Annotated in this window: 53 protein-coding genes and 1 pseudogene (1 of these 54 only partly in view); 18 read left to right on the top strand and 36 right to left on the bottom strand. The window is 30.6% G+C overall.

Annotated elements, in window-relative coordinates; all coding sequences use genetic code 11:
• Positions 1–91 precede the first annotated feature (91 nt).
• Complete coding sequence (locus LQ608_RS03870) at positions 92–1,102, top strand: cation diffusion facilitator family transporter (protein ID WP_239749819.1); 1,011 nt, start codon at positions 92–94, stop codon at positions 1,100–1,102.
• 2 nt (positions 1,103–1,104) lie between these two features.
• Complete coding sequence (locus LQ608_RS03865) at positions 1,105–1,290, top strand: 2-hydroxymuconate tautomerase (RefSeq protein ID WP_239749816.1); 186 nt, start codon at positions 1,105–1,107, stop codon at positions 1,288–1,290.
• Positions 1,291–1,369: 79 nt separating this feature from the next.
• On the opposite strand, the gene LQ608_RS03860 is transcribed toward LQ608_RS03865, so the two are convergent.
• The gene (locus tag LQ608_RS03860) at positions 1,370–2,347 is read right to left on the bottom strand and encodes an LCP family protein (protein ID WP_239749930.1); all 978 of its coding nucleotides are present in this window, start codon (positions 2,345–2,347) and stop codon (positions 1,370–1,372) included.
• A 154-nt stretch (positions 2,348–2,501) separates the two neighbouring features.
• Here LQ608_RS03860 and msrA point away from each other — a divergent pair, with 154 nt between their 5' ends.
• The gene (gene msrA / locus LQ608_RS03855; RefSeq protein WP_078356345.1) at positions 2,502–3,002 is read left to right on the top strand and encodes a peptide-methionine (S)-S-oxide reductase MsrA; all 501 of its coding nucleotides are present in this window, start codon (positions 2,502–2,504) and stop codon (positions 3,000–3,002) included.
• 90 nt (positions 3,003–3,092) lie between these two features.
• Positions 3,093–3,710 carry a DedA family protein gene (locus tag LQ608_RS03850; protein ID WP_239749814.1) on the top strand — a complete coding sequence of 206 codons (618 nt, stop codon included), beginning with the start codon at positions 3,093–3,095 and terminating at the stop codon, positions 3,708–3,710.
• A 52-nt stretch (positions 3,711–3,762) separates the two neighbouring features.
• Here LQ608_RS03850 and mprF read toward each other — a convergent pair whose 3' ends face one another.
• The 4 genes from mprF to glcT form a co-directional block, all read right to left on the bottom strand.
• Positions 3,763–6,288: a bifunctional lysylphosphatidylglycerol flippase/synthetase MprF gene (gene mprF, locus LQ608_RS03845; protein WP_239749810.1), complete on the bottom strand. Its 2,526-nt coding sequence runs from the start codon at positions 6,286–6,288 to the stop codon at positions 3,763–3,765.
• 158 nt (positions 6,289–6,446) lie between these two features.
• Positions 6,447–7,688 (bottom strand): AI-2E family transporter, encoded by a 1,242-nt coding sequence (locus LQ608_RS03840; RefSeq protein WP_481817125.1) that lies wholly within the window; start codon positions 7,686–7,688, stop codon positions 6,447–6,449.
• 307 nt (positions 7,689–7,995) lie between these two features.
• A complete protein-coding gene (gene ptsG, locus LQ608_RS03835; RefSeq protein WP_239749800.1) occupies positions 7,996–10,062 on the bottom strand; it encodes a glucose-specific PTS transporter subunit IIBC in 2,067 nt (688 codons plus the stop codon).
• 123 nt (positions 10,063–10,185) lie between these two features.
• Positions 10,186–11,022, bottom strand: coding sequence for a glucose PTS transporter transcription antiterminator GlcT (gene glcT / locus LQ608_RS03830; protein WP_078356340.1), 837 nt, complete (start codon positions 11,020–11,022; stop codon positions 10,186–10,188).
• 101 nt (positions 11,023–11,123) lie between these two features.
• On the opposite strand from glcT, the gene LQ608_RS03825 reads away from it, so the two are divergent.
• A complete protein-coding gene (locus LQ608_RS03825) occupies positions 11,124–12,107 on the top strand; it encodes a DUF1002 domain-containing protein (protein WP_239749793.1) in 984 nt (327 codons plus the stop codon).
• 43 nt (positions 12,108–12,150) lie between these two features.
• On the opposite strand, the gene alsT is transcribed toward LQ608_RS03825, so the two are convergent.
• The 3 genes from alsT to parE form a co-directional block, all read right to left on the bottom strand.
• Entirely contained in the window at positions 12,151–13,722 is a 1,572-nt protein-coding gene (gene alsT, locus LQ608_RS03820) for a glutamine transporter AlsT (protein ID WP_239749785.1), read from the bottom strand.
• 85 nt (positions 13,723–13,807) lie between these two features.
• Positions 13,808–16,222 (bottom strand): DNA topoisomerase IV subunit A, encoded by a 2,415-nt coding sequence (gene parC, locus LQ608_RS03815; RefSeq protein WP_239749783.1) that lies wholly within the window; start codon positions 16,220–16,222, stop codon positions 13,808–13,810.
• Positions 16,222–18,225: a DNA topoisomerase IV subunit B gene (parE, locus tag LQ608_RS03810; RefSeq protein WP_078356336.1), complete on the bottom strand. Its 2,004-nt coding sequence runs from the start codon at positions 18,223–18,225 to the stop codon at positions 16,222–16,224. The genes parC and parE overlap by 1 nt, the downstream gene beginning before the upstream one ends.
• Positions 18,226–18,426: 201 nt before the next feature.
• Here parE and plsY point away from each other — a divergent pair, with 201 nt between their 5' ends.
• Together plsY and LQ608_RS03800 are read left to right on the top strand one after the other, a co-directional pair.
• Positions 18,427–19,008: a glycerol-3-phosphate 1-O-acyltransferase PlsY gene (gene plsY / locus LQ608_RS03805; RefSeq protein WP_239700417.1), complete on the top strand. Its 582-nt coding sequence runs from the start codon at positions 18,427–18,429 to the stop codon at positions 19,006–19,008.
• A 13-nt stretch (positions 19,009–19,021) separates the two neighbouring features.
• Positions 19,022–19,321, top strand: a complete 300-nt coding sequence (locus LQ608_RS03800) for a HesB/YadR/YfhF family protein (protein ID WP_239749781.1) — start codon at positions 19,022–19,024, stop codon at positions 19,319–19,321.
• Positions 19,322–19,374: 53 nt separating this feature from the next.
• On the opposite strand, the gene menI is transcribed toward LQ608_RS03800, so the two are convergent.
• The 3 genes from menI to LQ608_RS03785 all read right to left on the bottom strand — a co-directional run bounded on the left by menI (position 19,375) and on the right by LQ608_RS03785 (position 24,561).
• On the bottom strand, positions 19,375–19,821 hold the full coding sequence (gene menI, locus LQ608_RS03795; RefSeq protein WP_239749778.1) for a 1,4-dihydroxy-2-naphthoyl-CoA hydrolase MenI: 447 nt from the start codon (positions 19,819–19,821) through the stop codon (positions 19,375–19,377).
• A gap of 90 nt (positions 19,822–19,911) precedes the next feature.
• Positions 19,912–22,617, bottom strand: coding sequence for an aconitate hydratase AcnA (gene acnA / locus LQ608_RS03790; protein WP_078356332.1), 2,706 nt, complete (start codon positions 22,615–22,617; stop codon positions 19,912–19,914).
• 318 nt (positions 22,618–22,935) lie between these two features.
• On the bottom strand, positions 22,936–24,561 hold the full coding sequence (locus LQ608_RS03785) for a glycine betaine uptake BCCT transporter (RefSeq protein ID WP_239749775.1): 1,626 nt from the start codon (positions 24,559–24,561) through the stop codon (positions 22,936–22,938).
• Positions 24,562–24,761: 200 nt separating this feature from the next.
• Between LQ608_RS03785 and mscL the strand changes: the two genes are divergently transcribed.
• Positions 24,762–25,121 (top strand): large conductance mechanosensitive channel protein MscL, encoded by a 360-nt coding sequence (mscL, locus tag LQ608_RS03780; RefSeq protein ID WP_078356330.1) that lies wholly within the window; start codon positions 24,762–24,764, stop codon positions 25,119–25,121.
• Positions 25,122–25,196: 75 nt separating this feature from the next.
• Here the strand turns inward: mscL and LQ608_RS03775 are convergent, their stop codons facing one another.
• From LQ608_RS03775 to sbcD, 3 genes are all read right to left on the bottom strand, one after another.
• Complete coding sequence (locus LQ608_RS03775) at positions 25,197–25,817, bottom strand: SCO family protein (protein ID WP_078356329.1); 621 nt, start codon at positions 25,815–25,817, stop codon at positions 25,197–25,199.
• Positions 25,818–25,912: 95 nt separating this feature from the next.
• A complete protein-coding gene (sbcC, locus tag LQ608_RS03770) occupies positions 25,913–28,945 on the bottom strand; it encodes an exonuclease subunit SbcC (RefSeq protein ID WP_239749774.1) in 3,033 nt (1,010 codons plus the stop codon).
• The gene (sbcD, locus tag LQ608_RS03765) at positions 28,938–30,065 is read right to left on the bottom strand and encodes an exonuclease subunit SbcD (RefSeq protein WP_239749770.1); all 1,128 of its coding nucleotides are present in this window, start codon (positions 30,063–30,065) and stop codon (positions 28,938–28,940) included. The genes sbcC and sbcD overlap by 8 nt, the downstream gene beginning before the upstream one ends.
• Positions 30,066–30,140: 75 nt before the next feature.
• Here sbcD and LQ608_RS03760 point away from each other — a divergent pair, with 75 nt between their 5' ends.
• Positions 30,141–30,650, top strand: a complete 510-nt coding sequence (locus tag LQ608_RS03760; RefSeq protein WP_239749769.1) for a DUF2621 family protein — start codon at positions 30,141–30,143, stop codon at positions 30,648–30,650.
• A 17-nt stretch (positions 30,651–30,667) separates the two neighbouring features.
• On the opposite strand, the gene LQ608_RS03755 is transcribed toward LQ608_RS03760, so the two are convergent.
• The 6 genes from LQ608_RS03755 to sosA form a co-directional block, all read right to left on the bottom strand.
• Positions 30,668–31,138: a CcdC family protein gene (locus tag LQ608_RS03755; protein ID WP_239749759.1), complete on the bottom strand. Its 471-nt coding sequence runs from the start codon at positions 31,136–31,138 to the stop codon at positions 30,668–30,670.
• A 38-nt stretch (positions 31,139–31,176) separates the two neighbouring features.
• Positions 31,177–31,866, bottom strand: a complete 690-nt coding sequence (locus tag LQ608_RS03750; RefSeq protein WP_133165629.1) for a cytochrome c biogenesis CcdA family protein — start codon at positions 31,864–31,866, stop codon at positions 31,177–31,179.
• A gap of 175 nt (positions 31,867–32,041) precedes the next feature.
• Entirely contained in the window at positions 32,042–32,272 is a 231-nt protein-coding gene (locus LQ608_RS03745) for a YneF family protein (RefSeq protein WP_174221866.1), read from the bottom strand.
• 126 nt (positions 32,273–32,398) lie between these two features.
• On the bottom strand, positions 32,399–34,387 hold the full coding sequence (tkt, locus tag LQ608_RS03740) for a transketolase (RefSeq protein ID WP_239749758.1): 1,989 nt from the start codon (positions 34,385–34,387) through the stop codon (positions 32,399–32,401).
• Between the two features lie 85 nt (positions 34,388–34,472).
• On the bottom strand, positions 34,473–34,709 hold the full coding sequence (locus tag LQ608_RS03735) for a DUF896 domain-containing protein (RefSeq protein WP_115337490.1): 237 nt from the start codon (positions 34,707–34,709) through the stop codon (positions 34,473–34,475).
• A gap of 78 nt (positions 34,710–34,787) precedes the next feature.
• A complete protein-coding gene (gene sosA, locus LQ608_RS03730; protein ID WP_078356321.1) occupies positions 34,788–34,997 on the bottom strand; it encodes a DNA damage-induced cell division inhibitor SosA in 210 nt (69 codons plus the stop codon).
• Positions 34,998–35,141: 144 nt separating this feature from the next.
• On the opposite strand from sosA, the gene lexA reads away from it, so the two are divergent.
• Positions 35,142–35,762: a transcriptional repressor LexA gene (gene lexA / locus LQ608_RS03725; protein ID WP_078356320.1), complete on the top strand. Its 621-nt coding sequence runs from the start codon at positions 35,142–35,144 to the stop codon at positions 35,760–35,762.
• 310 nt (positions 35,763–36,072) lie between these two features.
• Here the strand turns inward: lexA and LQ608_RS03720 are convergent, their stop codons facing one another.
• The 3 genes from LQ608_RS03720 to LQ608_RS03710 form a co-directional block, all read right to left on the bottom strand.
• Positions 36,073–37,089 (bottom strand): CAP domain-containing protein, encoded by a 1,017-nt coding sequence (locus LQ608_RS03720; protein WP_239749755.1) that lies wholly within the window; start codon positions 37,087–37,089, stop codon positions 36,073–36,075.
• Positions 37,090–37,108: 19 nt separating this feature from the next.
• Positions 37,109–38,086, bottom strand: coding sequence for a GMP reductase (gene guaC, locus LQ608_RS03715; RefSeq protein ID WP_078356318.1), 978 nt, complete (start codon positions 38,084–38,086; stop codon positions 37,109–37,111).
• A 91-nt stretch (positions 38,087–38,177) separates the two neighbouring features.
• Entirely contained in the window at positions 38,178–39,116 is a 939-nt protein-coding gene (locus LQ608_RS03710) for a metal ABC transporter solute-binding protein, Zn/Mn family (protein WP_239749743.1), read from the bottom strand.
• A 161-nt stretch (positions 39,117–39,277) separates the two neighbouring features.
• Here LQ608_RS03710 and rpmG point away from each other — a divergent pair, with 161 nt between their 5' ends.
• The 4 genes from rpmG (at position 39,278) to LQ608_RS03690 (ending at position 42,948) form a co-directional block, all read left to right on the top strand.
• Positions 39,278–39,427 carry a 50S ribosomal protein L33 gene (gene rpmG, locus LQ608_RS03705; RefSeq protein ID WP_078356316.1) on the top strand — a complete coding sequence of 50 codons (150 nt, stop codon included), beginning with the start codon at positions 39,278–39,280 and terminating at the stop codon, positions 39,425–39,427.
• A 197-nt stretch (positions 39,428–39,624) separates the two neighbouring features.
• Positions 39,625–41,070 carry an amino acid permease gene (locus tag LQ608_RS03700; RefSeq protein WP_078356315.1) on the top strand — a complete coding sequence of 482 codons (1,446 nt, stop codon included), beginning with the start codon at positions 39,625–39,627 and terminating at the stop codon, positions 41,068–41,070.
• Between the two features lie 153 nt (positions 41,071–41,223).
• Positions 41,224–41,538 carry a hypothetical protein gene (locus LQ608_RS03695; RefSeq protein ID WP_239749730.1) on the top strand — a complete coding sequence of 105 codons (315 nt, stop codon included), beginning with the start codon at positions 41,224–41,226 and terminating at the stop codon, positions 41,536–41,538.
• A 12-nt stretch (positions 41,539–41,550) separates the two neighbouring features.
• The gene (locus tag LQ608_RS03690) at positions 41,551–42,948 is read left to right on the top strand and encodes a phosphoribosyltransferase domain-containing protein (RefSeq protein ID WP_239749728.1); all 1,398 of its coding nucleotides are present in this window, start codon (positions 41,551–41,553) and stop codon (positions 42,946–42,948) included.
• A gap of 61 nt (positions 42,949–43,009) precedes the next feature.
• Here the strand turns inward: LQ608_RS03690 and LQ608_RS03685 are convergent, their stop codons facing one another.
• The 4 genes from LQ608_RS03685 to LQ608_RS03670 form a co-directional block, all read right to left on the bottom strand.
• Positions 43,010–43,816: a Cof-type HAD-IIB family hydrolase gene (locus LQ608_RS03685; protein WP_239749719.1), complete on the bottom strand. Its 807-nt coding sequence runs from the start codon at positions 43,814–43,816 to the stop codon at positions 43,010–43,012.
• A 70-nt stretch (positions 43,817–43,886) separates the two neighbouring features.
• Positions 43,887–44,798 carry a homoserine kinase gene (gene thrB / locus LQ608_RS03680; protein WP_078356311.1) on the bottom strand — a complete coding sequence of 304 codons (912 nt, stop codon included), beginning with the start codon at positions 44,796–44,798 and terminating at the stop codon, positions 43,887–43,889.
• Positions 44,795–45,859 (bottom strand): threonine synthase, encoded by a 1,065-nt coding sequence (thrC, locus tag LQ608_RS03675; RefSeq protein WP_239749717.1) that lies wholly within the window; start codon positions 45,857–45,859, stop codon positions 44,795–44,797. Before thrC ends, thrB begins: the two co-directional genes overlap by 4 nt.
• A gap of 1 nt (position 45,860) precedes the next feature.
• A complete protein-coding gene (locus tag LQ608_RS03670; protein WP_239749716.1) occupies positions 45,861–47,138 on the bottom strand; it encodes a homoserine dehydrogenase in 1,278 nt (425 codons plus the stop codon).
• Between the two features lie 197 nt (positions 47,139–47,335).
• On the opposite strand from LQ608_RS03670, the gene LQ608_RS03665 reads away from it, so the two are divergent.
• A complete protein-coding gene (locus LQ608_RS03665; protein WP_239749707.1) occupies positions 47,336–48,709 on the top strand; it encodes an aspartate kinase in 1,374 nt (457 codons plus the stop codon).
• A 258-nt stretch (positions 48,710–48,967) separates the two neighbouring features.
• Here LQ608_RS03665 and LQ608_RS03660 read toward each other — a convergent pair whose 3' ends face one another.
• From LQ608_RS03660 to LQ608_RS03645, 4 genes and pseudogenes are all read right to left on the bottom strand, one after another.
• A complete protein-coding gene (locus LQ608_RS03660; protein WP_239749703.1) occupies positions 48,968–49,561 on the bottom strand; it encodes a hypothetical protein in 594 nt (197 codons plus the stop codon).
• Positions 49,562–49,642: 81 nt separating this feature from the next.
• Positions 49,643–49,932: pseudogene (locus LQ608_RS03655) on the bottom strand (nucleoside triphosphate pyrophosphohydrolase family protein).
• 43 nt (positions 49,933–49,975) lie between these two features.
• Positions 49,976–50,860: an NAD(P)-dependent oxidoreductase gene (locus LQ608_RS03650; RefSeq protein WP_239749700.1), complete on the bottom strand. Its 885-nt coding sequence runs from the start codon at positions 50,858–50,860 to the stop codon at positions 49,976–49,978.
• A 151-nt stretch (positions 50,861–51,011) separates the two neighbouring features.
• The gene (locus LQ608_RS03645; protein WP_239749689.1) at positions 51,012–51,551 is read right to left on the bottom strand and encodes an N-acetylmuramoyl-L-alanine amidase; all 540 of its coding nucleotides are present in this window, start codon (positions 51,549–51,551) and stop codon (positions 51,012–51,014) included.
• A gap of 129 nt (positions 51,552–51,680) precedes the next feature.
• Here LQ608_RS03645 and LQ608_RS03640 point away from each other — a divergent pair, with 129 nt between their 5' ends.
• Positions 51,681–52,604: a diacylglycerol/lipid kinase family protein gene (locus tag LQ608_RS03640; RefSeq protein ID WP_239749679.1), complete on the top strand. Its 924-nt coding sequence runs from the start codon at positions 51,681–51,683 to the stop codon at positions 52,602–52,604.
• 139 nt (positions 52,605–52,743) lie between these two features.
• Here the strand turns inward: LQ608_RS03640 and LQ608_RS03635 are convergent, their stop codons facing one another.
• From LQ608_RS03635 to LQ608_RS03620, 4 genes are all read right to left on the bottom strand, one after another.
• A complete protein-coding gene (locus LQ608_RS03635) occupies positions 52,744–52,947 on the bottom strand; it encodes a TM2 domain-containing protein (RefSeq protein WP_078356303.1) in 204 nt (67 codons plus the stop codon).
• A 183-nt stretch (positions 52,948–53,130) separates the two neighbouring features.
• Positions 53,131–53,340 (bottom strand): hypothetical protein, encoded by a 210-nt coding sequence (locus LQ608_RS03630; protein ID WP_239749662.1) that lies wholly within the window; start codon positions 53,338–53,340, stop codon positions 53,131–53,133.
• A 196-nt stretch (positions 53,341–53,536) separates the two neighbouring features.
• Positions 53,537–54,277 carry a sulfite exporter TauE/SafE family protein gene (locus LQ608_RS03625; protein ID WP_239749660.1) on the bottom strand — a complete coding sequence of 247 codons (741 nt, stop codon included), beginning with the start codon at positions 54,275–54,277 and terminating at the stop codon, positions 53,537–53,539.
• A 47-nt stretch (positions 54,278–54,324) separates the two neighbouring features.
• Positions 54,325–54,813: a GNAT family N-acetyltransferase gene (locus LQ608_RS03620; RefSeq protein ID WP_239749651.1), complete on the bottom strand. Its 489-nt coding sequence runs from the start codon at positions 54,811–54,813 to the stop codon at positions 54,325–54,327.
• A gap of 131 nt (positions 54,814–54,944) precedes the next feature.
• Here LQ608_RS03620 and LQ608_RS03615 point away from each other — a divergent pair, with 131 nt between their 5' ends.
• On the top strand, positions 54,945–55,427 hold the full coding sequence (locus tag LQ608_RS03615) for a MepB family protein (protein WP_239749648.1): 483 nt from the start codon (positions 54,945–54,947) through the stop codon (positions 55,425–55,427).
• Positions 55,428–55,789: 362 nt separating this feature from the next.
• Complete coding sequence (locus LQ608_RS03610; RefSeq protein ID WP_239749645.1) at positions 55,790–56,353, top strand: Ltp family lipoprotein; 564 nt, start codon at positions 55,790–55,792, stop codon at positions 56,351–56,353.
• Between the two features lie 175 nt (positions 56,354–56,528).
• Here LQ608_RS03610 and glnA read toward each other — a convergent pair whose 3' ends face one another.
• On the bottom strand, positions 56,529–57,671 hold the 3' portion of the coding sequence (gene glnA, locus LQ608_RS03605) for a type I glutamate--ammonia ligase (RefSeq protein WP_239749642.1). The gene runs 198 nt beyond the window's last position; only the last 1,143 of its 1,341 coding nucleotides appear in the window; the start codon falls outside the window, past its right edge; its stop codon occupies positions 56,529–56,531.

Raw genomic sequence — 57,671 nt, 5'->3', positions numbered from 1 at the left:
TATGATTGTTATAAAATAAATGCTTATATATAATTAAAATGTGGTATTTAAATGATATAATCATAACAATCTAATAATAAAGGAGTAATATATGAAAGATTTTCTGAATATACTTAAAAAAGGAAGCAAGTCTTCTCTATCTGCTGCAGTAGTTAATTTTATTCTTGGTTGTTTAAAGCTACTTGCCTTTGTTTTTACAGGAAACATTGCTATGTTTGCAGAAATGATGCATTCATTTGGTGACGCAGCAAATCAACTATTTGTATTTTTAGGTTCTGCTTTTTCTAAAAGAAGTCCAAATCAAAAATTCCCATTAGGTTATGGCAGACTAATAAATCTGGTTTGTTTAATTGCTGTAATCATTGTTGGTATTCTTTCCTACGAAACGATAAAAGAAGGTTTTCACCACATTATTCATCCAAACAGCACAGATGGCCCGTTACTATTCTTTTGGATTAACATCGGAGTTTTAGCAATTGGTATCGTACTTGAAGGCGTTGTTTTAAGAAAAGCTGGTAAAGAAATATTAGAAGAAGCTGGCGAAAACAGTAAAGGTCTGCTATCTCCATTTACAAAAAGCTACTTATTTATAGGTAAAGCAAAGCCTGCAACAAAGTTAGTATTTATGGAAGATACAGTTGCAACTGGTGGTGGTGTTATTGCCGTTATATCAATAATCATTGCTCGCTTAACAGGATTAGGCATGTTAGAAGGTATCGCATCAGTAATCATAGGTGTAATGATGTTTATTATTGTAGGTATTATTTTTATAGAAAATGCTCAAGGCGTATTAGGTATTGCTGATCACGAATCAGAAATCCATGCTTCTAGAGTGATTTTAGATGATAAGTCTATTGCTGACATTAAACGTTTAGCAGTCATAAAAGAAGGAGAGGCACTTCATATAGAATGTCTATTAGAGGTAAATCAAAACTTTACACTGAAAGAGTTGTCAGAAATAAGAAAACGGATTATATTAAAACTGTTAGACTTATCACATGTTGAAGACGTGAATATAGAATTCATTGAAGATGATGGTCAAACAGACTGGAATGGAGATTCAGGTCCTTCAGCAAATATACAATATGACAAGGAGCGTTAATTATGCCAATCGTAAACATTAAGTTAATTGAAGGTAGATCAGACGAACAATTAAAGGGTCTTGTAAATGATGTAACTGAAGCTGTTCATCAAAATGCTAAAGCACCAAAAGAAAATATTCATGTAATCATTGAAGAAATGAAACCTGAGCATTATGGTGTTGCAGGCGTACGTAAATCTGATTCATAATCTTCGAATAAATATAATATAAAAAAGCATTCAATGATCAAACTGATCATTGAATGCTTTTTTTGTTTCCTTAAAATAGTTACTCGTTAAGAAATTTTTTAATTGCTTCTTTATTTTTTTCTTTATCGATCTTAAGGACAGCGCCATTTTCGATATCATTTGCATTTGTATATGAACCTTTTACTGGTACTGTTAATGTTTTTATATCTTTATCGCCTCTAGCTATAAAACTAGCTCCCGTTTTGTATATTGTTGGATCATCTAAATTAGTATTCACATATCCTCTAGCAATTCCAGCTAATTTAGGTGCTTTCATTACAGAATCTACACTTAATAATTCAGATTTAAGCCCTGTCATTACTTGTTGTTGCCTTCTAACTCGTCCAAAATCGCCTTCTTCGTCATGTCTATACCTTGCATAACCTAGTAATTCTTTCCCGTTTAAGTTATGTTGACCTTTTTTCAAAGAAACACCGATTTTTTCAGACATATCTTTTTCAACATTGATTGGAACACCTTTTGGCGATATTTCATCAACCATTTGTTCAAATCCATCAAAATCAATGATTGCATAATATTCAGGATCAATATCAAGATTCTTTTTCAATGTCTTACGCAGTAATTCAGGTCCCCCTAGTGAATACGCTGTATTAATTTTATAATTGCGATAACCACCTGGAATTTCTGAATAAATATCTCTCATGACTGATACAATTTTAAGATCTTTCTTTAAATAATCATATTGAACAATCATAATTGAATCTGTTCTTGGTTGTGAATTATCTACTTTACGATCTTCCCCTAACACGAGAACATTTACTTTACCATCATTTCTTGTTGTACTATGGAATTTATGCAATTCATTCTTTTTCCCATGATCAGAAGAAACCTTTAAGCCTGATTTATAAGAAGCATTAATATAAAATCCTAGAGCAACTAATAGTAAGATGATACCTAAGATAATAAAAGGTCTTTTTTTAATTCTACGCTTTTTATTTCTTTTTGGTACATTCGTTTGACGATTGTCATCTGTTTCTGATTGATTTTGCGAAGTCATTGTTACCAACCTTTTATCTTCAAAATTGAGTCTAATTATATTATAATGAGACTCATACATTAAGTTAAACAATTTCTCAATTAAAAATCAAGAAAAATTGCGAACCTAATTAAAAAATAAGACTTGAGACTGAATAAAGGATGGTAAAAATATAATGAATATGAATAAAGCGTATTTTGCAGGTGGATGCTTTTGGTGTATGGTTAAACCATTCGACGAATATGAAGGAATTGATAAAGTAACTTCTGGCTATATGGGTGGAACAACTAAAAATCCTACGTACGAAGAAGTTAAACAAGGACATACTGGTCATTTAGAAGTAGTAGAGATCCAATATGATGTTGCTTTATTCTCGTATAACAGATTATTAGAAATTTATTTCGCAATAATAGACCCTACTGACGCAAATGGACAATATCAAGACCGTGGTACACAATATCAAACAGCTATTTTCTATACAAATGATGATCAGAAGAAATTAGCTGAACAATATATTGAAGAATTGAATAAAAAGTTACCTGAAGATAAATCAGTTGTGACTAAATTATTGCCTTATCAACCTTTTTACGAAGCTGAAGATTATCATCAAGATTTCTATAAGAAAAATCCAGCTCGTTATCAAGAAGAACAGGAAATCAGAAGAAGCTTAAAATAATAATGTGCTAAAATAACAACATATAATGATGTTAGACTGCTATTTTTATGTAGCAATATTGTCAATTCATATATAATAGAGGAGCATGTCATGGAACATTGGATTACTGAATTTATGACACAATATGGTTATATTGGTGTCTTTATCCTAGTATTTTTAGAGTATGTTATACACCCTTTTCCATCAGAAATCATCTTAACTTTTGCAGGTTTTATGACTTCTCAATCAAATTTAAATATTTTCATCGTATGTTTAATTACAGTAATTGCAGCAGTACTTGGCGCACTAGTGCTATACAGTATTGGAGCATTTATAGGTGAAGAACGATTATATAAATTTGTAGATAAACGTGGAAAATATATAGGTATCAAAACTCAAGATTTAGATAAAACTATTAAATGGTTAGAAAAATATGGACATTGGGCAATCTTCATTGGCAGATTTATACCAATCGTCAGAACATTAATATCATTACCAGCTGGAATTACTAAAATGAACTTACCAGTCTTTATATTATTAACAGCAATCGGAACTGGTATGTGGAACATTTTTCTTATAATGTTAGGTAAAACTTTAGGAAGCCATTGGCATGAAATTTTACTTTATGTAGGCATGTACTCTAAAGTGTTTATTATTGTTATAGCAATAGCTGCACTTTATGTGATTTATTTATGGTATAAGAGAATTAAAACAACACGTGCTAATTAAATAATAAAAAAAGAGCAGAAATTCATAATAAAAATGAATTTCTGCTCTTTTTTTACTTATGGTTTATCGTTAATGACACTCTAACTAAATTCCATAATAACGAACTATATTTTCTATAAACTAAATATCTTGGTTCCCAATCTGGAGCGAATTTTTGTTTATAGTTTCGTAATCCTTGAAAGCTATATAAACTGTTCATATTCTCGAATACTTTTGCAGCAAATTTCTCTCTTAAATAAGCATGTTTATTGAGTCCAACATTCGAAAGTGTAGCCATTCCCATATTAAACTGTTTATATCCTTCTTCTTTTGCCCACAACAACATATGGATATATAAAGCATCCATCATAGAAATATCTATATCTTTATTCCATCTTATTAAATCTATAGAAATAGATTGATTATAATTCGTATACATTAATGTACAAAATCCTACAATTTCATTACTTACGTTTCTAATTACCGCAACCGGCGCTTTATTTAAATAGTCTAAATTAAATGCACCGACTGAGAAATTCATTTCTTTCTTTTCTCCTAACCAACTATCACTAATTGTTTGTAACATTTTAATATCTTCTTCGGAATATGGCGTGTTTATTATTTCAAATTGATAACCTTCTGATTCCAACTTATTATAAGTTGCGCGCATTCCACGTTTTTTCTTTCCAGATAAACTGAAAGTATTTAAATCTATCAAGGCTTCTTCTCCTAATTTGAAAAAGACATTTCCATAATCATGATATAAAGATAATAATTTACTTTGTACTTGATAGAAAATGATATCATACCCTAAGAAATACATTTGATCATAAAAGTCATTTAATGTTTCGTTAAATTTATCTTTATTACCTATTGGGTCGCCAAGTACAATCACTGCATTCATAGTATAGCGATACATAATAAATACATCTTCATCTTTATTTACAAAAAATGATTTATCTCCCGTAAATGCTAAATGACTTACGTAAGATCCTTCATGATTATTGATTATATTGTTTATTGTTTCATAACTTGAATTTGTTGATAAAGATTTCTGATATTTTTTGGAAAGCATAAATGTGATGCATACACCAATTAAACATAAAATTGCAAGCACAATCCAAAACATCGTAAACACTGCATATTTATCAAATTTAGTAACTTCATGGGGATATAAATTTAAATAATTCACCGAAACGATTCGATTAAATATAAACATAGTAAAGATAAGGACACCACTTAAAACAATTTTGATAGGTGTCATATTTTTCTTTACGACAATAGCTTTTTTATACCCAATAAATAGCAATACAAGCAAAATGGCTAACCATAAAAAGGCAATAATGGTACTATTTGATAATATACATACAATCAACATGACAATAACAGAAATAATGCTCATTAACGTAGATCTCATAGTTCCAGACATCACACCTTTTGCACATATAAGCAACATTAGTGTCGATGCTGTATGCAACGCTAATATAATTGAATAAAACATGTAATGATGAGAATAAATCGCATCATACAATATTAGTATATGATTAAAATATAATACAAAACCTGTAATGCCTGAAAGTAAGCCTAATGATAATGAAGGGATTTTCGCCATAAAATCGCTTTGAACAGATTTAATAAACGATGTTGTATCCATAGCTGGTGTATAAAATTTACTTTCTTCGATATATTTTTTAGCTATACCTCCAAACTCAATTGTTGATAGCCCTAGTGCAATTATAAATGGGAAGAAATAGTAAGCTACTCTATATAACAACAATGCTAGTAATACTTGTTCTTCTGGCACGCCTAGTGATTTAATACCGAGTAAAATAACTAAGTCAAAAGCACCAAAGCCGCCTGGTATCATACTAATTAATCCAGATAATGCTGCAATTACAAATATTCCAACTAAATGAGCATAATCAATATTTATATGAAGTGCTTTTAAAATAATAAATAATAGAAAACTTGCAGCTAACCACTCTATAGCTGATACTATTGTAAACTTTACCCCAAGAAATCTATCTCTTCTAATCGATGGTTTTAAAAAAGAAAATATAATAAACAATGGTAAAAATAAACTGCCTATATATAATACAATTTTTGCCCAATATATATTTGCCAATAAAGTATCAGCATTAAAAATACCTAATACAATTAACACACATAGCAAGCTTAATCCACTAAGCATTGATAATAGTAATAATGAAACACTTTTAATTAATTCTTTTTTATCATTTACATCATTTCGATAAGAATAGATTCTTAAGCCAGCTCCAATTAACCCACCAAATCCTAATACGCTATTAAATGTGTTAATAATGTAGCTTATAGATAAAATTTTGTGTATAGGCAAACTAATTTTTAATGATTGCTTTAACATAATGTCATATAAGGATAGTACTGAGACTGAGAGTACGCCTAACAATATAATACCTACAAAATATGCTGTATTCATTTCTCTAAATAATACTATTGTTTTTTTAAAGTCTATTTTTCCAATTTCATTATGCAAAACATAGATAACGACACATAATATCGTACAAATAAACAAAAGCTTTAGTAAAGAAAAAATTCTTTTTCGTTTTAATATATTCATATATCAACCTTCTCTTAGTTTATTCTCCCAAATAATACCATATAATGACATAAAATAGAATTCTTTCATCATTAAGCGTTAATTAAAATAAAGATTAATAAATAAAAAAACTGCCTCAAAGCTGTACTTTGTAGGCAGTTTTAAAATTTATTTGAATTTTATTGTTCTCTTTCAGGTAAAACTTCATCATCATTAAATTCGTATGGACCTGAATCGTCTTGATAATATTTATTATATCTACGTTTAAATAATGTAAATACATGTGATACAGCTACTTTAATAATTGCATATGCTGGAATACCAAGGATTACACCTAATACTCCTGCTAAATTACCTGCACATAATAATACAAAAATAATTGTTAGTGGATGAATTTGCATTGTTTTACCCATAATATTTGGTGAAATAAAGTGACCTTCTAAAAATTGTACAGCTGCCCATACTATAGCAAGCTTTAACAGCATAAATGGTGAATCAATTGCTGCTAATACAATTGCAGGACTTATGGCGATCATTGGTCCTAAATAAGGTACTACGCTCGTTACAGCAGCAATACTTGCTAGTGTTAAAGCATATTCCAGACCAATGATTGAATAACCAATAAATAATAATACACCAATACAGAATGCAACTATCATTTGACCTTGAATATATGAACCTACTTGTACATTCATTTTATCAATTAAATCATGTGTATCTTTTCTAAATTTTGGTGGCATAATACTAATAAAATAGTTTCTAAATTTTCCACCATCTTTAAGTAAGAAGAACAAGACAAATGGGAATGTAATAATAATCACAACTACATGTGTAATCGTAGATACAAATGATTGAAACTTATTACCAAAATCTCCTAATGAGTTAGATATTTTTTTAGGAATATCACTAAAGTTTTGTTGTACCCAAGTTTGAGCTTGAGCATAATAATCAGCTACAAAAGAATTTTGAGAAAGTTTTTGAATCCTATTACTAAATTCTTCTACATATGATGGTAAATTTTTCGAAAAACTTTCAACTTGATTTTGAACTACAGGAATCAATAAAGTCACAACAAGTGTTAATGCTCCTATAATAGCAAGTAATAAAATGATAATACCCCATAATCTTGAGATATTAAATTTTTCCATAAAATTAATAATTGGATTGAATAAATAAAACGCAACAAATGCAACAATAATTGGGCCAACTAAAGTTGTTGTAATTGTTACTAAAGGTTCAAAAATGAACGATACGTTTTGAAAAATAAATATCGTTAAACCTATCAAGATCAATAATCCTAAAATAAAATATATATCTCTACCGCCAAAAAACTTCATAAATCTAGAGATTTTATTATGAGAATTATTGGATTTTGTTTCTCTTTCCAAAAAAAGCCCTCCTTCTAAAAGTTTATAATCCATTATACCCTAATCGTATTACTTTAAAAACTAAAAACTTACAAATATAGTTTACATAATATAATTATATTTGTTTTATCTAAAAATAGTTATTTCTACCAATTTTGTAAGTGCTGACGCCTGAGGGAATAGTATGCGTGAGAGACTACAGGCTCGAACCATACCCTCTGGCAAATGCACGTACAAAATCGTAATATTCTATTAAAAAATAAGCATATCACTGTAAACTTTAACAATCAGTTTAGTGATATGCTTATTTATTTTGAGTTAGGACTTATATCCCAATCACATTTTAAAGATTCATTTAAACTTATTTAACGACTAAAATTTTATCGCCTTGTTCTACTTTACCAGTAGCTAATGTTTCTAAAGTTGAGTCATTTAAGTTTGTTATAACAATAGGAGTAACTGTACTATCTGCATTTTCTTTAATGAAGTCTAAATCAACTTTCATTAAAGCTTGTCCTTTAACAATGTCAGTATCAGCTTCTGCTAAAATTTCAAACCCTTTACCTTCAAGCTTAACTGTTTCTAATCCGAAGTGAATTAATAATTCAACACCTTCATTAGATTCTAAGCCGATTGCATGTTTTGTAGGGAATGTCATTTTCAATTTACCATCAAATGGAGCAACTACTTCTCCAGTTTCTGGCATAATTGCAATACCGTCACCCATCATTTTTTCAGAGAACACTTTATCTGGTACTTCAGAAATATTAATCACTTCACCTTTAATTGGAGAATAGATTGTAGCGCCACCTTCAGCAAGAATTGCAGCACTTTCTGCATCACCATCTTCAGTTACAGTTGTTTCAGTTGGTTTAGAAATTTCTCCAGAAATAATACGTGCCATATCATGTTTAATTTGATCTGACTTAGGACCAAAGATTGCTTGAATATTATTTCCTACTTCAAGTACGCCAGAAGCACCTAAACTTTTTAATTCATTTTTGTTAACTTCTGATTTATTTAATACTTCAACACGAAGTCTCGTAATACAAGCATCTAAATGCTTGATGTTTTCTTTACCACCCATTGCGTCTAAAACGTCGAATGGTAATTCTGCTACTGAACTATTACGTGTTTCAGTTTCTTTATCTTCTCTACCAGGTGTTTTTAAATTAAATTTCTTGATAGCGAATGTAAATAAGAAGTAATAAACAAGAGCATATATAATACCTACTGGAATAACTAATAGCGCGTTTGTTCTATCCCAGTTTAATAATCCGTATAATACATAGTCTATAAACCCACCTGAGAATGTCATACCTATTTGAATATGTAGCAAGTGCATTACTAAGAATGATGTACCTGCTAAAATTACGTGAATTCCATAAAGTGCTGGTGCCACGAATAAGAATGAGAATTCTAAAGGTTCTGTAATACCAGTCAAGAATGATGTTAAACCTGCAGATAGCATTAAGCCACCAACAACTTTTTTACGTTCTGGACGAGCTTGACGATAAATCGCATAAGCTGCTGCTGGTAAACCGAACATCATAAATGGATATTTACCAGTTGTAAATGCACCAGCTGTAAATGGTACACCATCTTTAACTTGTGCCATAAAGATTCTTTGGTCACCACGTACTAACTCGCCAGCAGAGTTAACATAGTTACCGAATTCAAACCAGAATGGTGAATAGAATATATGATGCAATCCGAAAGGTATTAAAGCACGTTCAATAATACCAAAGATAAATGTAGTTAACGCTAAATTTTTATCCAATAAGAATGTAGATAAATTATTTAATCCATCTTGTATTGGTGGCCAAGCAAATGAAAGAATAATACCTGCCACAATTGCAACAACTGATGTAATAATTGGTACAAATCGTTTACCTGCAAAGAATCCTAAGAAAGGTGGTAAATTAATATTATAATATTTGTTATAGCACCATGCAGCAAGTGCCCCCATTATAATACCACCGAACACACCAGTTTGAAGTGTCGGAATACCTAATACTAATGCATGTGCAGGATCTTTAGCTGTTTGCCCTAAAGTTTTAGCACCTTCAGCATAACTATAGATATCATCAATTGAGATACCTTTTACAACACCCATAGTAGTATTCATAATCAAATAACCAACAAGAGCTGCTAATGCTGCTACGCCATCTCCTCCTGCTAAACCTAATGCGGTACCGAGTGCGAATAGTAATGGTAAATTATCAAAAATAATTTGACCGGATGACTCCATTACTGAAGCTACCATAACTATAGCATCAGTTTTTAACCAAGGTGCAATTTCAACGAACTGTTCATTCTGCATTGCATTCCCGAATGCAAGTAAAATACCCGCTGCTGGTAGAATCGCAACTGGTAACATTAATGCTTTACCAATACGTTGCAATTGACCAAAGAATTTCTTAAACATATTTAATACCCTCCTATTTGTTTAACTTTATAAATTACGGCATGAAAAAAGGCATGAGCAAAGAAACTTACCATATTGGTAAAGTCTATTTGCTCATGCCTGATCGTATCAGTAACACGCAATTTATAAGTTATTATTAAAGTGTTGGATGTGCATTGTTAAATATGCCAATTCAGATTGATAAACTGGTTTCTTTAACTGTGTTTGCATCATCTTCACTATCTTTACGGATATATTATAGCACATTGGATATTGCGCTTTCAATAGCATTTCGATATTAGTTGCATCTGGTATTCTTTCATCGGCTAAAACTCTTTGTATCGCAAAGTGAAGATGCCTTACAAATCGGCTATAATTAATACTATTTTTATTAACATTAACTTCAAGGCCTTCTTCTATTATAATTATAGCTTTCTGAATAATTTCTTTTATATTGTGAATATCATGTATTGAATGATTAACTTCTGCTGAATGAATATGTAAAGCTATGAAGCCAGCTTCTGATTCAATAAATTGCAAATTTAATTTTTCATTCAACGTTTTAACAGCTTTTTCTGCTATTTGATATTCCCTTGGATAAAGAAGTTCTGTTTCTTTTAAAAATGGATTATGAACATGTATACCTTCTTTAATACGTTTGATTGCAAATATGATATGATCTGTTAATGAAATTAAAGTTTTTTCACTTACACTTCCACCTAATTGTTTATCAATACCATTTACTACTTCTAATACAATATTAAAGATTTGTTCATTTGTGCCATCTAATAATTGCTTGTATTTATTTTTATCATTTTCAGATTCAAGCAAATAAACTTTCTCTATTAAATCTGTATTAATTTCTTCACCTTGTTTTTTACCAAAACTAATCCCCTTACCTACTAATATGACTTCATTATCATAATAGTTAGCAACTAACACATTATTATTTAACGTTTTTTCTATAATGTATTTTCCCATATCTCAAACCTCATTCTGAAGACCTATTACATATTATACAATTGATGATAATATAATGATAGATATTTTTAATATCAATAACATTGAGGATGTGCAAACATATGAAGAACATGAAACTATATATATTAAGTATTTTATCTGTTTTACTACTTTCAACAATTTTATATCCGAAACACCAAGCTCAAGCTGTAACTGAGGAAGCATGGGATAATGCGGTTACTGTTTATGGAGCAGCTTTAGAAAACAATCCATCTGCTAAAGATACAACATCAAACTTATTAGGTTCTAAAAACAGTGATAAAACAACTTACGTTAATGCTGATGATTTAAACAAGTATTTAAATATGCAATCATCGAATGATGTTTTAAAATCAAGTATCCGAATTACTAAAACATCAAAAGGTAGTGGACTAAACTTAAACATAAATCAAGATCAAGGAAAAATCACAAAAGTTACAGAAGATACTTATAAAAATGCTTTAATGACTGCTGGTATCAAGGATGCTGACGTTACAATCGCTTCAAGTGAAGATGTAACAGGTGAGAGTGCTCTAGCAGGTGTTTACAAAGCCTTTGAAGCACAAGGAGAATCAGTAGATTCAAGCAGAACTCAAGTTGCTCAAGAAGAATTATCTACTATTAATCAAATATCTGATGAAAATAGCAATCAAGAAGGTTTTTCACAATCACAATTAAATAAGACGATTGCAGAATCTAAACAAGCTGTAGCTGAAAAATCAGGGAATGTTACAGTGAATGAAATTACAAATATCGTAAATCAAAAAATTGAAGACAATGGTTTAACTAATATTATTAGTGACAATCAAATAAACATGATAGTAAACGTCATTGACAAAGCGCAACAAGATGGTGCCTTTAGTGGTGAAAATGCAAAAGACTTTATCAATAACTCAAAAGATTATGTTAATGATTTAGTTAAGTCAGATGATTTTAAAGATGCGAAGAAAAATGCAGAAGATTTAGGTAATGATATCAAAGATAAATTACAAGATGAAGGCTTCTGGGATAAAATAGTAAATGCAATTAAAGATATCTTTAATTCTTTAACTAACCTTTTCAAATAATAAAAAGCACAATTCAAAATGAATTGTGCTTTTTTTATTATTGTTATTTATCTTTATTATCATAGTCATCATCAATATTTTCAAAAGTATTTTCTTTAGGTTCTTCATACTTTGTATCAATATCTGATGTTTCTTGCTTTCTTACTTTTTTATCTTTTTTTGTTTCTTTTTTATAAGGATTATCTCCCCATGCTTCAATATTACTAAAGTTTGCACTTAAATCTTCAATTTTAAATACAGGATTTAATTTGCGTTTTCTTTGTGCTCTATAGTCTTTTGCAACTTCAAACACAACTGTAGCAAGTCCGAATAATGCAACTATATTAATAATTGCCATTAATCCCATAAATAAATCAGCTGTATCCCAAACTGTTTGAACTTGAATAACTGAACCTACAAACACCATTCCTACAACTAATATTCTAAAAATAAACATGATGATTCTATTTTTAGTTAAATATTCTATGTTTGATTGACCGTAATAGTAGTTACCTATTATTGAAGAAAATGCAAACATAAATACTGCTATTGTAAGGAATATACCACCAAATTCACCTACATGAGTTGTAAGTGCTTGTTGAGTTACTGCTACACCTTGTTCTGCATCTGGGCCAAATTGTAAGTCTGTGTATAGCAACAACATTATAGCTGTTGCTGTACAAATAACCATAGTATCGAAAAATACACCTAATGATTGGATTAAACCTTGTTTAACAGGGTGACTTACTGCTGCTGTTGCTGCTGCGTTTGCCGCAGAACCCATACCTGCTTCATTTGAGAATAAACCACGTTTAATACCTTGCATAATAGCAAAGCCCATAGCTCCACCGAATGCTGGATGAAGACCAAATGCACTTTTAACGATATTTTGTATCATTGGCCAAACTTGATCTATATTCATTACTAAAATATAACCAACTAATATAATGTACCCTATTGCCATAATAGGAACAATAAATGAAGATACAGTAGCGATACTTCTAACACCGCCAAATATTACTAATGCTGTAATGACAGCCAAAATAATACCAGTAATGACGTTAGAAAATTCATATTGTTCGTTTAAAGATGCTGCTATAGTATTAGATTGAACTGTATTGAATACAAATGCAAAAGTGACTGTGATTAGTACCGCGAATAAAACACCTAACCATTTTTGTCCTAATCCATGTTCTATGTAATAGGCTGGTCCACCTCTATAGCCGCCTTCTTTATCTTTAACTTTATATACTTGAGCTAATGTTGCTTCAAAGAATGCACTTGCTGCACCTATAAAAGCAATGACCCACATCCAAAATACTGCTCCAGGGCCACCTAAAACTATTGCTGTAGCAACACCAGCAATGTTACCAGTACCAACTCGTGAGGCTGCACTAATCGCGAAAGCTTGGAAAGAAGAAATACCTTTTCTTCCATCTTCTAGTGTTTCGGGTTTTTCAAAAATCACTCTAAACATTTCTGGTAACCATCTTAGTTGTACAACTTTAGAACTTATTGTAAAGAAGACACCAGCTAGTAAGAGTAAGAAAATCAAGTTTTGAGTCCAAATTAAATCATTACCCCATTGCACAAAGTCATGAAACCAACTTGGGATATAACTATCAAAATTCTTCAAAGAAATCCCTCAATTCTAATTAATATAATCATAATAAATCGCTATCATGATTTTACCATGTGCGATTAATTATGACTATATATTTTTATTCGATTGCTTTTTCTTCAAAATAAGCACCAATGACTTGTCCAAAATCATTTTCATCAACAATAAATCTACCGTTTGTATATCTTTCACTATAGTTAAAATCTTTCATATTAACTTTTACACGATCTTTTTCTGATAAAATGACACATGATTCATCTTCTGAACTTGTCAGTGCATTGATAATTGAATGTGATTTAGATTTTAATTCTTTTAATATCATTAAACCACGTTGAGCTCTTTTGGCTGGTACAAATTGATCAGCTTTCATTCTTTTCACTGAACCACGATTCGTAATGATTAATACCGATTGATTATCAGGTAATGTATCTGTCATAACAACATTATCATTTTCTTTTAAATTTATAGATTTAACGCCTGCTGCTTTTAATCCAATATCAGACAATTCGTCAGTATCATAAGTTAAACTCATTCCTTTTTCTGTTATAACTGTAATAAGTTCATCTTCAGTAATTTTCAATACAGATACGACCTCATCGTCCCCTTTAAGCTTAATTGCAACTAAAGGTCTCGTAATTCTTGAAGCTTTAAATTTATCATTTGTTGATTTCTTAATCATACCGTTTTTAGTAGCAATAATATAATTAGAATCCTGTTTGAAATCTGTTTCTTTATAAACAGAAATTACTCTCTCATCATCACTTATAGGAATCATTTGTGATATATGTTTACCTAAATCTTTCCATTTTAAGTCAACAATTTCATGTACAGGTATAAATAAATAATTACCTTGAGATGTGAATACAATTAAAGTATCTTGAGTATTCATCTTTTCGTGCATTAATAAGTAGTCTCCATCTTTAAGACCCACTTCTTCAACTCCACTAGCGATATAACTTCTGTTAGATGTACGTTTAATATAACCATCATGTGTTACTGAAACAATTGTTTCTTCGCTAGGAACGAGTATTTCTTTTTCGATTTTAATTTCTGAAATTTTTTCTTCGATTACAGTTAAACGATCATTTGCAAATTCTTTGCGAACAGCTCTTAATTCATTTTTAATAACTTTTAATAGTGTTTTTTCATTTTGAAGAATATCATTAAGTCTCTCTATAGTCTTCTGTAATTCATCAAATTCGTTTTCAAGTGAAACTATATCTGTGTTTGTAAGTCTATATAATTGTAACATTACGATTGCTTCAGCTTGTTCTTCAGTAAAATCATATTTTTCTATTAAATTTTCTTTAGCATCACGTTTATTTTTTGATGCCCTAATTGTTTCTATTACTTCGTCTAGAATAGATAATGCTTTAATCAAACCTTCTACAATATGCATTCTCTTTTCAGCTTGTGATAATTCATATTGTGAACGTCTAGTCACAACTTCTTTTTGGTGTTCTACATAACTTTCTAGTATTTGTTTTAATCCTAGTAATTCTGGACGTCTCTTATTAATAGCTACCATATTGAAATGATATAGAACTTGTAAATCAGTATTTTTGTATAAGTAATTTAATACACCTTCACTGTTTACATCTTTCTTAAGTTCAATTGCTATCCTTAAACCGTTTCTGTCTGTTTCATCTCGAACTTCAACTATACCTTCAATTTTTTTATCTGCTCGTAGCTCATCTATTTTCTTAACAAGTGTTCCTTTGTTTACTTCAAAAGGTACTTCAGTGACAATAATTTGTTCACGTCCACCTCTAATCGTTTCAATTTCAACTTTACTACGAACAACTATTTTACCTTTACCTGTTTTATAGGCTTTTTTTATACCGTCTAAACCTTGTATAATACCACCTGTTGGGAAATCTGGACCATTAATATGTTCTATTAATTCATCTATTGTTGTACTAGGTTTATCAATTAATTTCAATGTTGCATCTATTACTTCACCTAAATTATGTGGTGGAATATCCGTTGCATACCCGGCTGAGATACCAGTTGAACCATTTACTAATAAGTTAGGGTATCTAGCTGGTAACACCATAGGCTCCATTGCAGTATCATCAAAGTTTTGTATATGATCTACTGTTTCTTTATCTATATCTTGTAAAAGAACTTCAGCCAACTTACTTAATTTCGCTTCTGTATAACGCATTGCTGCTGGAGGATCATTATCAATACTACCGTTGTTACCATGCATTTCTATTAGAACATGTCTTAATTTCCAATCTTGGCTCATACGAACCATTGCTTCATAAACAGATGTATCACCATGTGGATGATAATTACCAATAACATTACCAACAGTTTTAGCACTTTTTCTAAAGTTTCTTTCAAATGTATTACCGTCTTTATACATTGCAAATAAAATTCTACGTTGTACAGGTTTTAAACCGTCACGTACATCTGGAAGTGCACGGTCTTGGATAATATATTTACTGTATCTACCAAATCTATCACCTATAACATCTTCTAAAGGAAGGTTTTGAATTTGTTCAACCATTAATTAACTTCCCCCTCTATTGATTCTACCTCGTCATCTAATACTTGAATATCATCACTTTCAAGTATACTTTGGTCTTCTTGCATACCAAATTGAACGTGTCTTTCAATCCATTCTCTACGTGGTTCTACTTTATCACCCATTAATGTTGTAACTCTACGTTGTGAGCGGACTTCATCATCAATACTCACTCTTATTAATGTTCTCGTTTCTGGGTCCATTGTAGTCTCCCATAATTGGTCGGCATTCATTTCACCTAGACCTTTATAACGTTGTAAAGTGAATCCTTTACCAATTTTTTTCATTAATACTTCTAAATCCTCGTCTGTCCAAGCATACTCAATCTGCTTACTTTTCCCTTTACCTTTTTCTAATTTATATAAAGGAGGTAATGCGATATAGACTTTTCCAGCTTCTAATAACGGTCTCATATATTTAAAGAAGAATGTAAGTAATAAGACTTGAATATGGGCTCCATCAGTATCTGCATCGGTCATTATAATTACTTTATTATAATTACTGTCTTCAATACTGAAATCAGCACCGACTCCTGCTCCGATAGTATGAATAATCGTGTTAATTTCTTCATTTTTAAAAATGTCATCTAATTTAGCTTTTTCAGTATTAATTACTTTACCTCTTAAAGGTAAAATTGCTTGGAATTTACGATCTCTACCTAATTTAGCTGAACCACCTGCTGAATCACCCTCAACAAGATAAAGTTCATTTTTTTCTGTGTTTTTACTTTGAGCTGGTGTTAATTTACCAGACAACAATGTTTCTTTACGTTTATTTTTCTTTCCGTTTCTTGCCTCTTCACGTGCTTTTCGAGCTGCTTCACGTGCTTGAGAAGCTTTAACAGCTTTTTTAAGCAATGATTTTGATAGTTGCCCTTTTTCTTCTAAATAGAAAGGAAGTTGATCAGACATTACTGAGTCCACAGCAGCACGGGCTTCAGTAGTACCTAACTTAGATTTAGTTTGTCCTTCAAATTGTAATAAATCTTCAGGAATTCTAACTGAAATGATAGCGGTTAAACCTTCACGAATATCACTACCGTCTAAGTTTTTATCTTTTTGTTTAAGTTCGCCAATTTTACGAGCATATTCATTAAATACTCTTGTAAAAGCTGTTTTTAATGCTGTTTCATGTGTACCACCATCTTTAGTACGTACATTATTAACAAAGCTCAAAATCGTTTCAGAATATTGATCATTGAATTGAAAGCTAATATCTACTTCTATTTGATTAGATTCACCACTAAACATTGCTACATCATGAAGTACATCTTTACCTTCATTCAAATATTTAACAAATTCTTTAATACCATCTTCATAATGGTAAGAAATTTCTCTTGGCTCATCGCCTCTTAAATCACTTATTTTAATTTTCAATGCTTTCAACAAGAATGCAGACTCCTGTAATCTCTCGCATAGCGTATCAAAATTATAATGTGTAGAAGTCTTAAAGATTTTAGAATCCGGTTTAAAATGAACAGTTGTACCAGTTTTACGTGTTTTCCCCTTTTTCTCTAATGTTGTAACTGGTATCCCACCGTCTTTAAATGTTTGCTTATAAATATAACCTTCTCTATATATCGTTACTTCCAACCATTCACTTAAAGCATTAACTACTGATGCACCTACACCGTGTAAACCACCAGATGTTTTATATCCACCTTGGCCAAATTTACCCCCAGCATGGAGTACTGTAAAAATAACTTCTGGAGTTGGTTTACCAGTCTTATGTAATCCTGTTGGCATACCTCTACCATTATCCGACACAGATATACTATTATCTTTATGAATTGTCACTTCTATTTCAGTTCCAAATCCATTTAAAATTTCATCAACAGAGTTATCTACTATTTCATATACTAAATGGTGAAGTCCTCGAACATCTGTTGAACCAATATACATTCCGGGTCTTTTTCTAACTGCTTCTAACCCTTCAAGTACTTGTATTGAATCTTCACCATATTGAACTTTTGCTTGTTTATTCAATATTTCTCCTCCTACAAACGTACGTTCGTTTCTTTTACTATACATTAGTTATTTTGTTATAAATCCCTAGAAAATGCAAGCCCTATCCCAAATAGTGGTACAATTTCACTTTACATTATGACCACATTAGCATATTTTTAAATAGTAACCGATAATCAGTTATGGTAAACTATTAGTACCTGCTATCAAAGGAGTGTTTCAATAATGACATTTGTTGTTATTATACTTAGCTACTTAGTTGGATGTTTCCCAAGTGGCCTCGTGTTAGGTAAATTATTTTATAAAAAAGATATTCGACAATTTGGAAGTGGCAATTTAGGTGCCACAAATACATTTAGAGTATTAGGGAAAAAAGCTGGATTTCTTGTTATGTTTTTAGACATATTCAAAGGTTTCATTGTAGTTTTCTTTCCATTATGGTTTAATGTAGATATTCCTAGTATATTCATAGGTATTTGTGCAGTTATCGGTCATGTATTTCCTATCTTCTTGAAATTCAAAGGAGGTAAGGCTGTTGCCACAAGTGCTGGCGTCATTCTTGCTGTGCACCCATTATTACTCATAACACTAGCATTTATATTCTTTATAATTTTATATTTAACAAAATATGTATCATTATCTAGTATCTTAGCAAGTGTATGTTGTGTAATTGGCGCAATATTCATAGGTGACTTAACTTTCTTCATCGTATCAGTTGTCATCATGATTATTCTACTCGTTAGACATCAATCCAATATCGTAAGAATATTCAAAGGAAATGAACCAAAAATCAAATGGATGTAAAGGAGAATGCACTATGAATTTAGAAATTACTGATAAAGCAATCGAATGGTTTAAAGATGAATTAGAATTCGGTGACAATCAAGCATTAAGATTTTTCGTTCGCTATGGCGGTGAATTTCAATTAAAACAAGGCTTCTCACCAGCTTTTACTGTAGAACCTTTAAGTTCTTCAGAAATAGGCTTTAAAGATATTAAAAATGACATTCCGTTTTTTATTGATGAAAAAGATTTATGGTACTTTGAAGGTAACGATTTAGTAATTGATATAAACGATAATGGAGAAATTAAATATGAAGTTAAAACTTCAAGATAAACTATAAAAAGCAGATGTATTTCGTTAATCAAGCGAAACACATCTGCTTATTTTTATAACTTACGATCAATACCATTTTCAGTTTCTTCATGAATTTTCATATACGCTTCATGCCACTCAGGAAAACTTTTATCTAATCTAATCGGTCTATTTGATCCCTTTTTCAAGCAAACATGTGTTGTTGATCCAGTAGAAACAACTTCTCTATTCTCATTTAAAATCTCATAAGAATATATGGATCTGATTGGTGAATAATGTGAAATCCAAGTCTTAATAATAACTTTTTCAGGATAAGTTATTGATTGTTTATACTTAATATTCAAGTCTACTACAGGTGAAATAATACCTGCCTTTTCCATATCTGCATAACTAAAACCTGCTTTATAAATATAGTCTGTTCTTGCAACTTCAAACCATATTGCATAATTGGCATGGTATACAACACCCATTTTATCTGTTTCTGCATACCTTACATCTATTGGTGTTTCGCTATAAATCATACTTCTATCCCTCTTTCTAAATTCCTTAACCTAATCATAACACAAATAGAAAAACAACTACCTAAATAAATAGGCAGTTGTTTGAAATTATTAAGCTAATTTGTTTCTTAATACCATTTGTAAAATGCCGCCATGTCTATAGTAATCAATTTCAACTTCTGAATCGAATCTTGCTAAAGCTTCGAATTCAGTTACTTTACCATCTTCACTAGTTGCAGTAACTTTCAGAATATCACGAGGTTTAACGCCTTCATGAATATCTACTGAAACTGATTCTCTACCTGTTAAACCTAAGCTATCTGCTGATTCACCTTTTTTAAATTGTAAAGGTAATACACCCATCATAACTAGATTTGAACGGTGAATACGTTCGTAACTTTGTGCAATTACTGTTTTAACACCTAAAAGATTAGTACCTTTAGCTGCCCAGTCACGAGAAGATCCCATACCATAGTCATTACCAGCAAATACACATAAGCCAACGCCATTTTCTTGATATTTCATTGAAGCATCAAAGATAGGCATAACTTCTTCTGTTGGCCAATATGTTGTATATCCGCCTTCAGTACCTGGAGCTAATTGGTTTTTGATACGAATATTAGCAAACGTACCTCTCATCATTACTTCATGGTTACCACGACGAGAACCATATGAGTTAAAGTCTCTTATCGCAACGTCATGATCTTGTAAGTACTTACCAGCTGGTGTATCTTTACCAATCGCACCGGCAGGAGAAATATGGTCTGTTGTTACTGAATCTCCAAATTTACCCATTACTCGTAAATCACTTAAAGGTTGAATATCTTCTGGTACTTTAGATAAGCCTTCAAAGAATGTTGGGTTTTGGATATAAGTTGAAGTTGGATCAAAGTCATATAATGGTTGATCTGTTGTTTCAATTTGATTCCAAACTTCATTTGATTCAAATACTGATTTGTATTCTTCTCTAAATAATTCAGGTGTAACTACAGAAAGAACTGTATCTTTAACTTCTTCAATTGATGGCCAAATATCTTTTAAGTAGACATCTTCGCCATTTTTATCTTTACCTAATGGATCTTTTTGTAAGTCAATATTTACTGTTCCAGCTAATGCATATGCTACTACTAATTGTGGTGAAGCTAAGTAGTTTGCTTTAACTAAAGGATGAATACGACCTTCAAAGTTACGGTTACCAGATAATACAGAAGTAACAAGTAAATCTTCATCAGCAATTGCTTTTTCAATTTCTGGCAATAATGGACCTGAGTTACCAATACAAGTCGTACAGCCATAACCTACAAGGTTAAAACCAAGTTCATCTAAATATTGTTGTAAACCAGCATCTCTTAAATAACCAGTTACAACTTTTGAACCAGGTGCTAATGATGTTTTAACGTAATCAGGCACTTTTAATCCTTTATCAATTGCTTTTTTAGCTACTAAACCTGCACCTAACATAACATATGGGTTTGAAGTGTTCGTACATGATGTAATAGCTGCAATTGCAATATCACCAGTAGTCATAGAAGTCTTCTTACCATCTGCTAATTCGATGTCTACAGTTTTGTCGAATTCTGATTTATCAAATCCGTGACCTTGGTTACCTGCAGGAGCAGTAACTGAATCTACGAATGATTCTTTCATATTGCTTAATTTGATTAAATCTTGTGGACGTTTAGGTCCTGATAATGAAGCTTCTACAGTAGATAAGTCTAAATTCACAACATCAGTATATGTTGGTTCTACTTTTTCAGCTTTGAAGAACATATTATTTTCTTTTAAATATTTTTCTACAACTTGTACTTGTTCTTCAGTACGACCAGTTAAACGTAAATAACTTAATGATTCTTCGTCTACTGGGAAGAAACCACATGTTGCACCATATTCAGGCGCCATGTTAGCAATTGTTGCTCTGTCTGCTAAAGGTAATTTTTCAACACCAGGACCAAAGAATTCTACAAATTTACCTACTACGCCTTTTTTACGTAATTCTTCAGTAACACGTAAAGCTAAGTCAGTAGCTGTTGTACCTTGAGGCAATTCGTTAGTTAATTTAACACCAATTACTTCTGGAACTGGGAAGTATGAAGGTTGTCCTAACATACCAGCTTCGGCTTCAATACCACCAACACCCCAGCCAAGTACACCAATACCATTAATCATAGTAGTATGAGAGTCAGTACCTACTAAAGTATCAGGATATGTTACAAGTTCATTATTTTCTTCTCTTACATGTACAACATTTGCTAAATACTCTAAGTTAACTTGGTGAACAATACCTGTAGCTGGTGGAACAGCACGGTAGTTGTCAAATGACTTCGTTGCCCAGTTTAAAAACTGATAACGTTCAATATTACGTTCAAACTCTAATTTCATATTCATTTCTAATGAATTAGGTAAAGCGTAACTATCAACTTGTACAGAGTGGTCAATTACTAAATCAACAGGAACTTCAGGGTTAATTTTAGAAACGTCTCCGCCAACATCATCCATCGCTTTACGTAATGAAGCTAAATCTACTACTGCAGGTACACCTGTGAAATCTTGTAAAATAACACGTGATGGTTTAAATGGTACTTCTGCATTTTCATCGTTAGATTTACCCCATTTAGCTAAATTCATGATGTGTTCTTCTTTTATTACACGTCCGTCAAATTGTCTTAATACTGATTCTAATAATACGCGGATAGAATATGGTAATTTATCAACATTAGATAATCCTAATTCATCTAACGTATTCAAGCTATAAAACGTGTAAGTTTTACCGTTCAATTCAAAAGACTTTTTAGATTGTTCTTTTAAACTTGAGCTCATTTTTGTTCCCCCTTTAAAATTGTGCAAGTTAATGCTTCATATACAATTGTATAATCAATACTTTAGTAAAACAATACATTACACTTAAAAATAAGTATATTTATCATTCAAGTTTATGATATGGAACTATAAGTTTTACTTATGTATATTTAATTATACATAATAATTAGTTATTAAATGATAATGATTATCAACTATAGTTGAATATAAGTAATCGATTTCATTGAACATATAAAATTCATTTCCATATAAAAAAGCTTCAAAGTCATAATACTGACTTTGAAGCTTTTCTTTTACATTATATGAGAAGTGTATAACTTAATCTTCCATTTCTCTTTCTAAACGTCTTTGTTCTTTTAATTCTTGTTCATACTCACGTTTAGATTTTTCTACATATTCTTTCATACGATGTTTGTTAGGCGTGATAGATAATCCAAGATATTTTCTTTCTTGGTTAGCATCTTTATAAAACGCAACGATCATCATTATTATTATGAAACTGAATGGGAATGCCGATATAATCGCGGCGGATTGTAATGCACCTAATCCTGTATCTCCACCAGAAAGCAATAAGATAAATGCGATTAATGATTGAGCAATACCCCATACGATTTTCACTGTTCCAGATGGTTCTAGTGATCCGTATGTTGTTTGCATACCTAATACGAATGTAGCTGAATCGGCAGAAGTTACAAAGAACGTACAGATTAAAGCTAATGCTATAACTGATAAAATTGCACCCATTGGTAATTCATTGAATACACCAAAGAGTTGCGTCTCTGTCGTCATCTCGAATACTTTTGGAGTTGACTTACCTACTTCGATACCTGTAACGCCAAATACACTAAACCAGATAAAGCTAATAATCGTTGGAACAAGCATAACACCTGAGATAAATTCACGAATAGAACGTCCTTTAGAAACACGCGCTATGAATATACCTACGAATGGACTCCAACTCATCCACCAACCCCAATAATATAAAGTCCATGTATTTAACCATTCACCTTTTTGAGGATTAAGTGGTGCTACATCGAAACTGTTGAATAAGAATGTATCTAATAATGCACCTGTTGAAGAAGTAAACATATTTAATATAAGTATTGTAGGTCCAATTATTAATGTAACGATTAATAATAATGACGCTAATATAATATTTAAGTTACTTAAATATTGAATACCTTTACTCAAACCACTCCATGCACTCATTAAGAATAAAATTGTAACGATGACAATAATAATACCTTGAATGACAATATTATTTGGAACTCCAAATAAATATTCTAAGCCACCATTGATCTGTAAAGCACCCATACCTAGTGAAACTGCAACCCCAACTACTGTTGCAAATACTGATAACACATCAATGATTACTCCTATAGGTCCATCAACTTTATTACCTAAAATAGGTCTTAATGTTTTTGATAATAAACCTGGTTCACCTTTTCTAAATTGAGAGTATGCTAATGCTAAAGCTACTACTCCATAAATTGCCCATGCATGAAAACCCCAATGTAAGAACGTAGATCTCATTGATTCAGTCATTGCAGCCTTTGTTTCAGGATCTGCATTTGGTGGTGAAACAAAGTGAGACATAGGTTCTGCTGCACCATAGAACACTAGTCCTATACCCATACCAGCACTAAATAACATTGCAAACCATGAAATTGTGTTAAATTCTGGTTTGTCATGAGGTTTCCCTAGTTTTAGTTTACCGATAGGGCTAAAGATAATAAACACACAGAAAAATACCATTCCGATAGTAATAATCATGTAATACCAACCGAAATATTTAGATATCCATGCACTTATGTCCGCTGTAATACTTCCAAATTGAGTTGGAAATATAGCACCGAGTGCAACAATAATTGCTACAACAATTGCACTAATAGTAAATACATTAGAAACTTTTTTACCATTTGGGTGTGTTGGAACATTTGACATTAAAATTCTCCTTTCGAATTTACAAACTCGTAATTATGTATTCCCGTTTTAACTGTTTGTAATCCATTTAATTTAAATAAACTAATATTTAGAAAACAGCAACATTCATCACTTTAACAAATATTACACTTAAAATCAAATTGACTATTTCAATTTTTTACAGTTTAATGTATGATAATGTCGATGAGGAGGTGTTTAATATGTCATTATTAAAGGAATTTAAAGACTTTGCTTTGCAAGGTAACGTTCTAGATTTAGCAATCGCCGTTGTTATTGGTGCTGCCTTTAACAAAATTGTTACGTCATTAGTAGAAAACGTCATTATGCCACTTATTGGTTTAATTTTCGGAGAAGTAGACTTTGCTGAAAAATGGTCTCTTATGGGAATTAAGTATGGTTTATTCATACAATCAATTATAGACTTCATAATAGTTGCTTTCGCTTTATTCATCTTTATCAAAATTGCAAATACTGTAATGAAAAAAGGTGAAGAGGAAGAAGAAATTGACGAACAAACTGTATTACTTACAGAAATTCGCGATGCATTACGTGAAAAATAAGTTCTACATATTACCAATTAAAAACCACACATTTATCGAAATGTCTCGATAAATGTGTGGTTTTCTTAATTATAGTTAATCTTCAATTGGACCTTCTTCAACTAAAGTCTTCACATCTGCTACTATTTCTGATTTAGGAAACTTTTTATCCCCTGCATCTTGACCACTATATGATTTAATTATCTTACCATTTTGATCAATTAAATAGAAACTCGTACCATGTGTTACTTGTGTACTACCTTTTGGAGGTGGTGCTACTATCGATTTAAAGTTATCTTCTGCATATTGCTTAATAAACTTGAAATCGTAATTTGTAAGTAATGTCCATTTATTTGCAGGTACATTATATTGTTTAATATATTCTTTCAGCTTCTTAGGTGTATCATTCTCAGGATCTACACTAAAACTAATTACACCATAATCTTTTACCCCATCTTTTTCTAATTCATCTATAACTGTGCTCATATTATATGACATAGGTGGACAAACTGTTTCACAATTAGTAAAAATAAAATCAGCTATATAAACTTTACCCTTCATATCTTTCTGTGAAAATTTATCCCCATTTTGGTCAGTAACATTAAAAGACTGCATTTTATTGCCAAATTGACTGTCTGGCTCAATTGCATTATTGCTACATGCACTCGTAATTAGCATAATACTTGCAATTAAGCACAAAAATATTCCCTTTTTCATCGTAACACTCCCATAACTCTGTTAGTTAAAATATATCAAATAAAATTCTTAACTTAAATACGTATTTTGAACTATTTATGTCTTTGATGTGTCAATTAGTTTTCATTAAAGGATGTAGTACTTAAAAATCCATTCTTATTAACATTTAAAATTGTTGGTATTCTCGTCTTTAATTCTGAAACATGTGAAATGATTCCTACTAATCTTCCAGACATTTGTATATTCACTAAAGTATCTAAAGCAGTTTCTAAAGTTTCAGAATCTAATGTGCCAAATCCCTCATCAATAAACATAGATTCCAAATGTATTGCACCCGCTTCTTGTTGTACAACATTAGACAACCCTATTGCTAATGATAACGAAGCTTGAAAAGTCTCTCCACCTGATAAGGATGTAATGTGCCTAGTTCTATTTGAAAACCTATCAAACACTTCTATCTCCAAACCACTTAGTCCTTGTGACTTTTCTTTTTTACGTACAAGTTGATATCTATTGTTAGTCATTTTAAGAAAATGTCTATTAGCATTATCTAAGATATGATTTAAATAATAAATTAATACATAGTTTTCTAAAGACAGTTTCTGACTATTTTTACCGTTCATTATTCTTGAAAGTTCAATTAATTCTTCTTGATCTTGTAAATCATTTTCAATTTTCTCAACAACTTGTCGAATAGCAATTATTTTTTGCTTGTTTTGATCAATTTTCAGTTGAAGTTGATTCATCTGTTTAACAATAACTGTTAATGCTTCTTTAGCTTCAGTTAATTTACTTTCAGTTGTTGAAGTATCTGCTCTTTCTTTATCTTGAACTTTTTTACTTAACTCCTTCACTATTGCTTTTACTTCTATATATCTTTTGTCATATTGATTAATTTTTTCTTCATACTCGTCAATATGCTTAACTTGTTGAAGTAATTCATCTAATTGTTCATACGATGCAATATTATGTTTGGTCATCTCAGTATTTAAATAATCCGTTGCTAATTTAATTTGTTCCTCAATCATAGATTTACGTTCACTAACAGTTGCTATTTTCATTTGAAGATTTTGCTTTTCTTCATTAAATTTTTCAAGTTGAACAGTTAATTGATTCAACTCATTATCATATGCCTTAATTTCTATTGCATAAAAGTCTGATTGCTTCTCAAATTTATTTACAGTATCAAATCCAGTTTCTTGTTTAAAGTAAGATAAATCATTCTCATATTTAGAAATTAGATGCTTTATGTTGTTTAATTGTAATTCATTATTTGTTATTTTCTTTTCAATATCATATTTGTCATTTTTAAATCTTTGTATTTGTTGCTTTTTCTCTCTATAAATTTGTAACTCATTTACTAGTTTATCAATATGTTCAGTTGTATGATTTATTTCTGTTTGAGTATCTGTAATATTTTCTAATTTATTCAATTGTTCATTGGTTATATTTAATCTTTCGTTATATGATGTTATCTTATTGTTGATTGCATGTAGATTACGTTCAACTTCTAATTGTTGTTCTCTTTCTATTTTCAAACTATTAAAATCAACATTTCCATTAATAGACTCTATGATTGATCCACATATAGGACAATCATCACCTTGATGAACATGTTTTTGTATTTTTAAAATTTCATCTTCAACATTTAAAATGTCAAACTGCGACTTTTCATTCAACTTTACTTCAAATTGTGTTTTTTCTTTTTCTAGATGAGTTAATTGACTAGTATATTCTTTTTGTTTATCCAACAACTCCAACTTTTCACTATATTGCTTTTGTTTAGTTTGTAGTTCTTGTAAGTTAAGCTTCAATGTTTCTTGTTCTTTAATTTTATCTTGTTCTACCGACTCATCGTAATGAGTACTTTCTAGTTTACTTTTTAATGTTTCGATTTCGTGCTTATCTTTATCTATTAACTTATTCAAATTCTTTTGTTCTTCTATTATGTTTGGAAATTTAGTTTCCGCTTCTATATATTTATTTAAACTTAATTTAATATGATTTGTATTTTGAACAAATTGACGAAACTCGTTTATTCTCTCACTATTTCTGTTTAGTTGTTCAATTCTTTCATTTATCTCATTTAAGTTAGTTGTGTTCGATTCTATGCTTTGTTGAATTTCTTCTTCTTGTTTTACTTCATTATTTAAAGAATGTTCTTTATCTCTCAATTGGTTATACTGGTATGTCATATTTTGAACAGTCTTTAAATACTTTAATTGTTTTCTAAGATCATTTATTTTTGACTCATCTTTTTTTAATTCATCTAATATCTCTTGTTTTTCAAGTAAAGTATCAAAGGTTTCATTTAATGCTTTATCTTGTTTTAATATTTTTTCTATTTCATTAACTTGCTGTTCCTGTTTACCTTTCTCTACCATTGATACTTCTAAATTTTCATGTCCGACTTTTTCATATAAATCTAATGAGTTTAATATCACCTCATAGCGATGTCCTTCAATTGTCTTTATATCTATAAGTTGTTCATTTTCAAAGTCATGCATGTCATTCATATATTGTGATATTTTTTGATAATGGCTTTCTATTAATGCTAATTCTTTTTTCATTTCTAATTCTAATTGATCTTGTAATTCTTCAAATCTATCACTATCAAATAACGTTCTAAGTATACTCCGTTTATCTGTACTATTTGATACTAAAAACTGTTTGAATTCTCCTTGTGGAAGTATGAGTATTTGTCTAAATTGCTTCACATTCATATGTAACAACTGTTTCAAGTAATCATTACTTGTATTTATAGACTTCGTTTCTAAATTCCATTGATCATCTATTTTTTTGTACACTTCTACAGTTGCATTCGAAGGATTTTTATTACCTTCTTTTATATATTTTACTGTTCTAGTAATCAGATACTCGTCACCTTTAATTTCAAATTCAAATTGTACCTTAGTTGGTAACTTAGGATCTGCAAAGTGACTTCTTAAATCTACTTCTTCTCTAGATTCTGTTGATGTTTTGCCAAACAATGCATAAACCATTGCATCGAAAATCATCGTTTTACCTGATCCTGTCTTTCCACATATTAAGAAAAGCTGAGATTTAGATAAATGTCTAAAGTCTACTTTCTCATCTATAAATGGACCAAAATATTGCATAGTTAATGATAAAGGTCTCATATTATTCATTCGCTCCTTTATTCAGATGACTTTCTAACAGCTGAATGACTTTATTTTTCTTAATTCCTTCTAACGTTTCTTCAGTCACATGTTTATAAAATGATTCAATAATTTCAATATCGCTCAATGTATGTACATCCACATCTATCTCATCTTGCGCAACTTCGTAGTCTATTCTTGAAATTTGTAATGTATTTGGATAAATATTTCTAATCTTCATAAGAGGATCAGTAACATGGTCCATATCCGTTAATTTAAAATGAAAGTAATCCTCATTATTTTTAACTTCGATCTTTTCATGAATCACATCTTCGTATCTTGCCTTAATGACATGAAATGAGCGTCTTGGTTCTATCGGAATAAATTTCTGTTTAAATGCTTTGTTATCAATCTCAAACAAACGATAACCTTTTGCTTGATTTGCCTCTGAAAATGAATATTGCATTGGTGTACCTGAATAAAATATAAAATCTGATTTTATAGCAAAAGGATGATGCAAATGACCGAGTAGAACTGCATCAAAAGCATTAAATGTATTTGCAGTAACAGTTTCAATCGTACCTATTGAAAGCGGTCTTTCAGAGTCTGATGATTCACCACCTGCTACGAATAAATGTCCAACTAATATATTGGTCTCATCTTTGTTCATAACTTGTTCCATTTCATTCATAATATATTCAGTCGCTTCTTGATGCGTATGGATATTCTTAACATCAAATACATGCCTTACATCTGCTGGTGTAAAATAAGGCATAACATATATATTGATACCCTCCATAGAAATAGGTGTCATTAAGTCATCATATCCCGTAATGATTTTTAATCCTGTTTTTTCAAACCATCTCTCACCATAGTTAAGACGTTCTTTGCCATCATGATTCCCACTTATTGCAATAATTGGTATTTTAAGTTCTAAATTAATCATCGATAAAGCATCTTCAAGAACAACCATTGCTTCTTTATTAGGATAGTGTAGATCGTATAAATCACCACTAATCACAACTACATCTGGATCGTGTTCTTTAATTGCATCAAATAATTTATTGAGGATAAACTTTTGGTCTTCTATTAATAATTGGCCATTGATTATTTTGCCTATATGCCAATCAGCAGTATGTAATATTTTCATTATATTGCTCCTTTGCAAATATTTGTTAGACAGGTTGAAAAGCTTCATTTATACTTAGTTTAAGGAGTGATTTCATTGAGTAGCGCATTTATATTTTTTATAGTATTATGGTGCATTGTATTTATATCGTTACTTGCAATCGGTGGATTCTTTATGTTTCGTAAATTCTTAAAGCGCATGCCTAAAGATAACGGTATGAGCGAATTAGATTGGCAAGATTATTATATTCATAAAGCCCTTCCTTTATGGAATGACGAAGCTCGTAGTTTATTAAATGAATTAGTTTTACCAGTACCAGATTTATTTAGAGATGTTGCTAAAGAAAAAATAGGTGGACGCATATCTAAAATAGCTTTAGAAGAACATGCTACAACAATTGAACTCGATCATATTATGCGAGGTTATATCATAGCAACTCCAAAAAGAGATCACAAATTTATGAAGAAAAAACTAACAGAACTTAATATTGATTATACACCATATTTAAATTTGTTCGAATTAGCAGATGATGAAAAAAACAAATTTTCAATCTTTGATCATAAAGAAGAAATCTCTAAAGCAAAAACAAAAACGCACACTCAGTAATTGAGTTGTGCGTTTTTTTAATTAACTAAAGTCTTTTGATCTTTTAGTTTTTTATATTTTACAAACATTGCTATTCTCCAAGGCACAATCATGCTAAATGCCAACAAGAAAAACATACCTGCTAATTGACCTGGGTCAATAGAATCACTCAAAAAGAATTTCCCTACACTTCTGATTATCAGTAAAGTAATTAAAATAACAGGGAACAGTTTAGAGCGTTTCATATATATTTCTGATCCTTTAATCTCAAAATTGGATGTAAAAATAAGAAACAATGAAAAGAATAAACCAACTAAAATGGCTTCTATAATTTCTTGACCATTCAACCTAAAATATGGAACAACATACATTAGAGCACCTGTAGCCATAAAAAATGGCGGTAGTACAATTTTTTTAGTGTTAGTCGGATAATTTTGAGCTTTCATTCTAACAACTATAACTGCTAAACCCATTAAAGCTGCTATTATAAATGAAAAAAGCAAATACATATCTAAAACCCCTTATTAGTACGAAATATCATTTATGGTTATTCCAAACCTAAAGATTGGAAGAATATCGTTATCTCTGTTAATAAATCAAAGAATAACAGAATCCCCATAATTATCATAATTATACCACCAAACTTCATGATAGCAACATTGTACTTTTTAATAATTTGTAATTTTGTTATAAAGAAAGTTAGTATAAAGAACGGAATACTAAATCCTAGTACATATAGTAGCATATATAATAATGCTTGTGATGAATTAGTAGCTGCCAATGTTCCAATCGCTGCGATTATTGGTCCGTTACATGGTGTCCAACCTGCCGCAAATGCCATACCAATTAAAAACGTACCAACAAAACCTGAAGGCTTCGCTTTAAAATTAATTTTACGATCTTTCATTAAAAATTGCGGTTGGAATACGCCTAATATAATAAGTCCAAATACAATTATTACAATTGCACCAATTTGTCTTATTAAAGTTTGGTAATTTATTAACATACCTGATATGTAACCTATGCCCATTCCTAATATCATATAAATACAACTAAATCCTAATAAAAAGATGATTGTATGTAATATTGCATTTCGGCTAAGTCCTTTATTCTTCAAATCATCATAACTCATTCCAGTTATATATGAAACAAATGCAGGATAGATTGGCAATACACAAGGAGAAACAAAACTTAATATGCCTGCACCAAATGCTACAAATACTGTTAATTCCACAATAGCTCTCCCCCTTACTCTTATTTCTATTTTATCAAATAACAAATAAGTTAAAACACTTTTATTTGAACAATCAGTGAAAACTCAAGATAAAAAGCCAATTACACAATAAAAGTGTAACTGGCCTTTAAAAATATCACGATTATACGTTTTATTTTTACTTATGATTAATATAAGACTATTTAATTTTTTGATCCATATTCTTATTCATCATTGTCATCATTTGGTTGATTTTCTTTTGAGATGGTTTTTGACCCATTTGCATCATCATCATTCGTAGCATTTCTTCGTTAATTGGTGGGTTCTTTTTCAAGTAATCCATCATATATTTACGTGCAAGGAAGAATCCGATTGCAAGCCCACCGATTAATGCCACGATGATTAATAATATAGCTAACCATGTTGCCATTATTTCACCCACTTTCTGTATCCTATAAAAGTTTACTAAATTCATTACATTTTATCAAGACGAAACTTAATGTTTCAAAATAAAAAGCCTCAGCCAAATTTCTTGGATGAGGCTTTTGTTGAATAATTAGAAGCTTAATACTTGGTTTAATACATTTTCTTTAGTAAATCCGTATTTTTCTACTACTAAGTCACCAGGAGCACTAGCACCGAAAGTATCGATACCAATTACTTTACCTTCAAGACCTACATATTTATGCCAACCTAGAGAAGATGCCATTTCTATAGCGACACGTTTAGTGATTGAAGGAGGTAATACAGAAGATTTATATTCTGCATCTTGTTGATCGAATGCATTCCAGTTAGGTAATGATACTACTTGTACACCTTTACCTTGTGCTTCAATATCTTTTGCTGCATCTACAGCAAGAGAAACTTCTGAACCAGATGCTATTAATAAGTACTCAGGCTCGATTTCAGAGCGATATACTACATATCCGCCTTTACGAACGCCTTCTTCTACTACTGATTCTTCAACATCTAAAGCTGTTAAGTTTTGTCTAGTTAAAACTAATGCTGTAGGAGTTGAATCTGATTCTAGTGCAACTTTCCATGCTACTCTTGTTTCGTTACCATCTGCTGGACGAATTAAATTCAAGTTAGGAATTGCTCTTAAACCTGCTAATTGTTCAACTGGTTCATGTGTTGGTCCGTCTTCACCTACTGCGATTGAATCATGTGTGAATACGAATGTTGAAGGTACTCCCATGATTGCTGAAAGACGAACTGCTGGTTTCAAGTAATCACTGAATACGAAGAATGTCGCACCATATGGTTTAACACCACCATGTACTGCCATACCATTGACTGCTGCAGCCATTCCAAATTCACGAACACCAAACCAGATGTTACGACCTTCTGGAGTTTCGCTATCAAAATCAGCCTCATCTTTAACGTTTGATTTATTTGATGAAGCTAAATCAGCTGATCCACCGAAAAATGCAGGAACTGATTTACTTAATGCTTGAATTACTTCTCCAGAATCAGCACGTGTAGCACTACTATTACCAGGTTCATAAATAGGTAAATCTTTAGCGTAGTCTGCAGGTAATTCATTAGAGATAGCTTGTTTAAATGCTTCACCTAATTCAGGATGTGCATTTGTATACGCTTCAACTAATTTATCCCATGCTGTTTCAGCTTCGTTAGCACGAGTTAACATAGTTTCACTAAATACATCGTAAACTTCTTGTGGCACATTAAATCGTTTTGAAGGGTCTAAACCATATGATTTAAATGCAAGTTCGCGTTCTTCTGCACCTAATGGGTTACCGTGAACACCATTAGTACCAGCTTTATTTGGAGAACCATAACCAATAATTGTTTTTACTTCAATCATTGTAGGACCTTCTAATTTTTTAGCTTTAGTTATAGCTTTATCAATTGCTTCTAAGTCATTACCATCTTCGACTAAAATATAACTCCAGCCGTATGAAGTAAATCTTTCTTTAACATTTTCAGAAAATGCTTTATTTAAATCACCATCTAATGAAATATCATTAGAATCATATAATGTAATTAATTTATCAAGTTTTAAATGACCAGCTAATGAAGCAGCTTCATGAGAAACACCTTCCATTAAATCGCCATCACTTGCTAATACATATGTGTAATGATCTACTACATCATATTTTTCTTTATTGAATTTACCAGCTAAATGTTTTTCAGCCATTGCCATACCAACACTCATAGCAAAACCTTGTCCTAATGGTCCAGTTGTTACTTCAACGCCATCAGTATGGTTAAATTCTGGATGTCCAGGTGTTTTTGAATCCCATTGTCTAAAGTTTTTCACTTCTTCAAGTTCTAAGCTACCTGAAACATGTAATAAACTATATAATAATGCTGATCCGTGTCCTGCAGATAATACAAAACGATCTCTATTAAAGTAATTCTTAGACTGAGGATTAAAATTTAAATGCTTAGTCCATAATGTATATGCCATTGGTGCAGCACCCATAGGTAAACCAGGGTGTCCTGAGTTAGCTGCTTCAATAGCATCTATACTTAAAGCACGAATTGAATCTACTGCAAGTTGATCTTTTTCATTAAACATAAATGTAGTCTCCTTTATTCTTGTAATCCCTTTTCATTATACATGAAAAAAATTCGAAAATTAATTATTATCTCTTAATTTATATTTATTTCCTAATATTATTATTTTTTTGAATTTCTTTCACTTTATCTGGCGTAACATCATTACCTTCTGGATCGATAATTTTTGTACTTTCTATCGTACTTTTAAAGTTACCTCGAAAAGCTTGTAAATATTCAGCTCGCAATTTAGTCTGTTCTTTCGCTTCTGATTCAGACAAACCTTCTATCTTCTTTTTATTAGCGAGTTCATTGATTCTATCTATTTTTGCTTTATCTAACATATTATCCCCACTTTCTACATACATAAAAGATACCAAAAAATACGAGTAAATCCAAATGGATTTACTCGTATTTTTCAATTATTCTATAGACCCTATTAATGTATTTGAATTAGTTAAATGATTAGGTTGTTTATCTTCATGTTGTTTAATTTGATGATCTGTCATCTCGTACGTCTGTTCTGTTGTATAGATATCACTCGACTGTGCTAAATATAAATATCCTATTAATAGAGTCATTAAGAATACTGCCAAATATACTAATACCGTCTTCTTTATTGTAATTGTCATACTCAATTCCTCCTAGAACGTTTGTTTGTATTTTTATAATAACAGAACAACTGTTCGTAGTCAATAAAAATACGAACAAATGTTTGTTCGAAGGAAACGTATGTGCTATAATATGGTTAAATAATTAATTGGGAGCGTGCGACTATGAAAGAATTAACTAAACGTCAATCTGAAATATATCAATTCATCAAACATATAGTACAAACGAAAGGGTATCCACCTAGTGTTCGTGAAATTGGTTTAGCAGTTGGCCTTGCATCAAGTTCTACAGTACATGGTCATTTATCTAGATTAGAAGAAAAGGGATATATCAAACGTGACCCAACTAAACCTCGTGCAATTGAAATAACTGAAACTGTTGGAGAGAACATCAATCAAGAGAATACAATTCACGTACCAGTTATAGGTAAGGTTACAGCAGGTATTCCAATTACAGCTGTTGAAAATGTCGAAGAATACTTCCCATTACCTGCACATTTTACTTCTACACATAATAGCAACATCTTTATTTTAGATGTAATTGGCGATAGTATGATAGAAGCTGGCATATTAGATGGAGATAAAGTTATTGTTCGTAGCCAATCCATTGCTGAGAATGGCGATATCATTGTCGCTATGACAGAAGATGATGAAGCAACTGTTAAACGCTTCTATAAAGAAGAAAAGAGATATAGACTTCAACCTGAGAATAATACAATGGAACCAATTTACTTAGATAATGTAACTGTATTAGGTAAAGTAGTAGGATTATTTAGAGAAATGTAATAATACAAAAAAGGAGATGCAAATGCATCTCCTTTTTTTCATATTCCCGTTATCGAGTTCTTTTTGCTAATGTCATATTAATTATGAAACATCTTTTTTATTTAATAATTCTTTAATACGTTCTAATACATCTAAATCTTTACGTTTTATTTCTTTACTTTCCATGTAAAACTTCCCCTTTAATTGTTATTCCACCAATCAAATTATTAGAAACAACATGTGTTAAACATTTAAGGAAATATGAAATAATGACTTATCTCGATATAATTATATCAAAGTTGCTAAGATAAAATCTGCTTTTATCTCTGTTCTATTGCTGTGTGATGTAGTTTTCCGTCCAATAAGGCTGTAAATCTTCGCCTATATCAACACCTACACCTAACTCTTTATAATCTTTATTTAAAATGTTCTTTCTGTGTCCCAGTGAATTCATAAGACCATGATGTGCATAAACACTACTTATTTGACCATATGCTAAGTTTTCACCAGCTGTTATATAATCAAAGCCATCATTGTCTAATCTGTCAAATGGAGATAAACCTTGTTTATTTGTATGATCAAAATAATCATTATCAACCATATCTTGACTATGCTTTCTTGCAGTATGACTCACATTTTCATTATAAAATAATGTAGGTAAGCCAAATTGAACACGTTCAGCGTTAACAAGATCAAAGTTTTGTAATTCTAATGCGCTTTTATAATCATCAGATGCTGCATGATATTGGTTCGTACGTTTATCTTCAGTTGATGATGCAATTTGCAATATACCTTTAATTTGATTATTCTCATGTTTATCATAAAAAACGGTTGTATAGATATTATCGAATTTGAAAACATCATAATCTTCATCATTTTGAATGAGCTTCACTTTATCTTTATTTATTTCTTTTTCTGGTTCACCAAGAATCGAACGAACCTTTTCCTTGTTCATTTTACTTGTGATACCTTTTTGGGATGTTATTAAGTCTTGGTTCGTATATAAACCTGTTACTTTGTCATTATCATAACTTACCATTACAAATTCATGATAATCATTATGATATACATGCCATTTCTCGTTATACTCATTAGCGGTTATCCGCTTAGGTTTGCCAAGTTTCTTTTCAACTTCACTTTTTGTTTGATTGATTTGAATATTATTAATCGCAAACTCTTGGTCATTTGGTGTCTTAAGTTCAACTTTGCTTGTTGACTGTTCATGTTGTAGTCCTTGTTGAACATTTAATACATTCTGTTGAATTTGTCTAGATAAATCTGATTCAGGGACAGGCTTGATAAGTGTTATAAATAACAATAATAAAAATAAATAAAATACTTTTTTCAAGTCGTCACCTCACCTATATTTAGTCGCGGTCACCATTAAATATTGAATTTCGAACAATTACATAGTCCACTTTAGTGATAGAATGTAAGTCTTTTCCACCTGCATATGAGATTGAACTTTGTAAATCTTGTTCTATCTCTACTAAAGTATCTTTTAAAGAGCCTTTATGTTCTACAAACATTTTTTTACCCTCAACGTTTTTACGTTCACCTTTTTGAAATTCTGATGCACTACCAAAATATTCTTTATATAATTTGCCTTCTAATTCTACTGTTTCACCAGGTGATTCTTCATGTGCAGCAAACAATGAACCAACCATTACCATGCTTGCACCAAATCTAATTGATTTTGCTATGTCACCATTTGTTCTAATTCCACCATCAGCAATCATAGGTTTTCTAGCAGCTTTACTACATGAATTAATAGCAGCTAATTGCCATCCACCAGTGCCGAACCCAGTTTTAATTTTAGTGATACATACTCTACCTGGTCCGATTCCTACTTTAGTAGCATCAGCGCCAGCATTTTCTAGCTCACGAACACCTTCAGGAGTACCTACATTACCAGCAATTACAAATGTTTCTGGTATATGTTGTTTGATGTGTTTAATCATTCTAATAACTTGTTCAGAATGACCGTGTGCTATATCTATTGTTATATATTCAGGAACAAGTCCCTCATTAGATAGTTGTTCAACAAAAGTATATTCAGTGTCTTTTACACCTACAGATATAGATGCAAATAAGTTTTGACTTTGCATTTTTTTGATAAATGGAATACGTGCTTCCTCATCAAAACGATGCATGATATAAAAATAATCATTACTAGCAAACCACTCAGCTAGCTCTTCATTCATAACTGTTTGCATGTTAGCAGGTACTACCGGTAATTTAAATGTTTTTGGACCGAATTTAACAGTAGTATCGCATTCTGAGCGACTTTCTACTATACATTTATTTGGTATTAATTGTACATCTTCATAATCAAAAATTTTCATATCAATGACCTCTTTCAAATCTATTAATAATAATCCAATAGTTACTATACATGGTTAGTTGGTAAAAGTAAACGAAAACTGACTATATTTATTATTTATTTAATGCTTTATCAAGCGTTTTTATATTTTTCTCCATTAAAGTTTGGTACGAAATATTTTTCTGCTTATTTTCTTTTTTAGTTAACACTTCTAAATTGTGGAATTTCAGAGGTTTACTATTAGTATCTTTCTTTATTATATCTGTAATTTTAGAACTTACATTTTGCTCATACAATATATATGGTGTTTTTGCTTGATTAATATTTTTTATAATTTCCAAAATTTCTTTTTGACTAGGTTCTTCATTATTCATACCTGTTACACCCGTTTGTTTAAAATGGTATCTATTTGCTAGGTAACCTAAAGAATCATGAGAGATAAATATTGTATCTCTTTTTGGACTTTCCGTAACGGTCTTTAATTTTTGATCTATTTCTTCAATATCTTTAATTAACTTTTTATAATTATTCTCATAATCATTTTTATGGTCTGGATCTTTTTGGACAAGCTTATTCTTAATCGATTTAGCTGCTTCTTTATTTGCAATTGGATCTAGCCAAATATGAGGGTCTTGCTTATTTTCTGGTTCTTCTTTATGGTTATGTTCGTCCCCATGCTCGTGATGATGTTCTAAAATATCATTTCCTTTTAAATTTGGAATAGCTTCTAATTTATAATCTTTATTTTTAATGGTAGAACTTATCTTTTTTGCCACAGGATCAAGTTCTTTAGAAGAAAATATAAAAAGGTCACTTTTAGCAACATTGATCATTTCTTTTTGAGTTGGTTCATAATTATGTAAATCTGTACCACTTGGATATATTGAATCTACTTCAACATGTTCTCCTCCAATTTGTTTAGCAAAACTTTCATATGGATAATTTGTAGCATAAATTTTTAATTTATCATTTTTAGAGTTTTGATTCCCACAACCTGATACGATTACCAAAATTGCAAGCATCATAAAAATCATTTGATATATTTTTTTCATCTAATAACTCCTAAATAAGTATTTTCATTAATTATAACAATATACGCTTTTAAACATAATATCGCAATCTTACTGAAACAAAATTTTACATATTGATAACAAATTTAAAATATGATAAAGTTATAAAGCGTAATGATTACTAAATAGAAAGGCTGATGAACATGCGTGTTAATATCACGTTAGCATGTACTGAATGTGGCGATAGAAATTATATTTCTACTAAAAACAAACGTACTAACCCTGAACGTATTGAAATGAAAAAATATTGTCCAAGATTAGGCCGCCACACTTTACATCGTGAAACTAAGTAATTTCTTATTTTAATAAGAAGATATACGACACAAAAAGTCATTTCTTTGAAATGACTTTTTTATTTATAAATATATTTTATCACTTTAAAGCATTTATGCGTTAAAATTTATGTTGCTTATTTCATGAATTACTAATAAAATATAATGTATATTTTAATTTCAGAATAATCGTAAATGTAGAAAGTATGGTGAACTATATGGAAGAAATGAAACGTGGATTAAAGACAAGACATATATCAATGATTGCCATCGGTGGATCAATTGGTACGGGATTGTTTATGGCAAGTGGTGCTGTCATTACTCAAGCTGGACCTGGTGGTGCACTAATAGCATATTCTATTATTGGTGTTATGCTTTACTTTTTAATGACCGCAATTGGAGAATTAGCAACTTTTTATCCAGTGTCGGGATCATTTAGTGCTTATTCTAGTCGATTTATTGATCGCTCTGCTGGTTTTACAGTTGGTTGGCTATATTGGATTATATGGGCACTCGTTACAAGTGTAGACATTTTAACAGCTGCAAAAATCATTACTTATTGGGAAGTCTTCCAAAATGTAAACCCATTTATTTGGAGCATTATTTTTCTAGTTATTTTATTTTTACTCAATGCCTTTACTGTTAAAGCTTTCGGGGAAGCTGAATATTGGTTAAGTTTTATTAAAGTTGCAACTATTATTATCTTTTTAATTGTAGGTGTACTTGTAATCTTCGGTATTTTAGGTGGTAATGAACCACTTGGATTATCAAACTTCACTTATAAAGAAGCACCATTTGTAAATGGTATTTCAGGATTTTTAGGCGTACTTCTTGTTGCAGGATTTAGCTTTGGTGGTACAGAAGTCGTTGCAGTAACTGCCGGAGAATCTGAAAATCCTAAAGAATCAATGCCTAAAGCAATTAGACAAGTATTTTGGAGAATCTTATTATTTTATATTTTAGCAATTGCAGTAATTGCAGCAATTATTCCGTATACTGACCCATTATTATTAAATAAATCAAATACAGTAACACAAAGTCCTTTTACTATTGTTTTTGATAGAGTTGGTATTGCCTTTGCAGCTTCAATTATCAATGCTGTAATCTTAACAGCACTTATTTCTGCGGGTAATTCAGGATTATATGCTACTAGTAGATTACTTTATTCATTAGCACAACATAAACAAGCACCAAAATTCATTAATAATTTAAACAAAAATAACATGCCTTTTATATCATTATGTGTAACTATCGCTTTAATCTTCATATCAATCATTTATGCAACTATTAACACTGATGGTTATTACAGATTATTAAATATGTTAGGTGCGCTCGTAACACTCGTTTGGTTAATGAGTATCATTAGTCATATTAGACTAAGAATGGCTATTAAAAAACAAGGACAATCAGCAACTGATACTTTAGAGTATAAAGCACCATTATATCCGTTAGGACCGATTATTGTTATTGCAGTCATTGCCTTCTTATTAATCGGACAATCCTTTGACAGTATAATGACTTTAAATTATCCTGTATTAATTGAATCGTTCTTACCAATTATTTTAGGAATTATTGTTTACTTCATTCATAAATTTGTAACGAAATCTAAAATTATCAAACTTGAAGATATAGATTTAACTAAACATAATTATGATAATAAATAGTAATCGTTTAAACACCCACTCATTTATATTTTGAGTGGGTGTTTTTTATATTTCAAATACCAACTTCTTAAATTTTATTGAACTTTTTCATATCACAACATATATAGTATAATGAATATAAATAATTAATAATGATAAAAAGAAGGTGTAATAATGGCTGGCCAAACTAATTTATTTGATGACGTTATGAAACAAGATGAACGCTTTGTAATTGTGGTTCAAAGTATTTATGACACACAACCTCAACTCGTTAAAAAAACATTAAGAGAATATACAAGTTTAACAAGAGAACAGATGCAATCCTTATTTGATCATCTGAAAGATTTATATTTGAATGAACCATTTGAGGACAACCAAGCATTCTTTGACATTACTGTTTATACAAATCAAGACTATGCAGCAGACCAAATATATGCGCATATAAAAAGAAAAAAACATAGTCATGAATGGACACATACAAGCAAATAAAGGAGTAATGATATGTCTCACGTAAGCAAAGTTTTTCCTTTAGATAATGAGAAACAAGTTGAAGTAAAGGTCGTAAAAAATAGATTCGATTTTGAAATTGACGAAATGTTAGCAATAACTCAAGAAGAACAATCAGATTTCCCTTTTATCCCTGTATCACCTTGTTTAGGTTATTCTAGAGGGCTATATCCTGAACACCCCTTACTTATTGGTTTATTACTAGGCTTTTTATATCATGAATCTTTAACTGGTGAAACGGATGAACGTATTCATAGTATAGCTAAAGCAATCAATAGTAAAAATCGTGGCAAAATGATTCAAGCTTTAAACACAGTAGAAGCGAACAAACTCGGTCACTACCCGCCGACACGCTTCCTTGGATTAAGTGAACGTGCAGTGAATTTAGGGCAATCCATTTTCAGTTTATTCGAAGACGATGTCATGTTTTTAGCATCAACAAGAGATAAAATCATATCACATCCACCTTTATTAGATCATGGTGATATAGTCGATCCACTTGAACGTTTATTCTTCTATACAAAAGATAAAGACTTTTTTGATAATGATGAACGAATTGCAATTATTGATAACCATTTATTAAATGGTTTATCCGTATTAAACCTAATTAAAAAGATTTATGATAAATACCCTGAAAGAGAAACATTCACTGTTTTAACCCCTATAGATTTAAGATCAGCAAGTGTAAAAGAAGCTTTTTCTAGTCTCGAAAAGTCTTTAAATATAAAAATCAATATTATATCGCTTATGACTTTCAAAGTAGAAATACAAGATAAAGATAATTCAACAGAAAATTTAATTCAAAACCAACTTCTAAAAAATGAACAACATGAAACTAAAGTACAATATCATTCTTTAAGAAATGTTATTAACGATCATTTTATCGTAAAAGCACAAAACATGTTACGTGATGGTACGATACATGACAATCCATACTTTATTTCAACAGGTAGATTTACATTAACCGGTAAAGAACAACAAATCTCTGAAGAGCTATTTCAACGTATGGGAGAATTATTAAACGATTTATTAGATGATTCACCGAAACTTGTTATCGGTGTTGGTGAATTCTTGTATATCCCATTACAGATTGCTCGTTATTTACCTGGTAAAGATATAAATGTTCAAGGAACAACAAGGTTTAATTTTGATTTAAGTACATTGAAACATTCAAATAAAAAAATAAGCTTTATGTCTCCTTTAGAAAGAACAATTACACATTACCTTTATAATTTAAATATTGATCAATATGAAGAAATAATTGTTTTTGTAGAAAGACTTAGACATAAAACTGAAATTGATGATTTAGTACAACAACTAAAAATACTTGGTGCTAAATCTATCCTCGTTATAGAAATGACTTCAATTTCATTTAATGAAGATCGATATTAATAGTCAAAAATAAAAAGTACAGATAAAACCAATGTTAATTTATGGTTTTATCTGTACTTTTTTATTGATTCAATAATTTTTCTAATGCTGTTACAATACCATCATGGTCATGATCATCTGTTACTACATCAGCTATATCTTTTATCGTATCGTTAGCATTACCCATTGCTACTCCTACACCTGCTTTTTCTAACATATCTGAATCATTTAAACTGTCACCAAAAGCGATTACTTCTGAGAAATCTGCATTGATTTTGTCAAATAGCTTCTGTAATGATTTACCTTTTGATACTTGTCCATCCATAAATTCTAAAAAGTACGGTTTACTTATTGTAGAAGAAACTTGATTATTGAATTTACCATTAAGTTCACTGTTCGCTTTTGCAATATTTTCTGCATAATCTACGCCCATTACTTTAGGTACATCTCCATTAATAACCTCTTTAATATCTTCAACTTTTTTCATTGGTAGTCCCGTTAACTCACTTTCAATATTCATATAGTCATGCGTTCTATCATGAATAATTTGATCATTTAAATATGTTAAGTAAAAGAAATTATGTGTTCTACAATAGTCGATAATTTGGTATGCATCATCTTGACTAATTGTTTGTTTAAACACAACTTCGTTATCTTGAGCATCGATTACGTATGCACCATTATAGCTCACAATATATCCACCATTATTTTTTAAATCAAGTGCGTCAGCATGCTTCATCATTCCTGCTGTAGGTCTACCAGAAGCAAGTATCAATTTCATACCTTGTTTTTGTTTTTCTTTTAAATATGTACTTGTTTTTTCACTTATTTCATTTTTTGAAGTTAAGAGTGTATCATCCATATCCATTATTATGTATTTATAAGCCATGTTTATCTCCTTAAAATATAATGATGCTTATATTCTATCATATATAGAATATAAGCATCTCAATTATCGTCTATAAGTTAATTATTTTTTGACTAACTCCATATCGATTGATAGTTACTAATTCTGATTCACAATCTTGGAATCTGTTTTGTAATTCTCTTACGAGTTTACCACTCAATTCTTTTTTAATTAAAGTTAACACAGTAGGTCCTGCACCACTAATGACAGTTGCATAAGCTCCATATTGTAGAGCAAGTTCTTTAATGTTTTCAAAGTCAGGAATTAAATGTTGTCTATATGGCTCATGAAATCCATCTTTCATCATCATTTTGCCTGCTAACTCATAATTATGCTGAATTAAAGCACTAATCATCGTATTGCTAATTGCACTATATTTAACAGAGTCTTTTAAAGTTAAAGTTTCAGGTAAGACTTTACGCGCTTTTTCCGTTGATAATTCATATTCTGGAATAGTTGCAATAACATCCACTTTAGGAATATCAATATATGATACATCTGTTTGTTTCACGTCAGGATCATATACACCTAGGACTAGTCCACCATAAATGGTTGGCGCAACATTATCTGGATGACCTTCAATTTCAGTAGCAAGTTGTAATAATTCATATTTAGATAGCTTCAAATTCGCAAAATAATTTGCTAGAAATAAACCCGTCACAAGCGCTGAAGCTGAACTTCCTAGTCCTCTTGCTAAAGGAATATCGCTATACATTTTTAAATTTAAAGCGGGCATACTTTTAGAAAACTTTGCTGTTGCAGTTTGAGCAATTTTTGTAATATAGTGTTGCTCATCGTTTGGTAACCCTTGTAAATGTGGACCAATGTGTTCAAAATGCCATTGTTTATCTTCTGATAGATGAGCTTCAACTTCTAAATATTTATCAAGAGCCATTCCTATAGAATCAAAGCCAACTCCTAAATTAGCTGTTGATGCTGGTACTTTAAGCTTTAATTTCTTCATTTTAATGCACGCTCGATATAATCTATAATTGCTTGTTCATCATTCTCTAATGGCGTGATTGGTGAGTCTAACAAATCGATCGCAGTATCAGGATCTTTTAATCCATTACCAGTTAATATAGCAACAACAGTTTGATTTGGCTCTAATTTACCTTGCTCATGTAACTTTAACAAACCAGCTATCGAAGCATTACTTGCAGGTTCACTAAATACACCTTCTTTGCTTGTCATAAGCTTGTATGCTTTTAAGATTTCATCATCTGTCACACTATCTATTAACCCTTTAGATTCATCTCTTGCCGCTTCAGCTAGTTTCCAGCTTGCTGGATTACCAATTCTAATAGCTGTAGCTACAGTTTCAGGATTTTTAATAACTTTACCTTGAACTATTGGTGAAGCTCCTTCAGCTTGGAATCCACACATTACAGGTAAACCTGATTGTTTTAAGTTATCAAATTCTTTGAAGCCTTTCCAATATGCAGTAATATTCCCTGCATTTCCAACTGGTATAGCAAATAAGTCTGGTGCTTTACCATCAAGTTGTTCAACAATTTCAAAGGCACCTGTTTTTTGTCCTTCTATTCTATATGGATTTACAGAATTAACTAAAGCAATTTCGCCTTTTTCTGCTACTTTTTTAACAATAGTTAATGCTTCATCAAAATTACCTTTAATTGAAACAATTTCTGCACCATACATCACAGCTTGAGCTAATTTACCAAGCGCGATTTTACCCTCTGGAATAACCACGATTGCTTTCATTCCAGCTCTAGCAGCATATGCAGCAGCAGACGCTGAAGTATTACCAGTTGAAGCACAAATAACTATTTTCTTGCCTTCTTCTTTAGCTTTTGCAACTGCCATAACCATACCTCTATCTTTAAATGATCCAGTAGGATTAAGACCTTCAAATTTAGCAAATAAATTAATATTTAACTTATCCGACAAATATGGTAAATGTATTAATGGTGTATTTCCTTCATTTAAAGTTAATTTAGGTGTACCTTCATTAACAGGTAAATATTCTTTATAATTGTGAATTAATCCTTGCCATCTTCCCATTCTACTTGTCTCCTTCTATTGGATAATATTTAACAACATTTATACCATTTTCTCTTAATGTCTCAATTGGTAATTCGTCAATACCTCTAATAACGACTCCATAAGTATTTTCTGTACGCTGCTCTACTTTTACACTTCTATGAAACTCTATAGCTGTTTTAATCTCATCTCTTAATTCATCTTCTTCTTTGTCATTTTCAACAATTATGAAGTGGCTGTTTTTTAATGGGAATTTAACAACTTCTTCTTCAACAATTTCTTTAGTTTGCTCAGTTTTGAGTTCAAAATGCGGAGGCAAAGTATGTAAATCAGATTCAAATTGTAAGGCTACATTTAATAAATCAGAAACTACTGCACTACCTGTTGCTAGACTACCTGCTCCTTTACCATAAAACATTGTGTCTCCAACTGCATCACCAATAACATATATTGCATTATACTCATCTTCAACATGCGCCATTTGATGGCTATTTGGAAGTAATGTAGGTTTAACACTGGCTAAGACTTTACCATTTGCATATTTACCTTGCCCTATTAATTTTATTTTGTAGCCTAATCTTTCAGCAACTTTAATATCTTCTATTTCTACGTCGGAAATACCTACTCTTTCAACATCATTCAACGATATGACTCTATTAAATGATAAATAACTCGTAATCACAACTTTACGAGCAGCGTCTACACCTTCAACATCATCTGTTGGATCTGCTTCTGCATATCCTAAATCAGTTGCAAGCTGTAAAGCTTCTTCATAAGATTTTCCTTCACGAGTCATTTGACTAAGAATGAAATTAGAAGTTCCATTAAATATACCCATAAACTGATTAATGTTGTTTGCATTCAAACCGTTATTAATCGCATTTACAATTGGTATACCTCCAGCAACGCTTGCTTCATATTTTAGTGCAACTTTATTTTTTTCTGCTAAGTCTTCCAATACTCTTAAATGTACAGCTAGCAAATCTTTGTTTGCTGTAATGACATGGATACCTTTTGATAAAAATAGCTTTAACCATTCAACAGTAGGTTCTATTCCACCCATTACTTCAACGACGATATCTAATTCATCGTCATTTAATATATCGTCTATATTGTCAGTTAAATGATAACTAGAAGTATTAATTGCTCTTTTCTTGCTAACAGAGTTAACAAGAATATGTTTAATATGTATAGATTTACCTATTGTGTCTTCTATTTGCTTTTTATTTTCTTCAACAATCTTTACGACGCCTGTTCCCACAGTGCCGAGACCTAATACTGCTACATTTAATACTTTCATTTTCTCACTCACCTTAAATATATTGTTCTTGTTAAAAATACAATTGTCTACTTGAAATAGACTCAACTTTATTATAGTATAAATTCATTAAAGTTTTTTGTAAAGTTTGAATAATTAGAATTAATAGTAATATTATCATTATTTCTCGCTTTGTAAAGAGCTACAATTACATTACCCCCAGTAAAAGGACTGATAAAATGAAAGTTTCAAAATTTGGCGGAAGTTCCGTCGCAAACAGTGAACAGATTAAAAAAGTATTAAACATCATCAATTCTGATGATGAAAGAAAAATTGTTGTTGTATCTGCACCCGGAAAAAGATTTAAAGAAGATGTAAAAACGACTGACTTATTAATACGCTTATACGACAAAGTAATAAATAAATTGGATTATTCAAACAAACTACGCCAAATTATCGAACGTTATGAGGAAATTGTTAAAGAGTTGGATATGGATTCTTCTATTTTAGATGAGTTAAAAAATGACTTAGTATGCTTAATAGACGCATACAACAATCAACCTGAAAGATTATTAGATGCATTAAAAAGTTGTGGAGAAGATTTTAACGCCCGTATCATCGCTCAATATAATAATCAATTGGGTTTCCCCACTCGTTATTTATCACCTAAAGAAGCAGGCATTATAGTTACTGATGAACCTGGAAATGCGATGATATTAGAATCATCATATGAACAGATTTATCAATTACGTCAATATGATGAAACACTTATTATTCCTGGATTCTTTGGTTATTCTGAAAACAATGATATCGTAACATTCCCTCGTGGTGGTTCTGATATTACAGGAGCTATTTTAGCAAGGGGTATAAAAGCTAGCCTTTATGAAAACTTCACAGATGTATCAGGTATTTTCCGTGCAAATCCAACAGTCGTTTCTCAACCGGAAGTAATTCCAGAAATTACTTACAGAGAAATGCGTGAGTTATCATATGCTGGATTTGGTGTTTTCCATGATGAAGCTTTAGAGCCATTATATAAAGATCGTATACCTGTCGTTATAAAAAACACAAATAGACCGACTGATACAGGAACATATATTGTCAGTGAACGAGATGTATCAAACTTATCTCAAATCGTATCAGGAGTGAGTTGTGATAAAGGTTTCACTATTATAAATGTTAAAAAATATTTAATGAATAGAGAAGTTGGCTTCACTAGAAAAATATTAAGTATTTTAGAAGATGAAAACATTTCTATCGAACATATACCATCTGGAATTGATAATTTGAGTATTATCATGAGAACAACACAAATACATGGAAAAGAAGAACGTGTATTAAACAAGATTAGAGAACAAATTAAAGTTGATGAACTAACTATTGACTATGATTTAGCAATATTGATGATTGTTGGAGAAGGGATGAATAAAGCAATTGGTACAGCAGCCGGAGCAGCAGCTGCTTTAAGTAAAAATAAAATTAATCTTAACATGATTAACCAAGGATCATCAGAAATATCAATGATGTTTGGAATTGATCAACAATATTCTGATATCGCTGTTCAAGCAATATATAACGAGTATTTTGTTAAAGAAACGACTCAAATTATTTAAGCTAATGATAAGAACTTGGAGCATATCTCCTAACTCAAAATAAATAAGCATATCACGTAACTGATTTTTAAAGTTTACAGTGATATGCTTATTTATTTATAAAATTCCACGATTTTGTATGTGCATTTGCCAGGGGGTATGGCTCGAGCCTGTAGTCTCTCACGCATACGATTCCCTCAGGCGTCAGCACTTTACAAAATCGTTAGATATAACCATATAAATACAAAAAATAAAACATGACCCAAACAATGGTGCCACTTATGTATCTGATAATATAATTTGATTAACCTTTTCTTTGCCTATTACTTTTCTTAGCATAAAAAATTGATAATAGCTTAAATGTTGTATTAGTCTTTGATATTTATAAATATCGTCTTGTCTAAGTTCATGATATAGTTTATACATCATTTGGATCTCTGGACGTAAATACTTAATATCTTTTTCTAGACTATGAAAATATATTTTATAATCTTCAACTTCTATATTATGATCGTGACTAAATTGCCATTTCTCATCTTTCGTTTCATAAATATAAACTTTAATGATCTTACATTGTGCTTTTGTATCATAAACATAATATTTTTTATAATTATAAAGTTCTTCAACGGATATTTCTTCCAGTTCATCTAATGGTGTTTTGACTACCAACTGATATTGGTGTTTTAAAAAATAATTGGATAGTATTTCCACTTCTTCTCTGCTTACCGTAATACTCATTATTTCTTTTGTATATGTGTATTCATTTAGAAATAAATCAATAGCACATTGTCCACAAACAATATATTGTAATGGGTAGTCAGACATTATCTGCTTTAATTCATCTATTGATAAATATTGTTCGTTTCCTTCCAATTCAGTTACCTCCTAAGAAAGCGTTTTCACTCCTTTTCATTTTATCAGTTTTGTAATAATTATCCAATAGATTTTTATTCTTTATTCTTTACGATTTAGTGAATCTTCTTTTGTAAAACCATTTGGGTAACGTTCTTTTAATTTTTCTATATTGGATACACCTATTTCATTTAAATCTATATTAAGTGCTGATGCACAACAAGCTATATACCACAGCACATCTCCAAGTTCTTTTTTAATTCTTGCTCATCTAAATCATGACCATGAAACTGATGTTTTTTGATTATATCTGCAACTTCTCCCGCTTCTCCAGTTAAGCCTAAAGCACCGTTTACTAAGCTTTGTTCAGGATCATTTTTGATATCCGACATCGTTCTTAATGCAAGTTCTTGATATTTATTTAATTCCACTTTATTACCCCTTTTTTATTTGATTTTTTAACAACTGGATGACAGATTGCGTCCCATTATCATCGAATCCCGATTTACTTAGTGCATCATAAACTTCTTTAGCCTTTAGTAATCCTGGCATAAATAATCCCATTTTTTCACTTTCTTCAATCGCAATTTTCATATCTTTAATAAAATGTTTAACATAAAATCCCGGCGCATAATCTTCTTTAACCATTCTTGGTCCTAAATTAGATAATGACCAGCTACCTGCAGCACCATGTTCAATTGAAGCAAATACTTTATCTATATCCAAACCTGCTTCTTCTGCATAAATTATTGCTTCTGCTACACCTAACATGCCAGCTGCAATTGCTATTTGATTTGAAAGTTTAGTATGTTGACCATTACCACTTTTACCTTGATATACAACATTTTTACCGATCACATTGAAGATATCCTCAACTTGACTAAACGCTTCTTCATCCCCACCTACCATGATTGTTAATGTAGCATTTTTAGCGCCAATATCACCACCAGAAACAGGGGCATCTAAACTTTTAACATTATACAATTTTGCTTCATCATATATTGTTTTGGCTAACGCTGGACTAGAAGTAGTCATATCAATAACTATACTTCCTGCCTTAGCATGATTTAAAATACCATCTTTATTTAAATAAATCGATTCTACATCTTTTGGATATCCCACTATTGAGATTATGACATCACTTTTCTCTGAGAGAACTGCAATACTTTCACACCATTTAGCACCTAACTCGACTAGTGAATCTGTTTTAGATTTCGTTCTATTAAACACGTTAACTTTATACCCATCTTGTATTAGATGTGCTGCCATAGATTTCCCCATAACACCAGTACCTACAAAACCAATTGTTTTTTTATTCATCTAAAATGCCCCCTACTTTTTTTCTAATACAATCATTATACCTATTTATCAGAAAAATCTAAAATATCGAGTTTTCTACTTCCCATATAACGATTAGAGGCTGAGACAATTAATTTGTCCCAGCCTCATTATAGAGAATCTTTTTTACCATCTAATTCAACATGTATTGCTTTATTTGACTTATGAAGTAGTCTTTTAAATCATTAATGATCCATTCATCTGGTATCCCATCAACAGTTGTCTTCCAATTAGTGTGAATTTCAAACGAACGGTGTGGACATTCTGTTTCACTAAATTCAAGATGTAATTTCACTGTGTCTCTATTTGGTTCTAAATTATAATCTATCATATCTGAAGCTATTACTCTAAACGTTTCTTGTTCATTTAATAAAAATTCTTCGTCCGTACTTGAAAGAGATTCTAACACTTCATAACCTAAATATTGTTCATTACCTATTTGATTTGCAGTGTGCCAAGCTATATTTTCAGTATCAATTGCTTGCCATTGTCCATTTCGATCAATATAATAATGCGCAATTCCTTGCACGTATCTTTCTTCAGGTGCATTTATTAATACTTCTCGCCATTCATTTGCATTCAATTCACTTGCATCATTATGAATAACAACACCAAGTAAAGGTTCGGTTCTTTTCTGCATTTCGTAATTTATATAATCATTTTCTGATGCCATCGTTATCCTCCCCTTTTTTATATAAACTTTTATTTATTTTAACATAAATAATTAATTAACTTGAAACTGTTTATACTACGCAATAAATGGTAATGTAATACTAGGAAGATAACAGGAGGTTGTATGTATATGACGCATCATTTTCATAAAGGAATTTTATTTTATCACGAAGCAGCTGGACAGGGTAATATTTTCAAAGAACTTGGACAAGTTACTGAAAATTTAACACAGCTTTGTGATGACTTAACTATAAAATTAAGTAAAGAAGAAGGACAAATAAAATCATTTTGTAAAGAAATAGCTGAAAATAATCACGTGAGTACTTATGATGTACTTTTCATTTTAGGTGGAGATGGAACATTAAATGAACTCATAAATGGTGTTGTAGAAAATAATCTTCAAATACCGATTGGAGTCTTACCAGGAGGGACTTTTAATGATTTTACAAAAACATTAAACCTTTCTCAAAAACCAATGCAAGCTTCTCAAGATTTATTAAATAGCCAAATAAAATCATTTGATATTTTAGATGTAAATGGTACATATGCACTCAACTTTGCTGGAATCGGATTAATGGTACAAAATGCTGAGAATGTTCAATCCAACCAAAAAGAATTATTAGGCAAGTTCAGTTATGTATTTTCTACAATAAAAACAGTATCAAATCCCGAAATTTATAAATATAAATTAACAGCAGACGGAAAAGAATATTCAGGAGAAACTTCAATGATATTAGTAGCCAATGGCCAAAATGTTGGCGGCAGTAAAATACCATTAGAAGATTTATCTCCAAATGACGGTAAAATGAATATATTTATCTTCGACAATCAAAACTTTAGTATTATTAACGACTTTTTCAAAGTTAAAGATAGCATGAATTGGAATGAAATAAGTGACAGTATTACACATATTTCTTGCGAATCAGCAACTTTAGCAACATATCCAAATGCAAAGTTAGATATAGATGGAGAAATTCTATTTGAAACACCTGTAAATATCAAATTATTAAAAGACCAAGTTAAACTACTTTATTTAGATATCAATAATCAGTAATTCAAACTATATTTATAAGCAGTTTCTTGCTAAAGTACTTATAACACAGCTATGAAACTAAGATTGATAACAAAAAAACAGTAGCAATTCATTAGTTAATGAATTGCTACTGTTTTTTAAATTAATATTTCACAACTTATTAAACCTGAATATTTCCTTGCTCATCTGCTGGTTTAAGTAGCGCTAATACAGCACTAATAATTGCTATTACTTGTGGGATTCCCGTCCAACAAAATACTAAATGTAGCAAACCAGAAATAGGTTTTTGTGCATAAAATTTATGAACACCAAAGTTACCTAATAATAAAGCTAACGCTATATATATCCATTTATTAACTAACATAATAACCCTCCTTCAACTATAAGAACATTATATAATCTATATTATATTAATACCCTAATAAAGCCTAACAATATCATGTGTTAAGTGACAATTTTGTAACATACGTAATTTTAAAATCTAATTTTTGGATTTCTATATAAAAAAAAACCGCCGACTTTGTCGACAGCTTTTTATTTAATTTCCCTAGTTCCCTAAATAATCGTTAAACTCAGCTATAAATTGTTCTTTATCATTTGATGATGGATATTTTAAACCACCTAATATAACTGACTGGCTACTTACAGTAATAAAATCATAATCAATAGAATGTTTCAAAAATATATTTTTTGCATCTTCTTGATTGTATTCATTCTCTAGGTTCTCAAATACTATAATCTTCTTATCAAAAAACATGACTGCCTCCAAATAAAACTTAATATATAAAGCTTACAAAACAATATTAAGTGAATCTAGGGTTAATTGATGTAAATTAATACTCTCTTTGTTTATATACATTTTAAATGTAAAATAACAAAACAAATTTAAATGTTTTTTAATGATTATGACCGTTTGTGATTTATTAATGTATTTTTTACACTAGTTGTTCACATCATTTTATAATCATAATAATACCAAAACAAATTAATAAAATGTATATATACTTTATTAATACTTGTTGATCAATTTTAGTGTTAATAATATGTCCTACCCACAAAGTTATAATAAGTAAAGGTAAAATCATAATGAGTAAATACCATAAAGAACTCGACCAAAACCCAGAAACACCATGACTAAATACTATAAAACACCCCGTAATGAAAAAGTGAACTTGAGAAATATTCTTTAAATCTGTTACATGCCATTTTTTTAAAGTACCGTAAACAATAATGGGTACACCATGACTATTATATGCACTACCTAAGATACCTGAAACGAGTCCTGCTATATAATCATATAACTTCGGTATTTGTTTATTTATTTGATAGATGTTTCTATAATGATTGATTAAGTTTATAGTTCCGTACAATAAGATGAAAATACCTAATACTTTAATAATGACATCTTCATTTGCCCATTTAACGATTAATATACCAACTGGAGCACCAATAATTGAACCAACCAACAATCTTCTTACAATTGACCAATTGAGATTTCTTCTGCTCTTAATAAATACAGGAAATGCTACCAACAAACCAACAATTGCAACAATCGAAACTGATAATTTAAAATCAATACTAAAAAGTGACAATAATGGCATAGTGACTAATGCTTCACCAAAACCAAAAATACTACGCACTAATGCGCCTAATAGTATTGATACGATAACTAATATCAAAATTGTAAAATCCATAATATCCCCTTTATTAATACACTATTAAAAAAACACTATATTTCAGCTTATTTCAATAAAATTTGATAAAAGGCTAAATCCAGCCATTTTTCAAATTTATAACCTACTTTTTCAAGTGTACCTATATGTTTAAACCCTTTTTGCTTATGTAAATGTATACTACCTTCATTAGATGAATCAATACCCGCAACCATTGTTTTATAGCCATCAACTTTCGCAAGTAAAATTAAATGATCTAATAATTGTGTAGCAATACCTTGCCTTCTAAATTTAGAACTTACATAAATAGAATGTTCAATCGTATATTGGTATGCTGCCCAATTTCTAAACGGACCATATGAGGCAAACCCAGCAATCTCATCATCCTTTTCATAAACTATAATAGGTAAACCAGATTCTACTTTACTATAGAACCATTTTTTTCTTTCCTCAAGATCTGTCTGTTCATAAGTATATACAGTTGTTGTATTTAAAATAGCATCATTATAAATATCTAAAATAAACTTCAAATCATCCTCAGTTGCATTTCTAATCATGACTTGACCTCCATCGCACATCTAATTTATTTAATCATATCAATCCAACATGAAAAGTAAAGAGCTTATTATAATAAATGATATACTTATAAATATTAAAATATAACAAAATAATTAAAGGACTTGATGAGTTGTTTGAATCAATTAAATTAACAGAAGAAATATTAAAAGAACTACACCTTATTGAAAATATGAAAATAGAACCATTAAATATTGAATATGAGAGTTGTCATTATCACATAAATGATAAAACATATAGAAGTAGACGCGCAAAAAAGACACCAAATAAACAGGGTTACTTTGTAGTATTTTGGATAAAAGACGAAAATAATAAAAATAGACCTTACACATATGAAGAAACATTAGATAAACTTATCGTTACAATAATTGATGAAAGAAAAAAGGGGCAATTTGTTTTTCCAAAGGATCTATTATACAAGAAAAAAATAATAAGCAGTAACAACATAACAGGAAAAATGGCTATGAGAGTATATCCAACTTGGGAAGATAACTTAAACAAAACCGCTTCTCAAACACAAAAATGGCAAAAAGATTATTTTATAGATTTATCAGATAAAGTTGATATTAGAAGATTAACTGAATTATATTATTAATTGTTATTCATGATGGTACCTTCAATTTGTATAGTTTATTTATGTTTTCTATAACTATATTTAGTTAAAATATTATTAAATAGCTTTAAATTTTTATTGCCTTTTTATGTAAGTAGGGTTATTATAATTATATGTTTTAAGCGATAACAAACATATAACCATGTAAAAGTAGACTTTAAACATAAGAATTAACATTCATAAAAACATCAATAATTAATTATATATATTACATAGTAAAAAGAGAGAAAAACTTGTTGTTAAGACATGGGGTTCTCTCTTTTGTTTTTAAAAAACTTTATTTAAATTTAATTAATTACTCTACAGAGTATTAATATAAAAAATTATAAAGGAGAAGAAGTAAGATGGGAAAATATAATAAGGATGAAGTATTATATAACGAGAAAGGAGAACGTGTAATCATCAAAGGTAAAAAGAAAAATCCTTTTCTTGTTGGTTGTTTAGGTCTAATCATATTAATTATCATTATTAGTGCTTGTGCCGCAGCATTAGGTAGTAAAAATAACGATAAATCTATGGAAGATAAAGTAGAACAAAAGCAAGATAATAAATCTAGTGATAATCAAAGTGAGTCATCTGATAAAGAAAGTAAAGATAGTTCAAAAACAACTAGGGAACAAGAAGCAGCTTTGGAAAAAGCAAAGACATATGCTAAAACTTTACATATGTCTAAAAATGGTATCTATAATCAACTTACTTCATCAATAGAAGGCTTTAAACCTGAAGACGCTCAATACGCGATAGATAATTTAAAAGTCGACTATAATAAAAATGCCTTAGAAAAAGCGAAAGATTATGCAAAAACTATGAACATGTCTAACGATGCAATTTATCAGCAATTAATTTCAACTGTAGAAGGCTTTACTACTGAAGAAGCACAATATGCAATAGATAATCTGAAAAAATAAATACTTTATAAAAACAATAGGATTTTAATAAAAACATCCTATTGTTTTTATTTATGTTTTCTATAACTATTTTAGTTTTATACATTCAAATTAGTAAATAAAATTGTTATCCAATTAATGATCGACAAAAATATAAAAAAACCCTCAAAGCATTGAGCTTTGAGGGTTTAAGCAATTAATATTGCTTCATATATTGTTCTCTTTCCCATTCTGATACTTGGGTACGGTAGTAATCCCATTCTAATGATTTAGATTGTATGAATTGGCGGTAGATATGATTTCCTAATGCTTTTTTAACAACTGGATTTTCTTTCATTGCTTTAACAGCTGTATAAAGTGTTGAAGGAAGATCTTGAACGCCTACTGATTCACGTTCTTCTCTATCCATTTCATAGATGTTTTGATCTACTGATTCTGGAGGTGTTAATTTATTTTTAATTCCATCTAATCCAGCTTCTAAAATTGTAGCTAATGCTAAATATGGATTAGCTGCTGGGTCAACTGATCGAATTTCAACACGAGTTGATAATCCGCGTGACACTGGAATTCTCACTAATGGTGAACGGTTTTGTCCACTCCATGCAATATAACATGGTGCTTCATAACCTGGAACTAAACGCTTGTATGAATTTACTAATGGGTTACATACTGCTGTAAACCCACGTGCATTTTTCAAGATACCTGCAATAAAGTGGAAAGCGTCATCTGTTAACTGCATTTCTCCATTTGGATCGAAGAAAGCATTTTCTTTACCATTGAATAAAGAAACGTTAAAGTGCATTCCGCTTCCGTTTACACCAAATAATGGTTTTGGCATGAATGTTGCATGCAAATTATGCTTACGAGCGATTGTTTTTACAACTAATTTGAATGTTTGAATGTTGTCACATGCTGTAATTGCATCAGCATATTTGAAATCTATTTCATGTTGACCTGGTGCTACTTCGTGATGACTTGCTTCGATATCAAAGCCCATATCTTCTAATTCTAATACGATATCACGACGACAGTTTTCACCTAAATCTGTTGGTGCTAAGTCAAAATAACCACCATTATCATTTAATTCTAATGTTGGTTCTCCTTTTTCATCTAATTTGAATAAGAAGAATTCTGGTTCAGGTCCTAAGTTGAAATCTGTAAATCCTAACTCTTCCATTTCAGCTAATACACGTTTTAAGTTTGTACGTGGGTCACCAGGGAATGGATTACCGTCTGGACTATAAATATCACAAATTAATCGTGCTACTTTTCCTTTACCTGCTGTCCATGGGAAAATTACCCAAGTATCTAGGTCAGGACATAAATACATATCCGATTC

This window comes from Mammaliicoccus sp. H-M34 (assembly GCF_022386495.1).
In the GTDB taxonomy this organism is placed as follows: Bacteria; Bacillota; Bacilli; order Staphylococcales; family Staphylococcaceae; genus Mammaliicoccus; species Mammaliicoccus fleurettii.
The sequence above is the reverse complement of the archived record's forward strand: the minus strand, read 5'-3'. Positions and strand labels throughout refer to the sequence as shown.

What these genes read in the sequence shown, in the direction of transcription:
- thrB (WP_078356311.1), bottom strand. Translation starts at nt 44,798, where the DNA reads ATGAAGAAATTAAAGCTTAAAGTACCAGCATCAACAGCTAATTTAGGA.
- menI (WP_239749778.1), bottom strand. Translation starts at nt 19,821, where the DNA reads ATGATTTATAGCGAAACACCAATAGATGTAAGGTATGCAGAAACAGAT.
- LQ608_RS03840 (WP_481817125.1), bottom strand. Translation starts at nt 7,688, where the DNA reads ATGGATTATAAACTTTTAGAAGGAGGGCTTTTTTTGGAAAGAGAAACA.
- LQ608_RS03650 (WP_239749700.1), bottom strand. Translation starts at nt 50,860, where the DNA reads ATGAATAAAAAAACAATTGGTTTTGTAGGTACTGGTGTTATGGGGAAA.
- LQ608_RS03690 (WP_239749728.1), top strand. Translation starts at nt 41,551, where the DNA reads ATGTCTCACGTAAGCAAAGTTTTTCCTTTAGATAATGAGAAACAAGTT.
- rpmG (WP_078356316.1), top strand. Translation starts at nt 39,278, where the DNA reads ATGCGTGTTAATATCACGTTAGCATGTACTGAATGTGGCGATAGAAAT.
- LQ608_RS03800 (WP_239749781.1), top strand. Translation starts at nt 19,022, where the DNA reads ATGAATTTAGAAATTACTGATAAAGCAATCGAATGGTTTAAAGATGAA.
- acnA (WP_078356332.1), bottom strand. Translation starts at nt 22,617, where the DNA reads ATGAGCTCAAGTTTAAAAGAACAATCTAAAAAGTCTTTTGAATTGAAC.
- sbcC (WP_239749774.1), bottom strand. Translation starts at nt 28,945, where the DNA reads ATGAATAATATGAGACCTTTATCATTAACTATGCAATATTTTGGTCCA.
- LQ608_RS03850 (WP_239749814.1), top strand. Translation starts at nt 3,093, where the DNA reads ATGGAACATTGGATTACTGAATTTATGACACAATATGGTTATATTGGT.
- LQ608_RS03710 (WP_239749743.1), bottom strand. Translation starts at nt 39,116, where the DNA reads ATGAAAAAAATATATCAAATGATTTTTATGATGCTTGCAATTTTGGTA.
- thrC (WP_239749717.1), bottom strand. Translation starts at nt 45,859, where the DNA reads ATGGGAAGATGGCAAGGATTAATTCACAATTATAAAGAATATTTACCT.
- glcT (WP_078356340.1), bottom strand. Translation starts at nt 11,022, where the DNA reads ATGGGAAAATACATTATAGAAAAAACGTTAAATAATAATGTGTTAGTT.
- LQ608_RS03775 (WP_078356329.1), bottom strand. Translation starts at nt 25,817, where the DNA reads ATGAAAAAGGGAATATTTTTGTGCTTAATTGCAAGTATTATGCTAATT.
- LQ608_RS03640 (WP_239749679.1), top strand. Translation starts at nt 51,681, where the DNA reads ATGACGCATCATTTTCATAAAGGAATTTTATTTTATCACGAAGCAGCT.
- sbcD (WP_239749770.1), bottom strand. Translation starts at nt 30,065, where the DNA reads ATGAAAATATTACATACTGCTGATTGGCATATAGGCAAAATAATCAAT.
- LQ608_RS03700 (WP_078356315.1), top strand. Translation starts at nt 39,625, where the DNA reads ATGGAAGAAATGAAACGTGGATTAAAGACAAGACATATATCAATGATT.
- LQ608_RS03695 (WP_239749730.1), top strand. Translation starts at nt 41,224, where the DNA reads ATGGCTGGCCAAACTAATTTATTTGATGACGTTATGAAACAAGATGAA.
- LQ608_RS03755 (WP_239749759.1), bottom strand. Translation starts at nt 31,138, where the DNA reads ATGTATTTGCTTTTTTCATTTATAATAGCAGCTTTAATGGGTTTAGCA.
- guaC (WP_078356318.1), bottom strand. Translation starts at nt 38,086, where the DNA reads ATGAAAATTTTTGATTATGAAGATGTACAATTAATACCAAATAAATGT.
- LQ608_RS03670 (WP_239749716.1), bottom strand. Translation starts at nt 47,138, where the DNA reads ATGAAAGTATTAAATGTAGCAGTATTAGGTCTCGGCACTGTGGGAACA.
- LQ608_RS03610 (WP_239749645.1), top strand. Translation starts at nt 55,790, where the DNA reads ATGGGAAAATATAATAAGGATGAAGTATTATATAACGAGAAAGGAGAA.
- LQ608_RS03870 (WP_239749819.1), top strand. Translation starts at nt 92, where the DNA reads ATGAAAGATTTTCTGAATATACTTAAAAAAGGAAGCAAGTCTTCTCTA.
- LQ608_RS03825 (WP_239749793.1), top strand. Translation starts at nt 11,124, where the DNA reads ATGAAGAACATGAAACTATATATATTAAGTATTTTATCTGTTTTACTA.
- sosA (WP_078356321.1), bottom strand. Translation starts at nt 34,997, where the DNA reads ATGACAATTACAATAAAGAAGACGGTATTAGTATATTTGGCAGTATTC.
- tkt (WP_239749758.1), bottom strand. Translation starts at nt 34,387, where the DNA reads ATGTTTAATGAAAAAGATCAACTTGCAGTAGATTCAATTCGTGCTTTA.
- LQ608_RS03630 (WP_239749662.1), bottom strand. Translation starts at nt 53,340, where the DNA reads ATGTTTTTTGATAAGAAGATTATAGTATTTGAGAACCTAGAGAATGAA.
- mscL (WP_078356330.1), top strand. Translation starts at nt 24,762, where the DNA reads ATGTCATTATTAAAGGAATTTAAAGACTTTGCTTTGCAAGGTAACGTT.
- LQ608_RS03645 (WP_239749689.1), bottom strand. Translation starts at nt 51,551, where the DNA reads ATGGCATCAGAAAATGATTATATAAATTACGAAATGCAGAAAAGAACC.
- LQ608_RS03865 (WP_239749816.1), top strand. Translation starts at nt 1,105, where the DNA reads ATGCCAATCGTAAACATTAAGTTAATTGAAGGTAGATCAGACGAACAA.
- LQ608_RS03685 (WP_239749719.1), bottom strand. Translation starts at nt 43,816, where the DNA reads ATGGCTTATAAATACATAATAATGGATATGGATGATACACTCTTAACT.
- LQ608_RS03635 (WP_078356303.1), bottom strand. Translation starts at nt 52,947, where the DNA reads ATGTTAGTTAATAAATGGATATATATAGCGTTAGCTTTATTATTAGGT.
- LQ608_RS03745 (WP_174221866.1), bottom strand. Translation starts at nt 32,272, where the DNA reads ATGGCAACATGGTTAGCTATATTATTAATCATCGTGGCATTAATCGGT.
- parC (WP_239749783.1), bottom strand. Translation starts at nt 16,222, where the DNA reads ATGGTTGAACAAATTCAAAACCTTCCTTTAGAAGATGTTATAGGTGAT.
- mprF (WP_239749810.1), bottom strand. Translation starts at nt 6,288, where the DNA reads ATGAATATATTAAAACGAAAAAGAATTTTTTCTTTACTAAAGCTTTTG.
- lexA (WP_078356320.1), top strand. Translation starts at nt 35,142, where the DNA reads ATGAAAGAATTAACTAAACGTCAATCTGAAATATATCAATTCATCAAA.
- LQ608_RS03860 (WP_239749930.1), bottom strand. Translation starts at nt 2,347, where the DNA reads ATGACTTCGCAAAATCAATCAGAAACAGATGACAATCGTCAAACGAAT.
- LQ608_RS03785 (WP_239749775.1), bottom strand. Translation starts at nt 24,561, where the DNA reads ATGTCAAATGTTCCAACACACCCAAATGGTAAAAAAGTTTCTAATGTA.
- msrA (WP_078356345.1), top strand. Translation starts at nt 2,502, where the DNA reads ATGAATATGAATAAAGCGTATTTTGCAGGTGGATGCTTTTGGTGTATG.
- LQ608_RS03665 (WP_239749707.1), top strand. Translation starts at nt 47,336, where the DNA reads ATGAAAGTTTCAAAATTTGGCGGAAGTTCCGTCGCAAACAGTGAACAG.
- LQ608_RS03735 (WP_115337490.1), bottom strand. Translation starts at nt 34,709, where the DNA reads ATGTTAGATAAAGCAAAAATAGATAGAATCAATGAACTCGCTAATAAA.
- ptsG (WP_239749800.1), bottom strand. Translation starts at nt 10,062, where the DNA reads ATGTTTAAGAAATTCTTTGGTCAATTGCAACGTATTGGTAAAGCATTA.
- LQ608_RS03620 (WP_239749651.1), bottom strand. Translation starts at nt 54,813, where the DNA reads ATGATTAGAAATGCAACTGAGGATGATTTGAAGTTTATTTTAGATATT.
- LQ608_RS03625 (WP_239749660.1), bottom strand. Translation starts at nt 54,277, where the DNA reads ATGGATTTTACAATTTTGATATTAGTTATCGTATCAATACTATTAGGC.